The organism is Myxococcus sp. AS-1-15, assembly GCF_020037055.1.
Taxonomy (GTDB): domain Bacteria; phylum Myxococcota; class Myxococcia; order Myxococcales; family Myxococcaceae; genus Myxococcus; species Myxococcus fulvus.
Genome location: NZ_JAIQDF010000024.1, coordinates 1 through 57671, shown reverse-complemented (window position 1 = coordinate 57671; position 57671 = coordinate 1). Strand labels below are relative to the sequence as shown.

Sequence of the window (57671 nt, the reverse complement as noted above, 5' to 3'; positions counted from 1 at the left end):
GGGGTCGCGGCGTCGGAGGACTCCGTCGCGCCCTGGTCCCCGGTCGCGAGCCTCGCATCCCGGAACTGGGGCGCCGCTGTGCAGAACGCCTCGGGCGCTGCACCTCCGGTCCTCCACCCCTCCGGCGACGGAGCCCAGCCCAGCCCCAGCGAAGTCTCACAAGCCGCCCGGCCGCGCACGGTGGAACTCCCCGTTCGCGTCGTGCTGCGCCCGGGCGAGACGCCGGTCTGGCTGACCGCGTCCGACCTGTCTCGTGGTGGGTTGTTCCTGCGCAGCGACGGCCTGTTGCCACCGCTGTTCGCGCGACTGCCGCTCGTGCTGGAGCTGGAGTCGGGCCCGCAGTCCGTCGTCTGCGAGGTGGTGCGCCACGTGCCCGCGGAGCAGGCCCAGGTCTGGGGGATGCCCACCGGCTTCGGCGTCCAGTTCGTCGAGGCCACCCTGGCCCTCAAGTCCTCCGTGGACGCGCTCCTGCGCGCGGGTCCTGGCAGACGGGTGGCTCTGCCCGCAGCCGCCTCACCCTCGGAGGACAAGGAGGCCGCCCGCGTGCTGGAGGCCTATCGGGCCCGCTTGACGGGGGACCACTACGCCGTGCTGGCCGTCCCCCCCGACCTGGACATGGGCTCCCTGCGCCGTTGCACCCGCGAGGCCCGAACCACCCTGGAGTCCCTGCGGCAGCGTCCCCTGTCCTCCGCGCAGTCCCTGCTGCTCGACTCGGTGCTCACCCGGCTGCACGAAGCGGGGGAGGTGCTGGGCACCGTGACGCAGCGGGCGCTGTACGACGCCTGGCGGGGCAATCACCGGGGCGTCGCGCGCTGCCTGGAGGCAGGGCTCACGCCCGAGCAGCTCGAGTCCCTCCGCCGCGAGTTCCTCACCCGGCGGCCCCAGTCCGCGGGCATGGCGCGCGTGCACTACCTGTCCGGCTCCGCCCTGGAGCGCGAGGGCCAGCTTGCCCGCGCCCTGGAGACCTACGAGCGGGGCCTCGCCCTGGACCCCCTGGAGTCCAGCCTCCATCACCGCTACCGCAGCGTCCGTCGCGCGCTGGACGCCCGGGGCGCCGCCGCGGAGCCCTCGAACGAGAGGGCCCGGCCCCCCTGAGGGGAGCCGGGCCCGGTGCCACCAGCTCGGACGGCGGGCTACCCACCTACCCACCGGCCGCCGCGGCGCAAGCGGCGCTCAGGCCCTCTGCCCGCTGGAAGCAGGCGCTGAACTGATCGACCCACTCCATCTCGGCTCCCACCCGGCAATCGGGCAGGCCCCGGATGCAGTCCGCCACGTCCTGCAGGCGGTCCTTGTCGCTGTCCGAGCAGGCCTCCAGTGCGTCCTCGCAGCGCCCCTTGTCGAAGTCCTCCTCGTCCATCCCCGTGTCGGTCCCACAGGCCTCCGTCTGATCGTTCACCGCCCGGCTCGCGTCGGCCAGGTCGTCGCAGACGTCGTCGCCGCCACAGCCGACGCCGAACAAAAGGGTGCCGGCGGCCACCAGGCCGTACATGAGTTTCTTCATTGTGGAATTCCCCCCGGGGGTTGATGGTAGGACGGTGTGAGGCCGGGCTTTTTCGGCCGGACCATCAGGTAGGGGCGCCTGGGAGCGGGGGCAATCTGCACCGCCGGACGAGATGATCCAGCATCCGTCTTGACTCCCCAGGGCATCTCCCGTAAATCCGGCCGTCCTTTGCGCTAGGGCGGCCCGTCCGTCCGAAATGCGCGGCCGATTCCACGGGTTGACCCAACCCGAAGCTGACAGGGGTTAGACGATGTACGCAGTGATTCGCACGGGCGGAAAGCAGTATCGCGTCGCCGAGGGCGATGTCCTCCGGATCGAGAAGATCGCCGGCGACATCGGGGCCGAGGTGTCCTTCACCGACATTCTCCTGCTGGGCGGTACGGACAGCCCGAAGGTGGGCCGGCCGACGGTCTCCGGCGCTCGCGTCGTGGGCAAGGTCCTGGCGCAGGACAAGCACCGCCGCGTCCTCCACTTCCGCAAGGAGAAGGAGGGTTGGACCCGTCGCCGTGGCCACCGTCAGCCGTACACCGAGGTGAAGGTCACCTCCATCTCCGGCTAGTCCGGACGGTTTCACCTCAACTTCAGGAGCAAGGTGTCATGGCCCATAAAAAAGGTCAGGGTTCTTCGCGCAACGGTCGCGATTCCAATCCGCAGTACCGCGGCGTGAAGGTGTACGGAGGCCAGGAGGTCTCGGCCGGCAGCATCCTGGTTCGCCAGGTCGGCACGGTCATCCACGCGGGCGCGAACGTGAAGCTCGGCCGCGACTACACCCTCTACTCGGTGGTGGACGGCGTGGTGAAGTACGAGCGCCTGGGCCGCGACCGCAAGAAGGTCTCGGTCTACCCGGCCGCTGAGCAGCCCAGCGCCTGACGGTTTCCCGGCCCCTCTGAGGGCCGGTCGCCGCGCGGCATCCACGAGCGGGTCGCTTCTCCCGTCCCCGCGCCTTCTGGCGCACAGGACGTGAGGCGGCCCGCTCTGCGTTTTTCAGGAGAGCTTTCATGAAGTTCGTCGACGAGGTCCGCATCTTCGTGAAGGCGGGCGATGGCGGTAACGGCTGTGTGTCCTTCCGCCGTGAGAAGTTCATCGAGCGCGGGGGTCCCAACGGCGGTGACGGCGGCAACGGTGGCTCCGTCATCTTCGTGGCGGATCCGCAGCTGACCACGCTGCTCGACTACCGCTACCAGCAGCACCACCGCGCGAAGAGCGGCGAGCACGGCATGGGCAACGACTGTAACGGTCGCGCCGCGGAGGACATGATCCTCAAGGTGCCGGTGGGCACGCTCGTGAAGGACCACGCCACGGAGGAGCTGCTGGTGGACCTGAGCCAGCCGGGGCAGGTCTGGGAGGCGGCGAAGGGCGGGCGGGGCGGCCTGGGCAACATGAACTTCGCGACCTCGACGCGGCAGACGCCGCGCTTCGCCCAGGACGGGACGAAGGGCGAGGAGTTCACGCTGCGGCTGGAGCTGAAGCTGCTGGCCGACGTGGGCCTGCTGGGCTTCCCCAACGCGGGCAAGAGCACGTTCATCTCGCGGGTGAGCCGGGCGCGGCCGAAGATCGCCGACTACCCGTTCACCACGCTGGCCCCCAACCTGGGCATGGTCCAGTACAAGGACCACCTGTCGTTCGTCATGGCGGACATCCCCGGCATCATCGAGGGCGCCAGCGAGGGCGTGGGCCTGGGGCACCAGTTCCTGCGGCACGTGGAGCGGTGCAAGGTGTTGATCCACCTCATCGACATGGGCGCGGAGGGCGAGGGGCGCGAGCCGCTGCACGACTTCGACGTGCTCAACCGGGAGCTGGAGAAGTACAGCGAGGAGCTGTCGAGGCGGCCCCAGGTCGTCGCGGCGAACAAGCAGGACCTGCCGGACGCGCAGGCGCGGCTGGGGCCCTTCACGCAGGCCCTGCGTGAGCGCGGCATCCGCGTGTTCCCGGTGTCGTGCGCCACGGGTGAGGGGATGCAGGCGCTGATGGACGCGGTGGCGGAGGTGCTGTTCACCGGCCGCACCGACAAGCTCCACGTGGAGGCGCCGCCTCGGGCCAAGGGCGCGGCGAGGAAGTCCGGGGCCTCCGTGGCCAGGGCGACCATCGCGGCGGTGCGCGAGGCGTTCTCGGGCAGCGAGGCTCCGAGCACGAAGAAGGCCCCGGCGAAGAAGGCCGCCAAGGCGAAGAGCACGAAGGCTCCGGCGAAGAAGGCCGCCAGCGCGAAGAAGAAGCCGGCCACGAAGAGCGCGAAGGCTCCGGCGAAGAAGGGCGCGGCGAAGAGGGCTGCGGCGAAGACCACCAAGGCCGCCGCGAAGAAGGCTCCGGCGAAGAAGCCGGCCGCGAAGAAGACCTCGGCCAAGAAGGTCGCCACGAAGAAGGCTCCGGCGAAGAAGCCGGCCGCGAAGAAGGCCCCGGCGAAGAAGTCGGGCGGGAGGCGCTGATCCGATGTCCGGTGGTGGCCCTCGCTACGAGCGCTTCGAGAAGGACAAGCTGGAGCCCGAGCAGTTCCTCCTCGACGTGCGCAAGGAGAAGATCGACCGCGTCGTAAGCCAGCGCACGCGCAACTTCACGGTGGTCCTGGACCGGCTGGAGGACAGCTTCAACATGGCCGCGGTGCTGCGCACCTGCGAGTCCATGGGCGTCCAGGAGGTGCACGTCGTCATCAACCCGGAGGCCCCCTTCCTGCCGAACTCGAGGGTGGCCCAGGGCTGTGACAAGTGGCTGGACGTGAAGCTGTACAAGTCCTTCGCCGAGTGCCGCGAGCACCTGAAGTCGCGGGGCTTCCAACTGTACGCCTCGGCCATCCGCGAGGGCGCCACCAGCCTCTACTCGCTGCGCTTCGACCAGAAGGTGGCCATCGTCCTCGGCAACGAGCGCTACGGCGTCAGCGACGACGTGCTCAACGCCGTGGACGGCACCTTCTGGGTGCCGATGAAGGGCTTCAGTCAGAGCCTCAACATCTCCGCGGCCGCCTCGGCGTGCGTCAGCCGGGCGATTGCCTGGCGGGACGAGCACCTGGAAGGCGGCTCGGGGGACCTGCCGCCCGAGGAGGCGCAGGCCCTGCGCGAGCGCTTCTACGTGCTGGCCATCAAACAGAGGAAGCGGCTCTTCAAGAAGCAGCCATGAATGCCGGCCCCCCGGGGCGCGTCGGTATGGGGTAGATGGACGCCGGGGGCCTACCTGCCCTCCTGGAGACGCACGCCATGTTCCTGGAAACCCTGCTCGCCACGCTCCTGTCCGCGCAAGCCGTGCCGCAGTCCTCCGCTCCTGCTCCGGCCGCCACGGTGGTCCAGGGAGCCCCGGCGGGCGCTGGAAAGCCCCTGGTGACCCCGTCCGAGGCGGCGAAGACTCCGGCGCCCTCCGGTGTGAATCAGGCCGCTCCCGCGCAGGCGCCGGGCAAGCCGGCCACGACGCCCGCGCCGGCCGCCGAGACGAAGCCCGCAGCGAAGCCGGCCACGCCGATGACGCCCGAGGTGAAGACGCTCGTCGACCGGATGCAGGCGTTCTACGAGAAGACGGGCGACTTCCGGGCGAGCTTCAAGCAGGACTACAAGTACAAGACCTTCCGCCGGACGCAGTCGTCGGAGGGCGTCGTCACGTACAAGAAGCCGGGGCTGATGCGGTGGGAGTATCAGACGCCCTCCGCGCGCACCTTCGTGCTGGCCGGCAACAAGGTCTACGCGTACGACCCCGCGGCCCAGTCGCTCACGGTGGCCAGCGTGGACACCAGCCAGCTGTCCGCGTCGGTGACGTTCCTCTTCGGCCAGGGGCGGCTCGCGGACGAGTTCGCCATCACCAAGGGCGCCTGCAAGGACTGCAAGGGGACGCTGCTGGTGTTGAACCCCCTGAAGGAGGAGCCGCGCTTCAAGCAGGTGCGGCTGGAGGTGGACCCGGCGTCGGCCCAGGTGCTGAAGAGCACGGTGGTGGACCCGGATGGCAGCGAGAACACCATCTCCTTCGTGAACCTGAAGACGAACGTGGGCCTGGCCGCGGACAGCTTCAAGCTGGATGTCCCGGACGACACGCGCGTGGATGACTTCACCAAGCAGAAGAAGCAGTAACCTGCGCGGCGTGCGCGGCGCGTTCCTGCTCTGGCTGTGTCTGGGTGTGGTGGGCTCGGGATGTCACCGGGAGGTGGCGCCCGGCCCGTCGTCCCGGACCGAGGTGCTGGTGGGCCGCACGTTGCCGCTGTTGGCCTCGCCCGCGCTGAGGCTCACGGTGGCGGGGAAGCTGGGGACGCGGACGGTGCCCGTCGTCCTGGACGTGGCGCGGCCCCTGTCGATGGTCTCCCAGGAGTGCTTCGAGGGCGGCATCCCTCCGCCCGAGGGCACCGTGCGCGCGCCCGAAATCGCCGGGGGCTTTCGTGCCTGGCCGGTGGTGCCGTTGCCCGCGCTCACGGTGGGTGGCGCGTCCGTGCCGCTGCGCACGGCGGGCGTGTCCGGGGAGAAGCCCTGCTCGGTCACGCTGGGCTCGGACGTGCTGGAGCCCTACGCGCTCACCGTGGACCCCTTGCGTCGCGAGGTGACCTTCACGGCCTCTCGGTCGCGGGAGGCGTATGTGGCGGAGACCTCCGCGTCGGACGCGGCGCGGGAGGTCCACCGCGTGGAACTCAGCCGCGAGCCGGTGGGGGACTGGCCGCTGCTGGCCGCTCGGGTGGCACAGGGGGAGTCGGAGCTCACGGGCCCGTTCGTGTTGTCGACGCGGGAGCCCTTCTCGCGCATCGCCCTGGGGCCCGCGGAGGCGCAGGGGCTGCAGCCGTTGGAGACGGCGGCGAACCTGCCGCCACGCACCTTCGCGGTGGACTCGGTGGACGTGGCGGAGGGCGTGGGCGTGCGGCCTCTCGTCGTCGAAGCGGCGGGGCGATGGGACTCACCGAGCAGCCTCGGTCGACTGGGCCCGGATGTCTGGGGGCGCTTCACCGCGACGCTGGACGCGAAGGGCGGGGTGCTGGTGCTGCGCAGGCCCCGGGTCCTCGCGTCCGAGGCTTCAGCGTCGAGGGGCACCGAGGCGCTCGGCCCGGACAACGTGGAGAGCGTGGGGCGGATGCAGGGCAGCTCTCCCGACTCGGGCATCGCGTCGGGAGGAGGCGCCTCGTCGAAGGGGGCTCGTCCCGACGGCCTCTCCACGCCAGCGCCAGGGCCCGTAGCCGCGTTGGAGGACACGCATGACGCCGCTCCTGCTGTATCGAGCCCCGGGCCGGCGGCCACACCGTCGGAGGTCTCTCGGGAGGTCTCCAGCCCGTCGGGAGCTCCATCTTCACGGCTGACACCGCGCCAGCGCTGCGCGGATGCACACGGTGTCTTCAGCGAGGAGGCCTGTTACGGGCTCCATGTGCGCCGCGAGCCGGACGGGACGGTCTCCGTGGTCGGCGCGGTGTTCCGAGACCTCCCAGAGGGAGGCCGGGTGCACCTGGAGCCGGTGGGCGCGGAGGGGCAGCGCCTGGAACCGGGCTGCGCGGTGGGCCTGAGCTTCCCCGCCACCAGCCGGGGTCTCACGACGCAGCACCGTCTGCCCTGGCCCTCCCTGGCGCAATCGCTGCCCGCGTGCCACGCCGCGCTCACGCAGGCGAAGGACTTCCGGCTGTCCCTCTACGAGGAGGCACGTCAGCCCGAGTGCCCCACGGCGTGCGCCTTCGTCACCGAGACGGCCACGCGCCGCACGGTGTGCGAGTGCCAGCCCACGCCGCTCGGAGAAGGCGTCGCGGCGCCATCCCGCAAGAAGACCTCTCGCGAGCCCCCGCCCGAGGAGCGCGAGCTGGAGCCCGAGGACCCTCGGTAGTCGCGCGCGGGCTCGCGCAACACGCGCCGAGGCCCCGTGCACCCACGTGAGCGGGCGCGAGCGGCACTGTCGAGGAGCCTCGCTCCCTCCAGTCACCGGGATCTTCCTCGGGGCTCCGTCGCGAGTACGGTGAGCTGCCCCGAGGCGCGTGGTGCCGAGGAGCCTCGCTCCCTCCAGGCACCTCACTCCAGACAGCCAGACGCCCGGGCCACGTCGCGAAAGGCGCGCGGCCCGGGATGCTTCACGTCTACTCCAGCCGCGTCACAGGCCGGGGCGCGGGCACCACCGGCACGGGGGCCGGGTGCGCGTCACGCGCCACGTGCTGACGCTGCTTCGGGTCCGGCCGCTCCACCACGCGCGCCACCAGGTCGTAGTCGTGCGCCTCCGTCACCTCCACGGTGACGAGCTCACCCGGGTACGCCAGGCCGTCGTTGATGTAGACCAGACCGTCAATCTCGGGCGCCTGCCCCTGGTGGCGACCCACCAGCAGGTGCTCCGTCTCCGGCGCCGGGCCCTCCACCAGGACCTCCAGCCGCTTGCCCACGAGCTTCTTGTTCTGCTCGCGGTTGATGCGCTTCTGGATGGCCATCACCTCGCGCCACCGGCGCTCGATGATCTTCTGCGGCACCTTGTCGGGAAGGTCGTACGCCGCCGTGCCCTCCTCGTCGGAGTACTGGAAGACGCCCAGGCGCTCGAAGCGCTGCGTCTTCACGAACTCCTTCAACATCTCGAAGTCCTCCTCCGTCTCACCCGGCAGGCCCACGATGAGCGACGTGCGCATCACCAGCCCCGGCACGCGCTCACGCAGCTTGGTGAGCAGCCCCTTGAGGAACTCCGAGTTGCGGCCGCGCTTCATCGACAAGAGCAGCTTGTCGCTGACGTGCTGCACCGGCATGTCCAGGTAGCGGGCAATCTTCGGCTCCGCCGCCATCACCTCGATGAGCTCGTCCGGGAACACGCGCGGGTAGGCGTAGTGCAGGCGGATCCACCGCACGTCCACCTTCACCAGCGCCTTGAGCAAATCGTGCAGCTTCGGGCGGCCCGGCAGGTCATGCCCGTACGCCGTGAGGTCCTGCGCGACCAGGTTCAGCTCCTGCACGCCGCTGTCCGCCAGCCGCTTCGCCTCGATGACGATGTCTTCGATGGTGCGCGAGCGCTGCCCGCCGCGCAGCGTGGGGATGATGCAGAACGCGCAGGCGTTGTCACAGCCCTCGGACACCTTGAGGTACGCCGTGTACTTCGGCATCGAGTTGATGCGCGGCGTGTCGGCGTCGTGGATGTAGTCGGGGTCCGGAATCACCTGACGCGGCGACGCCTCGGCCGCCAGCAGGTCGCCAATCTGGGCGTACGCGCTGGTGCCCAGGAAGTGGTCCACCTCCGGCATCTCCTTCGCCAGCTCCTCGCCGTAGCGCTGGGACAGACAGCCCGTCACCACCAGCGTGCTGCAGCTCCCCGACTTCTTCAGCTCGGCCATCTCCAGGATGGAGTCCACCGACTCCTGCTTGGCCGGACCGATGAAGGCGCACGTGTTGACGACGATGACCTGCGCCTCGGAGGCCTCCTGCACCAGCGTGTAGCCGCGGTGCTTCAGCGTGCCGAGCATCACCTCGGAGTCCACCCGGTTCTTCGGGCAGCCGAGGGTCATCATGTACAGGCTCTTGGTGGTTTCCACTGCGGTCTACCTGCTTCCCAGTTCGGTTCGCGTGAAGTGGTCCCCACTCCAAACGAAGTTCATCATCGCGCCGTTCGAGTAACGGATGGTCAGCCCGTCCTCTTCGTCCAGCTCCACCGAGGACGCGCGCCCCAGCGCGCAGGTGGCGGCCGGCCACTCGAGCACTCGCCGCGCCGTCTTCCCCGTCACGAGGTAGAGCCCCAACCGCAGCTCCGTCTCGGCGTCGCATTGACCCGCGACGGCATATGGATTCTTCCCCGAGAGCACCGTCACGAAGGACAGCTCGCCTGTCAGGCTGAGGGACTCGGGGACGTTCACGTTCACCGACTTGGCGTCCACGGGCTTGCCCACCACCAGCTCGCGCAGCGACTCGGGGGACAGCTCCTCGTCCCCCTGCGCCCAGGCCGGGTAGCTGAGCAGGTCCCACCCCAGCCAGCCGGTGGCCGCGGGCTCCAGCGCCGTCACGGACTCGGGCGGCTTGAGCTTGAGCGCCTTGCGCGGCTCGTCCGGCAGCCGCAGCGCCTCGCCCACCATGGTGCCGCTCTGGCAGTTGGAGACGGGCACGCCCTTGCCCTCGCCGTCCTGGTCCTCGTAGGTGATGCACACGTCCATCACCATCGGGTCGATGGAGGGGAAGCGCGGCAGCGCGCGCACCGGCACCGCCGCCACCAGCGACAGCGTGGTGCCCCGGCGCTCCACCGCCCCGTTCACCTTCTGCTGGGCGAACTCCGGCGTCCCGCTGGTCGCGCCCGAGTCCCGCTTGCCGTCGAACCCGAAGCGCCACGTGTAGCCCGTCGTGAGCGGGCCCGTGTCCGGGAAGTAGATGGACAGCGTGACGGTGTCGCCCGCGAGCAGCTGGTCGTCCTTGGCGTCCACGCCCACGTAGAGCGTGTCCTTGCGGAAGCCCACCTTGGCGGTGAACGACGCGCTGGCGCCGGACACGTCCGTGGACTTGAGCGTCAGCGGCGAGGCGAAGCCCTTCAGGCCGCCCTGCAGCTTCGGCGGCTTGGACATGTTGGGCACCAGCTTGGACGGCCGGGGCGGGGGAAGGGCTTCGTCCTGCGCGGAGGCAATGGCCGGGACACAGAGCAGACAGCAGAGGGACAGGGCAGCGACTCGCATGGCTTCTATCAATCGCGGAAGTTGGTGAACTGCATGTCCAGCTTCAGTCGGTCCTGCTCCTTGCGGAACAGGGCGATGGCGGCCTGGAGGTCGTCCCGGTTCTTCCCGGTGACTCGCAGCTGGTCGGCCTGGATGGAGCCCTGCACCTTCATCTTCGAATCCTTGAGGAGCTTCACCAGCTCCTTGGACTTCTCCACCGGGATGCCCTGCTGGAGCTTGATGACCTGCTTCACGTTGTGCAGGCCCGTCTTCTCGATGTCGCCGTAGTCGAGCGCGTTCAAGCTGATGTTGCGCTTGGCCAGCTTCGCCAGCAGGACGACCTTGGCGGCCTTGACGTGGTCCTCGCTGTTGGCCTTCACGGTGATGGCCGTGTTGTCCGGGGCGATGACTACGTCCGCCTGCGCACCCTGGAAGTCATAGCGGGTGCTGAGCTCCTTCTTGGTCTGGTTGACCGCGTTGTCGAGCTCGGCGATGTCGATTTTCGAGACGACGTCGAACGAGGGCATGGGCAACAGCGGCGCTTAACACACCTACACCCTGACGACCATGGGCACCACCAGGGGGCGCTTGGAGCTGTACAGCCGGAACGCACGGCGCACCACCCGGGTGAGTTCCTCTCGCACCAGGGCGTCGTCGCCCCGCAGCTGGACGGACAGCTCCTCGAAGAGCGCCCGGGCGTCCTGGGCCACCCGGGGCAGCAGCACCTGTTCATCCAGCGACAGGCCCTGGCCCGACAGCTGGGGGCCGCCCACCAACTGCTGCGTGCCCCGCTGCAGCACCACGACGGCGGCCACCAGCCCCGTCTCCGACAGGCGGACCCGCTCGTGGAGTGTGTCCGGCGTCACCATGCCGCCTCCGAAGCGGTCCTTGAAGATGCGGCCGGAGGGCACGCTCCCGGTGAAGCGGCCCCGGCCCTCCTCGAAGCCCACGACGTCGCCGTCCTGGGCCAGCAGGCACTGCGCGGGCTCCAGGCCGGCCTCACGGGCGGTGGCCAGGTGTCGGTGCAGGTGGCGGCCCTCGCCGTGGACGGGGATGAAGTGGCTGGGGCGCACCAGCTCCAGCACGCGCTGCTGCTGGGGCCGGCTGGCGTGGCCGGACACGTGGACGCCGGGCTCCACCTGGGCGTACACGACCTTCGCGCCCCGCCAGTGCAGCTGGTCGATCAACGCCCCCACGCCGCGCTCGTTGCCGGGGATGGGGCGGGAGCTGAGGACCACCAGGTCTCCGGGGCCCACCTTCAGCGGCCCGTCACCGGAGGCGAGCTGCGACAGGCCCGCGCGGGGCTCTCCCTGCGCGCCGGTGGTGAGCACGAGCACGCGCTGGGCGGGGAGCAGCGGCACCGTGTCCAGGTGCACGAAGAGCGAGTCGGGCACGTCCAGGTAGCCCAGCTGCCGCGCCATCTCCACGTTGCGCTGCATGCTGCGGCCCTGCAGGGCCACCTTGCGCCCCAGCTTCTCCGCGAGCGTCAGGAGATGTCGCACGCGGTGCAGGTTGGAGGAGAACAGGGCCACGACGATGCGGCCGGTGGCGCCCTGGAACAGGCGCTCGAAGGTCTGCTCCACCACGCGCTCGCTGCCGGTCTCCTCCGTCAGCTCGGAGTTGGTGGAGTCCGACAAGAGGCACAGCACGCCCTCCTCGCCGGCCTCGCCCCAGCGTTCCAAGTCGGTGCGCAGCCCGTCGATGGGGTCCGGGTCCAGCTTGAAGTCGCCGGTGTGGATGAAGGTGCCTTCGGGCGTGCGGATGATGAAGCCCACCGCGTCCGGCACGGTGTGCGTGACGCGGCTGGCCTCCACCTTGAACATGGTGCCGACGTTGAACGGCTCGCGCGGCTCGATTTCGCGCAGGTCCGCCTCCACGCCCAGCTCGTCCAGCCGGTGGCGCGCCATGGCCAGCGTGAAGCGCGTGCCGTACACGGGCACATTCACCTCGCCCAGCAGGTAGGGCAGCGCGCCCAGGTGGTCCTCGTGGCCGTGCGTGAGCACCACGCCCTTGAGGCAGGCGGCGTTCTGCTTCAGGTGGGTGAAGTCCGGGATGATGATGTCGACGCCGGGCATCCCCTCGGAGGGGAACATCAGGCCCGCGTCGATGAGCAGCATCTCCCCGTTGCAGGCGATGACCAGGGAGTTGAGGCCGATTTCTCCCAGGCCGCCCAGGGGAATGACTTGAAGCATTTGGGGGAGTCTAAGGACTCACCCCGCCTCGCGCGGTGGAAAGTTTCGCCGTGACATCCATGGAGGGGCCGCGGACCCCGGCGATGAACCTGGACGGCGGGCGGCCTAGGAGAGACGGATGGGCAGGCCGCAGCCGCAGGGCGACGCGGGCCGGGCGGTGGCGCCGGTGCCGAAGAGGTCCGGGTAGCGCAGCCAGGGCTTCTGGGGGACGCCGCTCCAGGGCTCCAGCTTCGAGTGAGGCGTCCAGGGCCTGAGCGGCAGCCTCAGGAACGGGCGAGGGGGCTGCCCGGAGAGTCGGATGGGGAGCCCCGCGCCCTCCAGCCTGTGCCCGTCGAACCTGTCCCGGCGAGGGGTCGAGGGGGCTCCCGTCTTCGGTGACGCGGGCCGGGGCGCCGGGGGAGTGGGCTTCGAGGTGGCCGGGCGTGGCCCCATCCTGGCGGCGGACTTCGATGGCTTGTCGATGCTCATGACGCAATCCCCCATCGCGTGCGGTGCCTTCAGTGAAAAGGCTTGCATGGGGAGTATCGGGCGAGGCCGGCGCGAAGGTGCTTGGGATGGTTTTCGAGGGTTGGCTTTTCAGGGACGTGACACGGGGCCGGTGCTCATCCAGTCCCGGACGCGGCGGGCCTCGGCGGTCCACAGGTCCGGTGTGGCCTCGTAGAAGCCCAGGGCCTGCTGCGCGAGCGCGCGCGCGCGGGAGGACTCGGCGGCGCCGAGGGCGCGGGCGAGGGCGAAGCGGGTGGCGGCCAGGTCCTCTCCGAGGCCCGGCGTGGTGGCCCGCAGGGTGAGGGCGCGCTCCAGCGTGGCCCGGGCCTCGCGGGTGCGTCCCAGCGCGAGCTGCGCGATGCCGAGCGTGGTCAGCGGCGCGGCCTGGTCGGGGTGGCCCTTCTGGAAGGCCTCGTAGGCGTTCACGCTGCTGCGGGCCAGCTCCACCGCGTCGCGCGTGCGTCCCTCGCTCAACGCGAGCTGGGCCAGAAGCGCCCAGTCGGCCGCGGTCTCCGGATGCGTGGCGCCGTGGGTCTTCAGGTCCAGCGCGAGGGCGCGCTCCCGCAGTGGACGCGCCTCCGAGAAGCGCCCGAGGGATTCCAATGCGGTAGCAAGGTTGTTGAGGGGATAGCTGAGCGTCGCGCTGTCGGGGCCCATCGCGCGCTCCTCCAGGGTGATGGCCTGGTGCAGGTAGGGCAGGGCCTCGTCGAAGCGGCGGCGGAGCGTCAGGTGATAGCCGACGGCGTTGGCGGCCAGGGCCGTCTGGGGATGGTCGGGCCCCATCACCACCTTCGTGAGGTCGAGCACGCGGTGGAGCAGCTTCGAGGTGCGCTCCGTCTCGTCGGTGCGGGAGAGAGCGGAGGCTTGATTGCGCAGGGACTCGAGCGTGAGCAGGTGCTCGGGGCCGTGCGCCTGTTCGCGCAGGGCCGCCGAGCGCCCGAAGGCCTCCGCGGCCTCGGCGTACTGGCCGCGGAAGAACGCGTTGCGCGCGAGGCTCGTGTGGAGCAGGGCCTCCAGCTCCGGGGCGCCCCCCGCGCGCTCGATGCTGGCGCGGGCCTGCGCGACGCCCCACTCCTCGAGCTCGGGGGAGCGCGAGAGGGTGGTGACCCAGCGGGCGGCGGCGCGCGCGGCGACCTCGTCATGGCGCGTGGCCTGGGCGAGCAGCAGGGCCTCTCGCAGCGCCTTCTGCGCGCGGGCTTCGTCTCCGAGCACCAGGCCCAGGCGTCCCTCCAGCTCCAGCGCCTCCGCGAGCACGGGGCGGTAGCCGAGCGCGCGGGCCTGGACGAGCAGCGCCTGGAGCTCCGTGTGGGCCTGCTCGTAGCGGCCCGCGTCCACCAGGGCGGTGGTGCGGTCCAGTCCGGCGCGGAGGCGCTCCACGCGCTGGCGTTGCTCGCTCGACTCGGGGAGGCCCAGGCGCAGGGCGTCCACGTTCGCGCAGTCGTCGACGGAGGGCAGCCGCTGGGCGGCGTCGAGCGCGGTGGCGAAGGAGGCTTCGTCCGTCTGCGCGAGCACGCCCACCACGGCGTCGAGCGTCGAGCGGCGCCGCTCCAGGCACGCCATGCGCAGGGACAGCACCGCGTCGGATTGGTGGCCATGCACACGGGTGGCCTCGCAGGCCTCCAGGTGCATGCGCGTCCAGTCCTGGGCGAAGGTGTCCAGGCTCTGCGTCACGCGCGACAGCAGCTCGGGGGCCTGGGGCTTGTGGGTGGCGGAGAACGCCTTGCTCACGGCGTCCCTGCGCGAGGCGTCCCAGATGCCCGTCAGCCGCGCCCCTGCCTCCAGACAAGGCGCGTGACGGCGATTGCCCATCCACCACGCGACGCCGATGGCGCCGTAGAGCACGAGCACGCCGGCGGCCATGATGCCCCGGCGTCGCCAGATGACGGACGGGTCCTTGCTCAGCTCCGCGAGCAGGGCCTCCATGGAGGGGTAGCGGGCGTCGGGGGTGGGCGCGAGTCCCCGGCTGATGGCGCGCAGCAACCACGCGGGGACGCGGCTGCCTCGCGGAGGTGGGCGCACGTTGCCGGCGAGCGACTCGCGCAGGTAGACGCTGGCGGCCTTGCCCTCGAAGGGGAGCTGTCCGTAGAGGGCCTCGTAGAGCGAGGCGCAGAAGCTGAACTGGTCTCCGCGCGCGTCGGTGCGTCCGTCCTCGTGTTGCTCGGGTGGCATGTACGCGGGGGTGCCCATGACGAGGCCCGCCTCGGTGAGCGGGGACTCCAGGAGGTCTTCGCGCCGCAGGGCGAGCTGGGAGGGCGCGGTGGGGCGGCCTTCCTCGGCGGCGTCCTGGTCCGCGCTGTTGCGAGCCAGTCCGAAGTCCGTCACCTGCGCGCGGCCGTCGCGGCTGACGAGCACGTTGGCGGGCTTGAAGTCACGGTGGACGAGCCCGGCGGCGTGCGCGGCGGCGAGCCCCTTGCCGGCCTGGCGGAAGAGGTCGAGGACGTCGCGCCAGGAGTGGTCCGTGGCGCGCAGCCAGTGGCGCAGGGACACGCCGTCGACCAGCTCCATGGCGATGAAGACGCGGCCGGCGAAGGTGCCCGCGTCGTAGACGGAGACGACGTTGGGGTGGGAGAGGCGGGCCATGGCCTGGGCCTCTCGCAGCAGGCGCGTCGCGCCGTCGGCGCGGACCACGGTGTTGGCGCTCGGGTGGAGCAGTTTGATGGCGACGCGGCGGTGCAGCTCCGGGTCGTAGGCGTTGTAGACGACGCCCATTCCGCCCGAGCCCAGCTTGTCGAGGATGTGGTACCGGCCGACGAGCGTCCGCGAGGGAGCCTCGATGGATGGCGGCTCCGACGATGGGCGAGGCACACGCTGGCTGTTGCCGGGTGGCGGAGCGACCTGCGTGCCAGCGCCGAAGGGAGGGCGGGGCGGAGGAGCGACCTGTGTGCCCTCGACGACGGGAGGGCGGGGTGGCGGAGCGACCTGCGTGCCCTCGACGACGGGAGGGCGGGGCGGAGGAGCGACCTGCGTGCCCTCGCCGTAGGTCGGTGATGGAGCGCCGGCGCTGGACGGGCCTTGGGAAGCCGCGACCGCCTCGGAGGCGGAGGGAGGCGGAGGACCGGAGGCGCTCGCACCGGCCATCGGCCGAGAGGCAGGCGAGGGTACGGAGGTGCTTGCTCCGACCAGTGGCCGAGAGGGAGGCGAAGGACTGGAGGTGCTCGTGCCCACCGGTGCCCGCGATGACGGCGGCGGCACGGAGCTGCTCGCGCCGGCCAGGGGGCGCGACGGCGGAGGAGACGCGGAAGCGTCTTCACCGACCAGGGGGCGCGATGGATTCACGGGGGACTGCCCCGTGCTCGCGGACGAGGCCGGGGAAGAAGTGGTCGCCGCGTTCGTCCCGAGGGGACTCGCTGGTGGCGTAGGTGCACGTCCAGCAGCCACGGCTGATGCTGGGTCCGATGTCGCCGCCGCGTTCGTCCTGAGAGGCCCCGCTGGTGGCGTAGGCGAGCGTCCAGCCGCCACGGATGACGCTGGAGCCGATGTGGCCGCCACGCTCGTCCCGAGCGGAGCCGGTGGAGCCGCGGCCGAACGTCCCTCATTCGCGGATGACGCTGGAGGCGAGGTGACGGGACTGCTCGCGCCGACGGGAGGCCGCGACGGTTGCCCCGAACTCATGGACACCTTCGGCGCCGGCGCAATCTGGGTCCCCGCCTCCGCGACCGCTGGGAGCTCCAGCAACGTCTTCGGACCCTCCAGGCGCCGGGGCACTGGCGCAATCAGTGTCCCCGCGTCCGGCGCGGCCTCCTCGGGATGAGCGCTCGAACTGCCCACCTCCGGGTCCATGCCCCTCTTCCGCGCGGCACGCAGTGGCTCCGTGGGCGGGTCGAAATCCCCCACCATCGCCATCAACGCGGCGCGCGGTAGGGCCAGCTCCGTGGCGTCCTCCTGCTGCGGCGTGACGCGATGTGCCGCGCTGCCGGGCGGTGTCAGCCTCGCCAGGAGCGCCGCGCACGCACGGCATCCCTCCGCATGACGCCGCAGGCGCTGGGCCTCCACGACGGAGAGCACACCGCTGACCAGCGCTTGCGCGGTCTTCTCGTCGAAGCAGGACACCCCTCGGATGTAACCCCACACGGCGGGTACATGAGAAGGGGGCCCGGATTCGCGACTCCCAATGGGCCACACAAGGGTCGGACACAGCCCATTCTCAGCCGATGGGAGCCCTGTCTGTCCTTTCGGCCCCACCCCCGGATGCCGCGGCGCGGCGAGCCGACCCCGCGCCGCCCGGGAGCCTCATCGGGGGATGAGAGCGATTGAGTCCAGGTACACCGCCGCCTGGTCTGCTCCCGAGTCGTCCTGGATGTAGAGGTCCTGCATCACGCCCGACGAGGCTCCCAGCGCATCGAGCGAGAGCGTGACCTTGCGCCACTCGCCCGCGACCAGCGGCCCGCCCAGCGCCTCGTCCAGCCGCTGACTCCCGAGCACGTTGGTGCCGTCATGCAGCACGACGCGCACCCCCTGACCGCCCGTGGTGCCACCATGCACCCACAACTCCAGGGACTGGTACCCCGACAGGTCCACGCCCGAGTGGTGGAGCATCAGCCCCGCCCACGCGTCGGGCTCGAAGCGGATGGACGCCGAGCCCGAGTGGACCGTGGTCGTCTCGTCCAGCGAGTGCTCCGCCCAGCTCCAATCCGCGAAGCCGCCCTCCAGGGCATCGCCATAGATGCTCATCCCCGCGGTCGGCTCCGGCTCCGTGCGGCCGTTCATCAGCGCGAGCCCCTGCGACAGCGTCACCGTGAGCGCGCCCCGGGTGTGGAGGTGGTCCAGGATGCTCGCGAAGTTGGACGTCTTGTATTGCGTGTCGCGGGTCGGCGTTCCGTCCACGAACTCGTGGAAGACGAGGATGAGCCAGCTCTTCTCCGCGAGAGCCTGGTCAATCCAGCCGCGCACCGTGGCGACGGAGACGCCACGCGCCACGTCATTGCCACGCAGCTCGTACACGATGGTGTCGCGGAAGTTCCGGCCCGCGTTCACCGTGCGGCTGCTGGCGTAGTGCTGCCGGATGGAGGCGAGCACGGTGGCGTCGTAGGCCCCATACGGGATGATGAAATCCGGCACCGCGCTCAGGCCCAGCGACCCCACCAGCCAGTCGCGCGAGTCCCGCAGCTCGGCGACGAGCTCGGTGGGCGACAGCGTGGTGAGGTCCGGGTGCGTGAGGGTATGGCTGGCGATGCCATTGCCCTCGGCGATGAGCGTCTGGACTTGGGAGGTGCTCATGTAGCCACCCCAGCCCTGGGCGAGCGCCTGGGTGATGATTCCATACGTCGCGGGAATCCCTCGCGCATTCAGCGCGGGCCGCGCCTTGGTGTACTGGGTGGCCCAGCCGTCATCCAGGGTGATGGTGACCATGCCCTGCGAGAAGGGCTCGGCCGCGAACGCGGACGTCGTCAACAGCACCAGCAGCGCGGCAAACCCTCGCATCGTCTCGGAACCCTTCGCCATGGACAGCCCCCCGGGGCAGTTCGCCGCATGCGGCGCGAGGCGCGCGATAGCAGAGGACTTCCACACAGGGCAACCCGAGGCCCTCGACACGTTGACCCGTGGATGCGCGTCGCGCTCAGGGGGCGCTGGGGACTCGCTCGCCGTCACACGTATCGAGAAGTGAGGTTTTGTCGTCGAGGGAGTCCTTTCCGACTTCATGAAACGGTCATGTTTCATCAGGGCTTTCATTCGGGCGGCCACACCCTTAGTGCGCGTGCCTGGAGCCGGCGTCGAGGCTCGTCGCCGTGCTCCACATGTGACTTCAACGGGAGACTTCATGAAGAGGCCGGAGTGGAGCGTGACCGCCACGAGTTGGCTGGTCATGGGTTTGTTCATCGGTGTGGGCACGGGCTGTTCGGGAGGCGAAGGGGCCTCGCGGGAGCCCGGAGTCGAGGCGGCATCCAGTCCGCTCCAGACGGGGCCGGACCTCGTCATCCGCGAGCTGGGGGTCCCCGCGAGTGTGAGTCGGGGTCAGGGCTTCAACGCCACGGTGACGGTGTGCAACCAGGGCAGCGCGCCGGTCAGCGGCGTGCAGACCCGGTTCTTCATGTCCGTGGATGACGTGCTGACACCCAGCGGCCCCCAGGCTCCGCCGCTGGACCAGCTGCTCGTGGGAGACTTCTCCCTGTCGCAGACGCTCACTCCAGGAGCCTGTGTATCGCGTGAGGTCTCGCTGACCGCCTCGCTGCCTGCGTTGGCCCAGCAGGACGGCGCCTACTACGTGGGGGCCATCGTGGATGACCCGTCCTCCGTCCAGGAGCTGCGGGAGGACAACAACAGCGCGGTCCAGCGCATCGGCGTGGGCAATCTCCCGGACCTGGTCATCACGGAGCTGCGCGCTCCCGCCAGCGTGATGACGCAGCAGATGTTCGAGGTCCAGGCCCGCGTGTGCAACCAGGGCACGACGGCCTCCTCCAGCACGCGGGTGAGCTTCCTGCTCTCCGTGAATGATGTGTTGACGCCGTCAGGGCCCGGCGCGCCTCCGCAGGACCAGGTCGTGGTGGGCTCGCTGCAGCTCCCCTGGTTGGAGCCGGGGCAGTGCCTCGCTCGCTTCTCGCAAGTCGGCGCGTGGCTGCCGCCGTCGGGAAATGGCCAGGGGCGGTATGTGCTGGGCGCCATCGTGGACGACCCGGCCTCCGTGCCGGAGCTGCGCGAGGACAACAACACCCACGCGACCACCGTCATCGGGGTGGGCAGTCGCGCGGACCTGGTGGTCCGGGAGCTGTCGTCTCCCGCGAGCTTCACGCCCGGGCAGTCCACTCCCGTCCGCGTGACGGTGTGCAACCAGGGCACGCAGTCCAGTGGCTGGGCGCGGCTCGGGCTGTACCTGTCGCTCGATGACGTGCTGACGCCGATGACGCCTCCGGGGCCTCCGCCGTCGGACCAGGTGCAGGTGGGCATGGGCTCGTTCCCGTCGCTCGCGCCTGGCCAATGCCTGACGCGCGAGGAGAGTGTCTGGCCCTCGTTCCCGCCCATGCCCACGGAGGCCACCGCGCTCTATCTGGGTGCCATCGTGGATGACGCGGGCGAGGTGCTGGAGCTGCGCGAGGACAACAACACCTTCGTGAAGGGCCTGGTGGGGCTGGGGTATCGCCCGGACCTCGTCGTCACGGACGTGCAGGCTCCGCCCTCGATGTCCTTCAGCCAGTCCTTCCAGGCGACGGTGACGGTGTGCAACCAGGGCACGCAGTCCAGCAACCCGGTGCGCGCGCAGCTCTACCTCTCCACGACTCCGACGCTCTCGCCCATGCCGTCGGGCCCCGCGCCCATGCCGCCGAACCAGTCGCCGGTGGGCGACGTCCAGGTGTCCTCGCTGGTGCCGGGACAGTGCGCGACGCGCTCGCTGACGGGCTGGCCCATGGTGCCGCCGGGTGCGACGGGCGCGGGCCCCTTCTACGTGGGCGCCGTCGTGGATGACGTGAACCAGGTGCTGGAGCTTCGCGAGGACAACAACACCTTCGTGAAGGGGCTGGTCGGCGTGGGCAACGGGCCGGACCTGGTCATCACCGCGATGACCGCGCCGCCGAGCCTCGCCTCGGGGCAGCCCTTCCAGGCGACGGTGACGGTGTGCAACCAGGGCACCCAGCCGAGCAACCCCGCTCGCGCGCAGGTCTACCTGTCGACGGACACGGCCCTGACGCCGATGACGCCGTGGCCCGGCCCGTCGATGCCGCTGGACCAGACGCCGCAGGGTGAAATCTCCGTGCCCTCGCTGAGCCCGGGCGCGTGCCTGGTGCACGAAGGGGCGATGCCGGGCGCCGTCATCCCGCCGGCTGGAACGGGCGATGGGGCGTACTACCTGGGCGCCATCGTGGACGACCCGCCCTCCGTGCCGGAGCTGCGCGAGGACAACAACGCCTTCATCCAGGGGCAAGTGGGCGTGGGCCTCATGCCGGACCTGGTCGTCACGGCGCTGGGCTCGCCGGAGAGCCTGCCAACCTCGGGGCCCACCACGGTGACGGTGACGGTGTGCAACCAGGGCACCCGCCCCAGCAACTCGACGCAGGCGCAGCTCTTCGTGTCCTCGGACGCGGTGCTCTCGCCCATGTCGTCGAGCCCCGGCCCCGCGCCCATGGACCAGGTCCCGGTGGGCTCCGTCTCCGTGCCGTCCCTCGGCGCGGGCCAGTGCACCACGCGCTCCAACCCGGTGTGGGCCTCCATCCCGCCGGACTCGCAAGGGGATGGCGCGTTCTTCCTGGGCGCCATCGTGGATGAGCCGTCGTCCGTGCAGGAGCTGCGCGAGGACAACAACAGCTTCGTGAAGCGCGTGGGCGTCGGCCAGCGCCCGGACCTGGTCATCACCGCGATGACCGCGCCCCGGAGCGTGGGGGTGAGCCTGCCGCTCGCCTTGTCCGTGAATGTCTGCAATCGCGGCACCCTGTCGAGCCCTCCGTCCACCGCGCGCGTCTACCTGTCGACGGACGCCGTGCTGACGGCCACCGCGCCGTCCGCGCCTCCCGCCATGGACCAGGTGATGCTCGGGAGCGTGGATGTCCCCGCGCTCGCCATCGGCCAGTGCCTCTCCCGCTCGCTCACACCGAACGCCTGGCTGCCGCCGGACGCGCAGGGCGATGGTGCCTACTTCCTGGGTGCCATCGTCGACGAGACGAACTCCGTGCAGGAGCTGCGCGAGGACAACAACGTCTTCCTCCACGGCCTCATCGGCGTGGGCAGCCGCTCCGACCTGGTCGTGACCGCGATGACCGCGCCGGCCAGCGCGCAGAATGGCCAGTCCCTGCCTGTCACCGTGACGGTCTGCAACCACGGGACGATGCCCAGCCCCGTGTCGAGCGTCCGCCTGTTGATGTCGGTCGATGACCAACTCTCCGCGTCGCCGCTGCCCTCGGAGGAACAGCAGCCGCTCGGCACCGTGGACGTGCCCGCCCTGGCCGTGAGTCAGTGCCTGCAGCGCAGCACCACCGTGTCGGTGACCGCGCCGCCGGGCCTGCAGGGCTGGGTCTTCCACCTGGGCGCCATCGTCGACGCCGCGTCGCAGGTGCAGGAGTTGCGCGAGGACAACAACACCTTCGTCCACGGGCTCATCGGTATCGGCGCGAGGCCGGACCTCGTCGTGTCCTCGCTGACGGGGCCGGTGTCGGCCATCTCCGGCAGCCGCATCTCCGCGACGGCTCGGGTGTGCAACCAGGGGACGACGGCGAGCGCCTCGAGCACGGTGACGTTCGTGGTCTCGTTGGACACGAGCCTCGCCCCGGAGGCGCCCGTGCCCCCGGGTGGCGTGCCGCCGCTGGACCAGGTGCCCATGGGAGGCGCGAACATCCCCAGCCTGGCCCCGGGAGCCTGCATCACGCAGTCGGTGACCAACCTGCAGGTGAGCCTGCCCCCGGATGCGCAGGGCGCGCCCGGGGCCCGGTTCCTCGGTGCCTACGTGGACTCGTTCCTGGCGCAGCAGGAGCTGCGCGAGGACAACAACACGCGCACCACCCCGCTGACGGTGACGAACTAGCGTGAGGGCGGAGGGGACGGGGCCGTCGAGCCCGTCCCCTCGCCGCCTTCAGCTCCCCAGCGGAGGCTCGGTGGGGGCGCGTGAAATCCACGCGGCGATGAACACGTCCAGCTCGCCTCGCAGCACGTCCTTCACGCGGGGCGTGCCGGCGCCGGTGCGCGGGTCCTCCACCCGGGCGCTGCGTCCCAGGTAGTAGCGGCGCGCCTCATCCGTGCTGCCGCCCTGGCCCGCCACCACGCGCGCGGCGATGTCCTTGAGCTCCTCCAGCTCCCCCGCGCCGGTGAGCGTGAGCACGCGCCCGGTGGACTCGTCCTTCACCGTCACCTCGGTGCGCACGCGCTGGAGGTAGGCGCCCTCGTGGCTCTTCACCGGACGGCCCAGCACCTCCAAGAGCTCCAATTCCTCCTCGGAGAGCGCGCCGCCCCGGTGCACGCGGACATACGCGCGCTGGCGCTTCTCGTCCTCCAGGCGTCGGTGCATGCCCGCCTCTCCCGCCAGGAACCCGTATGCACCCGGCCCGGCGATGCGCACCACGACACGCGAGGGCTCGTCCGCCTCGGCCACCGCCACCGCCTCGTAGCCCCGGCGCTGCGCCCACCCCAGGTACATGGTGGCCAGCTCCTGCACCCACACCGCCTGCGTCTCCGCCGAGTCGCTCGCGCAGATGTCCACCAGCGCCTCGGTGTCCTGCTGCGAGGCGCCCGAGGCATGGAGCGCCTCGGCCATCTGCACCTCGCGCGCGACCTCCTCCACCTGCCGCGCCGCGGAGCCCAGCTGCACCTCGTTCTTCGCCTCGCGCACCAGCCGGCGGGCGAACAAGCACGCCGCCTCCAGCCGCTCCATCTCGTTGAGGTGGGCCTCCACCAGCCGGAAGGCGCGGATGACGTCCGCCGCGTGCGTGGGGTCGTCCCAGAGGTTGGGGGCCTGCGTCTCCGTGAGCAGGGCCGTCCTGCGCTCCTCCAGCTCCGGTCGCCCCGAGGACGCCGCCAGCGCGCGCGCCTTGCCCACCAGCCGGTCCATCTCCACCAGCAGCGACTTGCGGTCCAGCCGCCGCTTCACCGGGGCCGCGCGCGCGGAGGGCAGCAGCAACTGCGCGGTGGGCGACGGCGGCGGGGCGGCGGGCTCGGCCACGGCCACCACCCGGTCCCCCGCGCGTGCCTCCACGCGCACGGGCGTGCCCGGAGGCAGCGGCTTGCGCGCAATCTCCACCGCGAGCGCCGCGGTGAGCGTCTTCTCGATTTCACGCTGCAGGTAGCGCGCGCCGAACTGCGGCGAGTACCCGCGCTCGACGAGGATGTCGACCACCTCGGGCGTCACCTCCACGTCCAGCGAGCGCGCGCGGATGCCCTCGCGCTCCAGCACGCGGCCCACCTCGCGCTGGGCAATCTTGCGGATGTCCACCTTGGACAGCGGCTGGAAGTGACAGATGGCGTCGAAGCGGTTGAGGAACTCCGGACGGAAGGACTCGCCGATGCGCCGGTCCACCTCCGTCACCATCTCCTCCGCGCGCCGCGTGCCCGCGAAGCCCATGGCGGGCTCGCGGTACACCTCCGCGCCCACGTTGGACGTGGCGACGATGAGCGTGTTGTTGCACGACACCACCTCGCCCGCGCCGTTGACGAACGTGCCCTCGTCGAAGAGCTGGAGGTAGCGGTCGTGCACGCTGCGCGCGGCCTTCTCGAACTCGTCCAGCAGCAGCACGGAGAACACCTTGCCGTCGAGCAGCGCCGTCAGCTCGCCGCGCCGGGTCTCCAGCGCCGGTGCCCAGGACGCGCCGAAGGGCACGCTCTCGTCGCCGTCGTTCGGGTAGTCCGCCATGTTCAGGCGCACCAGTCTGTCCGCCGAGCCGAAGAGGTACTCGGCCAGCAGCTTCGCCAGCTGCGTCTTGCCCACGCCCGTGGGGCCCGCGAACAGGAACACGCCCAGCGGCCGGCGCGGGTCGTTCAGCCCCGCCTTGAGCAGCGCCACCGAGCGCAGCACCGCCGCCACCGCGTCCGTCTGGCCCAGGAGCCGCTCGCCGAAGAAGCGCTCGGTCTCCTCCAGGTCCAACGGCATCGCGTCGTCCACCACGAAGCGCGGCAGGCGCGTGGCGGCGCAGAAGCGGGTGAGCACGTCCTCGGGACCCACGTGGTCCTTGGCCGCGCCCGCCGCTTCCGCCGCCGTCTCCTTGAGCAGCTCGATGGCCTTGCGCGGCATGCGCTGCGCGAGCAGGAACTTGGACGACAGCCGCAGCGCCAGGTCGCACGCCGCCGGGTCGATGGGCAGCCGCAGCTCGCGCTCGAGCTCCTCCGCCACCCGTCCCAGCACCCAGCGCGCCTTCTCCAGCGGAGGCTCGTGCAGGGGCAGCAGGTGGAGCCGCTCGGCGAGCGCCTCGTCGGAGCGCAGGAGCTCCTGGACGCGCTTGGGCTCGGTCTCGAAGATGAACCGCATGCCGCTGGTGCGCAGCGCGCGCACGGCGACGGGGGCCAGGGGGCCGCCCAGCGCCACGGGCAAATCACGGATGTAGACGATGGGGCAGGCCTGCCGGGCGAGCCGGGCCAGCAGCTCCTCGAAGCTCTCCGCCGCCTGTCGTTGGGTGGAGCGCGCGAGGATGTTGGCGATGGACACCTCCACCAGCCGGGCCTGCGCCAGCTCCGCGTCCACGCGGCCCTCGGCGATGCGCCGGGCCACCTCCTGCACGAGCGCGCTCTTGCCCACGCCGGGGTCTCCGGCCAGCAGGGGATGCTTGCCACCGCGCGTCAGCAACCCGAGGACCTCCGTCACCGCGGCGTCCACGCCATGGGCGGCCGGCAGCCGGCCCTCGCGGGCCAACGCGGTCAGGTCCCGGTCGATGAGTCGCTCCTGGTCCTCGCTCTTCCTCGTCGCCATGTCTCGTCAACCGCCCCCTCGCCGGAGCACGCACTCTAACCGCTGAACCGTCGAGGTGAGCGCGCAATCCCGGCCTGGGTCGGCAACAGGCCCGCCTGTGCGAGCCGGGCCCGGACCCAGGGTGGGCGGGTGTGGCAGCGGAAGTCGGAGGACTCGAACCCCAAGCCGGAAGGCCGGCTCGCACCCGGTAGCAGCGGGGCCTGGCGCCATCGCCAGTCCAACTTCCAAAGAGACAGACCGGAGCAGGGTGGAGTCGAACCACGGGCCCCGAAGGGCCCTCCCGATTTCCAGCCGGGCGGCCGGCCACCCGGCCTGCATGCTCCAAGACACAGCGGAAGACAGGGGACTCGAACCCCGAGCGCGTCATGCACCCGCACCGTTTTCGAAACGGGCCGCCAGCCTCTGGCGTCGGTCTTCCAGGAAATGTGCCGGCAGCGGCGCTCCCGCCTGCCGGCGCGCGGGGAGCTTCCTCCGGGCGGGAGGTCCACCTCTGGCGGACCTCCTCATCCCCCGTCACCCGTGTGGGCGGGGACGAAGGGGACGGAGGCCCGCCTCTGGCGGACCTCCTCCACTCGGAGGGAGCTCAGGACTCCAGCTCGCCATGCCAGTACGCCACGTCCCTGAGGAACTTGGCCCACGACATGGGCATGCCCTTGTCGAAGACGAACGACAGGTGCAGGGTGTCCGGCAGCTTCTTGGGCTTCACCGGGGCGCAGCGCAGCGCCATCTTCGCGTGCTCCGGCGTCCGGTTGCCCTTCTTCTGGTTGCAGGGCACGCAGGCGATGACGACGTTGTCCCAGGTGGTGCGGCCGCCCTGGGCGCGAGGCACCACGTGGTCATACGTGGCCTCCGCGCGCGACACCTTCAGGCCGCAGTACTGGCAGCGGCAGTGGTCTCGCACGTAGACGTTCTCCCGGCTGAACTTCACGCCCTTGGGCCCCTTGCGCAGGCCGCGGAAGAACCGGATGACGGACGGCATGCGAATCTCCACCGTCACCGAGCGCACGAAGCGGTCCTCGTACTCCTCGACCACCTCGACCTTGCCCTGGAAGATGAGCATGACGGCGCGCTGCCAGGGAATCCGCGCGACGGGCTCGAAGGACTGACTGAGAACCAGCGTCTCCATGACGCAACGCCTTTCGTTTGTATCCGCGGCGAGACTCGAACTCGCACTGGGCCGGGTTTGAGCCGGCGGCCTCTCCCGTTTGGGCTACGCGGACGGACTTCGGGAGCTCCTGCTGACCTGCGACGACACGACGACGACGAACAGTGCCGGCGGCGGGAGTCGAACCCGCAACCTCCAGGTTCTCGACCTGGCACCTCTACCCATTGGGCTACACCGGCAAGACTTCGAGGACACAGTGCACGCCCCGGGAATCGAACCCGGCGGGAACGGTGTGTGGGACCGTCGCCGTCTCCAGCTGGCTCGGCGTGCGAAAGACGAGTTGCGGAGCAGGGAGTCGAACCCTGGAGGCCGGGCTTATGAGGCCCAGTGGGGCACCGACCCCACACCGCAGAAAGAGGTGAAAGCTTGTGAAGCCCCCGGCAGGATTCGAACCTGCGACCTTGCGCTTAGGACGCGCGTGCTCTGGTTCCGCTGAGCTACGGGAGCGTGAAGAGAAACAGTGTGCCCCTGGCAGGGATTGAACCTGCGGCCTCACGGTTCGGAACCGTGCGCTCTCATCCACTGAGCTACAGGGGCGAGAAGTGGAACCGCCGGGACTCGAACCCGGACCGCTCGGGTGCAAACCGAGTGCTCTCCCATTGAGCTACGGACCCATGATGACTCGCGTGAAACAGTGCCCCCGGTCGGGTTCGAACCGACGACCCCCGGTTTACGAAACCGGTGCTGCTACCAGTTGAGCTACAGGGGCGAAACGAAACAGGCCGCCGAGGAGTTGAACCCCGCCCGCTCGGATTTGGAGTCCAGGCTGCTCCCGGAGCGCGGCCTATGAAGGTGAAGCAGTGCTGCGAGTGCCGACCCTCGGAATCGAACCGAGTCCTCCCGCTCTTCAGACGGGCGCGCGGACCACCTACGCCAGGTCGGCAGATGTGAAGCTTCCCGAATGAAACTCTGTGCGAACTCGTTCTCTGATCTTCTCTAGAGAACTCGAACTCTCTGAGTGGTAAAAAGACGAGTGATATTCAGGGGTTTGAGACTGGAGCCTGCGGTTGTCCTTCTATCGGGGGCCGATTGGTGCTGCGAACTTCGGCAGGGAGCCATCCCCACCAGGGGGACAGCATGGAGAGAACCGGAGGCAGGCTTTGCACCTGCACCTGCGGAGTCAGAGTCCGCCATCCTTGCTAGTTAGACGACCCCGGTATGAGTGCCTCCGGAGGGATTCGAACCCTCGCCGTCCGCTTAAGAGGCGGATGCTCTTCCAATGAGCTACGGAGGTAGATTGCTTGCCGCCCCGGATGCACGCGGGCGGCATTCATTCACCACGACGATTCAGTTGTCAGAGACCTTGAGGCTGCCGGGGGACCCGAACCGGGATGACTGGTGCACGAACGCGTGTCCGGCCTCGGGTGATGCCCCGCGATACGGTGAGGCTGTGCGTGGCGGGCCACGCGGGCGTGGCATGAGGACGCTGGAGCCCGGAAAGCCGAGAGGCCGGGTCCCTGATTGGGAGCCCGGCCTCTACTTGGCTTGGCGCTTCGATGACGGAGCGCGAGCTTCAGCAGGGTACGGGCGGAGGGCCGCCATGGCGGTCAAATCCCACGAGGGACTTCGACGCGAAGCTCACAAGGGAGCAGGAGGCGGCGTCGAACTGGGGCCAGAGGCTGTTGCGATAGCTGCGCTTCATCGGGTTCGTCCGCATCGTCAACGTCGTCATGGTCGCCGCTCCTTTCAGGAAGACTCTACGGCGGGTGATTATCGTTCCTGACAAGGCCCGGATTATCTCGGGGAGACTGAAGCGGTTGCGCAGCCTTCTTTCTCTAGGATTTCCCTCGCGGGGAAGGACAGAAGCGGCGGGCGTCCAGTGGGGCGGTTCACGCTGGGACCATAAACGCCGTCGAGAGCCATGTGGCTGGTCTGGTCCGCGTCAGGGCCGCCACAGGAACTCGCTGGCTTCGTGCACGCCCGTGCATTCGTCTTGACATACGTCCGGGGCAGCGACCGGATTGGGGGGCTGTCTCTCAAGGGACAAATCGCTCAACGGTATTGAGTATTTCGCCGTTGCTCGCAGTGCCTCCGATGATGAGCACGCTTCCTGAATCTAGCCACGTCGCGGTGTGAGAGGCACGCGCGCAGGACATCGGGGAGAGCAGTTCCCATGTGCCGTTCTGACGGAAGATCTCCGCAGATGCGCGCGGCGCTCCATTTGAGAGAGAGTTTCCACCGACCACAAGGACCTCACCCGAGGGCAAGAGGGTGGCCGAGTGTGCGAAGCGGGCTTCTCTCAGGTCTTGCTGCGGGGACCACGACCAGTTCCCAGGGTCGAAGAGGTCCACGTCGCGGAGGACCGTTCCAGGTGACCCCAGCAATGAGCCGGCAACCAAGATTTTCCCTGAGGGTAGACGCGTGGCTGTATGGCCGTTGCGGCCATTGCTCATCCGCTCTTCGATGCGTTGCCAGCCTGCATGCACTTGGCTTGAGTCGTAGACCTCGGCGGATCGCTCCGCGCCCGTTTCACTGTAGCCACCGATTGCGACCACCTTGTCCCCGTTGAGCAAGGTGAGGGTCAGGACATTCCGCTTGAAACCCATGTTGCCGGCGTCCGTCCAAGTGTCGTTGTTCGGGTCGAAGAGCGCGGTCGTATTGAGTCCCGTGGAGTCGGATGTTCCACCACCTGCGACCAGCACCTTGCCCGACGCCAACAGAATAGCTGCATGCCAGGCCCGCGCGCCATTGGGGATGGAGAGGGCGTCCGTCCAAGTGTTGGTATCGACGTCGTAGACTTCAGCGGTAGCCAGTGCTTCGTCCGTAAATCCCCGTCCACCGACCACCAAGACTCTTCCATCGTTCAGCAGGGTTGCCGTATGTCCCGTACGTGCCGTCTTGAGGCTCTTGGCAGGACTCCATCTATTGGACGAGACGGTGTAGAGTTCCGCCGTGTTCGTGGGGCTACATCCTTGGCTGATACTTGTGGTGCACCCTCCGATGACGAGCACCTGTCCGTTCTTCAGGTCCGTGGCCGTATGCCCTGTGCGGCGCATCTGCATCGAAGGCACGAGTTTCCACCCTGGGGGTTCGCGCCCACTGTCTGGTGGTCCCCCATCCGGGCCAGCATCTGACCCGCCGTCGTCGTCAGTGGCTCCATCATCCCCAGTGTATCCGCCATCCGGCACATCTTCACCGCCATCTCCATCCAGGACGCCATCTCCGTCAGAGGCTGCAGCCTCTCCTCCATCCCGGCAGGCACCCGGGCTTTTGATGCAGAACTGGAGGACTGCGTCATCGACGTCGAGGCATGCAGCGACATGAGCGCCAATCACGAGCAGGCCAAGCGCTGTCGAGAAATGAAGGGGTCTCATGGCAGCTTCCCCGAAATCGACACTGACGTTCCGTCCAGCCCGACTTGAACGGGCACCTGCGCATCAGGTGCTCCCTGCAAATACATTCCCATGGCGGCTCCCAGCCCCACCAATCCGCCTACAAGCAGTCCCACGGAGACCGTCTGCATCCCGCGCGCGCTTTGGGCCAGGTTTCTGGCGTCAGCCTCAGTGCGGAGCTCCGGAGGCTTGTGCACCAGCTTTGACTTCTTTCCCTCCGCCAATTTCCAGAAGACGCCTGCTGTGACGACGAGTGCGCCTCCCGCCACGGCAGGGATGATTGCTCGCTCTCGCAAGGTTGGGGAGGAGGGTGGCACTTCTGACACGGGCGAGGACGAAGACTCAGAGAGTCTCGAGGCCGCTTCGGGGAGCGGCCCTCGTGGCGCTGGCTGCCGTTGGAGCCGCGTCGGCGCATCTGTTTTCAGAGGTCCCCGGTCTTCCCCTCGCAAGGCCAACTCGCCCAGAACCTCCTCGCGCACGGCTTCGAATCGCCGCTTCAACTTAGGGGAGACACTTAACGGGAGTTGGGCGTCGGGGGCTAGAAAGAGGGCTGCTTTGAAGGCAGCATTGGATTCGTCCAGCCTCCCAGCGCTTAGCTCCGCCACGAGGATGCCCTCGTAGAGCGATATCGCCACATCATCCTCGGGCCCCTTGGACACCTTCTTGCCTCGGGCAACCTGCTCCAGTGCTCGCTCGTACGCGAGGTCTTCGATGAGTTGGTGGATGGACACCAGGTAACGCCGCATGTCGGGGGAGACTGCGCCTCGGGCTCCTCCAGGGAGGATGCAGAGCCCGAGGAGGAGGCCCCAGACACAGGCGCGACTCCGCGATAGGACGCTCGACACGATGGATTTGCCCTTGATGTCACTGAAAGAAGACATCATGCCCTCACGCGAATGACGCTTGGATTCGCCTGTCGTTGCGATGTCACGAGAGCGAGGGACTGCTCTCCGGCTGAGGGGGGACCGAGTTGTCGGGGACCGTGATGGGAGGCACCGCTCCAGGGTTGGGAGACTGCGCCTCAGGGAACAAGGTATCGGCGGGCGAGGGCATGAATGGTTGATCGAAGCGCGCTGGAGGGCAATCCTGCATGCCATTCATGCTCGTCGCGGTGAAGGGGGCCCCAGGCGCTTCGCCGCTCCCGGCCGTCTGGATGACTTCCTGCGGCGGGGGAGTCAACCCCAGCAGCTTCTCGAGCTCCGCCTTCCGGCTCGTGCCCTCGAAGGCCGAGTCGAGCTCGTTCTTCGTCGGCTTGACCTTATCGATGTCCCTCTGGCTGTAGGGCGGCGTCTTGGACTCCTCGACGGCCAAATCGTTCGCCTTGCGCATAGCCTTCTCGGCGCTCTTCGCAGCGAGGGCTGCCTTCTCCTCCGCGTCCTGGAGTTGCTGGGCCGCCATCCTGGAAGCCTCGGTGGCCTCCTTGAGCTTCTTCTCCGCAGCGGCGAGGGCTTCCTTCGACTTCTTGGCCTCCGCGGGTGTCTGTCCGGGCCTCTCTGCGGCTTTGCGTGCGTCGGTGACAGTCTTCTCCGCCGCGGCCTTCTTTCGTCGCGCGGAATCCGCCTCGCGCTTGGCCTGCGTGAGGTTGTCCCGCGCCGCCTCCGCCGCCTTGCGCTTGGCCTCAGCTGCGAGCCGCGCTGCCTCCGCCTTCTGGCGGGCCTCCTCGGCGCGGCGTTGTGCCTCCGCAGGGTCCACTTTTGCCGCTCCAGAACGACCAACCGCTGTCACTGAGCCCATGGGATATCTCCTCTTGATAGGGTAGGACCCTCGTCAGGGGTGATGCAGACGAAATGCATGTGATTGGAGGTGAGGACACGAAACGGGCTCGAGGTGCGGTACGTCCTGCGCGGGCGATGCGTGGCTGTCCCTGCAATCGAGAAGAAAGAGGGAGGAATGCAATCGGCGTCCCAAAAAAACTTGGGAGTAGGCGTTGGCAGACCGTGGATGCGGTGGCCCATTGCTCGCGCCACAGGGGGCGGCTTCTACGACGTCGGCACGGATGGCGACGGCGTCGCCTGGCATGGGCAGAGCGTCAATACCTCAGAGATATCGGCTGGCGGGAACCCGACGGAGGAGGGGGCTCCAGTGGCTTCAGTCCAGCAAGCCCTGGAGGCTGATATCCAGTCGGCTGCTGAGCAGTCCGAGGATGCTCTCCAGCGCGAGCTGATCTTGCTTCAACCGGGGCGCGAGTTCCATGCGTACGCGCTCGAGCAACAGCTTGCGAACATCTGCGACCCTCCTCGCGACGCCGGAGCGCGAACCGCCATACATGAGCGCCAGCCGGTCCATCGTGAACCCGTGGAAGTGGTGCAAGCGCAACAGGGTCCGCTCCTGTTCGGGGAGCTCTGCGATGGCTTTTCGGAGCGACTCGGCGAGGAGCTGGCGTGCGTCTTCGCGCAGCAGGGCATACTCGGGGTCGCTTGGGGCCAGCAGTCGCGCGAGTTCCGCGGGAGGCTCAGCGACGAGCTGAAGTCGCTCGTCCCGGTCCACCAGTTCCCCGGCGATGCGCGCGGCGACGATGCCCACCCAGGAGAGCAGCGGTCCTCGACCTCCATAGCTCGCAATCCTCGGAGGCGTGTTCCCGCTGGCCACCAGCAGCCGCTCGCGCAGCACCTGCAGCACTTCCTCCACCATGTTCGGAGACAGGCGCCCGAGCCGGGCGGGGATGTGCCGGAGGATGTGTTGCTCGAAAGCCCGGAGGGCCGAGGGCTCCTCGGTGGAGCAGGCGCACGCGAGGTACAGGTCCGCACCCTGGAGGATGCGTATCACCTCCGAGGCCTTCGCCGGGGGCAGATGTTGGGCGAGATGTCGCATGAAGGTTGCGTCTGGGAGTGGCAGTGTGGGCCATCGGGTTCGGGCTGCTTCGACGTGTTGGTACAGCAGGGCTTCGAGCCCCGCCACGGCTTCCAACTCCGCGCGCTGCTGCCGTGGCAGGTGCGCCCGCAGCAGCGCTGTCAGGGCGCCTGTTTTTGGGTGCTCGCTCATCGCTTCGCCTCACGCCGCTGCCAGGCCAGCACTGTTTGGAGCTCCGACCGGCCGCGGACGCCCACGGACTCCAGCCGCGTCCGGGCCTCCTCGGCCATCGCGAGCGCCCGCGCCCGGTCCGGGGCGGAGCGTTTTTCCAGGAGCGCCCTGGCCAACAGGAACGCGGTCTTGCCCGCGACCTTCGGGTCCTTGGCCTCACCCCATCGGGTCTGGATGCGCCGGGCGCGCTCGAGCAGGGGGACGGCCTCCGCTATGGCGCCCAGCGCCAGATGTGCCTCCCCAGCACAGGACAGGGCGCTGGCACCGTCGTCGGACTCATCGCCATCGGCCGCCGCTGTGCCCTTTCGCGCACGCTCGCAGTAGGCGAGCGCCTCCTTTCGGTTGTGGGTCGCCAGGGACAGCTCGGCAAGGGACAGCAGCACGGGCACCGTCGTCCCTCCGGCCTGGCCATGTTCCTTCTCCAGCCGCTTCAGCGCATCCAGCAGGTCGCGCCTGGCCTCGGGGTAGCGCCCCGCCTTCAGGTGCACTTGCCCCCGGACGGTCAACGGTAGGGCGCCGCGCGGAGTGTCCGAGCCCAGTGAGCGCTGGATGCGCTCCAGGGCCTCGGTGGCGAAGGCCAGCGCCTCGTCGTCCTCGCCCGCATCACTGGCGATGAACGCCTGCTCCGAGAGCGCGTAGACGACAGTGAGGTGGTTGGGGCCCCGGGCCCGCTCGAAGATGGCTCGCGCCCGCTCGACCTGGGCCCGCGCGTCCTCCAGTCGGCCGTCGACGCGCGAGACCCCGGCCAGGTTCAGCAGCACCGTCCCCATGGGGGTCGTCTCCAGGGTGGAGGACGCCTCCTGGAGGGCAAGGGCCTTGCGCCAGGCGCTGACGGCTTCGGCGCGCCGGCCCGTCTCCAGCGACGCCGTGGCGACGCGGTTGTAGGAAGTCACGAGGGCCGGGTTGTCGGCGCCCAGCACGCGCTTGCGCAGCTCCAATGCCTCGCGGTGGACCTTCAGCGACTCCGCATAGCGGCCCTGGTCGAAGCGGATGCGTCCCATCTGGTGGAGGAGGTTGGGCGTACGGAGGCTGTCCGGGCCATTCCTCCTGCGCGAGAACTCCAGTCCCTGGAGCGCCTCCTGCTCCGCCTCGGCGAGATGGCCTTGCATTTCTCGCAGCGAAGCCAGGCGCGTGTGCAGGTCCGTCGTGATGTCTGGAAAGCGCTCCCGCCCCAGTCGCTCGACGGCGGCCTGGGCGTGCCGGACGAGTTTCTCCGCTTCGTCGGGGCGGGACTGCTCTTCGCCTATCACCCGCATGAGTTCCAGCCAGGCCCGTGCCACCGTCTCGTCGTCACGCGCGGCCTCGGCGGCCCACAGGGCCTGGTAGACGAACGTCTCTGCTTCCTTTGGTTTGTCGTGGCTCAGGAGGAACACCCCGTGAGCCAGGAGCACCTCTGCCTCCAGGGGCTTGTAGCCGAGCCCCTTCAGCTCTTCGAGGAGGGCCGACGTCATCGCGAGGCCCTCCTTGAACTGGTGCGACACGAGGTGGGCGTGGGCCAGCGCCAGCTTGTGCCGTGCCGCATCCACCTGGGCGCGGAGGTCGTCGGGGGGCTGGGGTCGGCTGGAGAGCCCCGGCGTGTCCCGGCATCCGACGAGGCCCTCGAGAGATAGCGTCAGTTGGCGGGCGTTCTGCACAGTCTGCGCGTCGGCCTTTTCCAGCACCTCCGTGACCGCGGCTATTTGCGAGAGCCGCGCATCGAGGCACGCGGCGAACTGCCTGGCCTGGTCCGGGGTGTCGCCTGACGCGGCCCGGCAGGCTTCCGTGCGAAGCGCCCGCCATTGAGCGGTGTGGGCATCCAGCACCGCCGCGAACTTCTCCCAGGCTTGGGCGGCAGAGGCCACGCCCGTGGCGAGGAAGGCTGTGCGGACCCGTTCTCGCCGCACGGGACTCCAGGCCACCGCGACTTTCTCCGCTTCCTGCTCACAGCTGGCCTCGCGCCGCTGCGCCGTTGTCCCATGGGCCGCGAGGATTCCCATCATTCCGGCCACGGCCGTCGTGACGAGAAGCGGCACGAGTCTGCGGTGCGGCGGTGGAGCGAGGGCCGCCAGCAGGGACTGCATGGAGGGGAAGCGCTCCTCGGGCTTGGCGCTGAGCCCCCGGAGGACCGCGCGTCGAACCCGGGTCGGGACCGTCACTTCGCGCTTCGGCGGGCTCAGTCGCCCGTGCTGCGCTGCCTGGACCAGTTCCTTCAGGGTCTCGCCTTGGAAGGGACGCGCGCCAAAGAGGGCCTCATGGAGCGCCACGCAGAAGCTGAACTCGTCGGAGCGGTCATCCGCGCGCTGGCCCCGCACCAGCTCCGGCGCGATGTAGGCGGGCGTGCCCAGAAGCTGGCCCGTCCGGGTGAGCTGGCCCATGGGGGTGACAGGGGGGGCGGCATGCTCCTGGGGCGATGGGTCCTCCTCCTGGTGGAGGAGCCTGGCGATGCCAAAGTCCGTCACGAAGACGCGCCCGTCCTTCCCGAGGAGGACGTTGGCGGGCTTGAAGTCGCGATGCACCAACCCTGCGGCGTGCGCGGCGGCCAGGCCCTTGCCAGCGTCGAGGAAGACTCGGAGCACCTCCTTCCAGGGACGCGGCTCCTTCATCCACTCGGCCAGGGTGGTGCCCTCCACCAATGCCATGGCCAGGAAGACACCGTCGCCAAAGGTCCCAACGTCGTAGAGCGTGACGACATTCGGGTGGGAAAGTCGGGCCAGCGCCTGTGCCTCGCGCAGCAGTCGCACCTGCAGTTCCTTGCGTTGGTGCCCCTCGGGGCGCAGCACCTTGAGGGCTACCCGGCGGCCGAGGTCCGGATCATCCGCGGCGTGCACGACGCCCATGGCTCCGGAGCCGAGGCGCTCCTGCACCACGTAGCGGGAAACCCTTGCGCCGGGAAGGAGCAGGGGTTGGGAAGGCGTCTGCTCGAGCGCAGTCGAAGCGATGGCCGGGCTCCCAGCGCCATCCCCCGCCGCCAGGACCCACTGACAGTCAACACATCTCTCCACGTGTGACAGGACGTGGGTCCGGTGCTCCTCGGAGAGCAACCCCGCGAGAAAGTCGGTCAGCGTCGCTTCTTGTGGACATGACCGGTTGGGTACGGATTCCGTGAGGCGTTCGGGTGCGCCAGGCACGGCGGATGTGGGTGTTCGTTCGCCCATAAGGCCCCCTCAGGAAAATCTTGGGATGCAGATTAGGCCATTCCCTCTTTCATCACGAATGGACGGGCGGCCATTCGTTGAGTCGCACATGGATCGGAATTGCGTCTTGCTGGATTCCTAATCCGTGAGAGAGGCGCTCAACGAGTCGTGAGTGGTGCGTGGGTGCATTCCTGCCTCGTTGCAGTGCGAGTTGTCGTGTTTAGAAAAAGACAGCCAAGGGCGTGGCCAAGTCCCTCCCTTGAGGATGGGCAGCACCTCGGGGTTGTCCATTTGTTTGGTGTGTTTCATTGATGTCGTTGGTGGTTGTTTGTCTGGGTGGTGAACTGTGATGTCTAAGAAAGAGGGGGAGCTTCAATGGGTACTGTCGCATCCGCGAGTGGTCCTGGACCTGCAAAAGAAACCCCTGTCGAGAAGAAGCGCAATGAGGAGGTGGTCCAATCGAAGGCGGAGGTGGCGCGGCTCGCCGCCGAGGCTAATCGCAAGACGGTGACGAAGGCCAGGGCCGACCTGGCGCAGGCCAAGGCGGATGCGAAAACCGCCCGTCAAAAGAAGGACACCGCAGCCACGATTGCCACCGAAGCGCGCAAGACCTCGCAGAATCCAGGGCAGACCCCCGCGGAGGCGAAGAGGTCCAAAGAGGACTCCAACACCGCGGCGAAAAACCTCGAAGCGGCCACCGAGCGTTCAACGGTTGCCGACAAGAAGCTGCAGGAGGCCGAGGAGACGGCAGCCGTTTCCGCGAAGGGGGCGGAAGCGGCCATGCGCAAGGCGAACGCGTTGGCCGTCGAGGAATCAAAGGCGCCACCCTACAGCCAGAAGGATATCGACAAGGTCAAGCCGACGAAGAACGAGCTCAGCTCGGCCTTCGAGGGTACGAGTCGAAAAGCAGAACTGGAGAAGCTGCTGAGCATGACGCCCTCTCCGCCGCGGGACATTGCGCGGAAGCCTGAGCGAGGCGAGTCACCTCCACCGCACCTCGATGCGGTGGACGCACAGGACGCGAAGGCCGCCACCCGGATGGTGGGCGAGAGGGGGACGTACCTCGACCGGTCCTCAGGTACGACGTACCAGGTGAGAAAGAACGCCACTACGGGCGAGACGCTGTTGTCCGACGCCGCGAGCGGTAGCAGCGTCACCATCAAGCCGGATGGCAGCTACACGTCCACGGTGACGTCGAAGGAGTCGACGAAGTCAGGCGGCACACGCGAGACGACATGGACCAGGTCCTCGGATGCGAAGGGGCAGTCCACGGGACTGGAGTCGCGCAAGAGCCAGACGGAGAAGCAGGCGGAAACCGGAACCACCACAACGACGTCCACGATGACGTACGACACCACGCGCTCTCCGCCGAGGCCACTGTCGCGCACCGAAGAGGCGCGAATGGAGAGGCCCCCGGCGGCGCTCGCGAGTCAAAAGGGTGTGCCGCAGGGGCCGGCGACGGTGAAGACGGAGACGCAGTTCAATGCCCAGGGCCTGCCGACGCAGCAGGTGAAGACGACGCAGGTGCAGACGCCGGGCTTCAGGGCGGGAGAGGTGAGCGCCTTCGAGGCGGGGCAGGGCTCCGCGCTCCAAAATGCTTCCAAGGGGGAGGACCACTACAGGACGAACAACGCTCCCACTTCCCTCAAGCCTGGCGAGTCGAGCCTCACCATCACCGACGAGATCCGCTTCAACGCCAAGGGCGAGCCCGCCGCCTCCACACAGAAGACGGAGTCAGTGACCACGCAGGCGCTGAAGTCGGACAAGAATGGCAACGGTGTCCAGGTAGTGCGCAGCCAGCAGGAGGTGACGCGTGGGCCAGCGAGCGCCGAAGCCACGGATGCGTTGCCGGCCATCTCCTCCAAGACGCCTGGTGTTGTGAACCAGCGCACCACTGTGACGGGTTATGACCCGGATGGTTCTCGATTCGGAGAGGGCCATGCCAGCCGAACGCAGACGGTGTCCCAGTCCTCGGGCACGGTGGATGCGAACGGGCAGCGTCGGATGCGTCATCAGCCCACCGAGGTGAAGAGCCTCCACGAAGCCAGTGACAACCGCTGGCGGTTTGACCATGTCGGCTTCGACGTGGGCGCGGACGGCAAGGTGGTGCCGGGCCAGGAGCCCCGACAACTCGACAAGGAACGCCAACTCCCCTGGTACGAGGATGCGACGGAGTTCGCCACCGATGAACTGAAGGCCCTGGCGGACACGGCCGACGACGTCGCGGACGCCGCCTTCGACTTCGCGACAGCGCCGCTGGAAGAGGCGCTGACGGACGAAATCAAGAAGCTCAACAGTGCCGGGGACTCGGTGTCGCTGAGCGGAAACCTGGACGTCAAGATGGGGCTAAAGGGAGGAATCTCTGGTGATGCCGCCATCGAGCGGACGGAGGATGGCAAGTACCAGCTGTCGGCGGAGGTGACGGCGGACGTGGGCGTGGGTGTGTTGGGCTCGGCGTCGGTGGGGGCCGGGGGTCGTATGGAGTGGAAGCTCGACACGCCCGAGGAGGCAGCAAAGGCGGCCTTCATCCTGGCGAAGGGGCCCTCGGCGATGATTCCGGGGAGCGAGGACGCGAAGTTCCTCAAGGACCACTTGTCCGCGGTGGAGGTGAACGTCAATGGTGAGGTGGAGGGAGGCGTCAACTTCAAGGTTGGTTCGGGAAATGTCGACCTGTCCGCCAGCTTGGGGGCGACGGGTGGGCTGCGGGTGGAGTTCGACAAGGGCAAACCGACGCACCTGGTGAAGACGGTGGAGTTCGAGGGCTCGGGCGCAGCGGGTGTCGCCACGGGGCTCAAGGGCAAGGCGGACCTCAACGTGGGCGGAGAGGTCAGCGGCTCGGTGAGCATCGAAACGAAGACTCCACTGGATGCGAGCAAGCTGGATGGCACGGACGTGCTGTCGTTCCTGACGGGCGCCAAGAGCGACGCGCTCGCGGGGCCTTCGGAGACGAGCATCACCGTGGAAGGCTCCGTGGATAAAGGCAACGAGGGCCATTACTTCACGGCAGAGGTGGCTGGGCTGTCCGACAAGGACGTGCAGTCCGTGACGGACAAGTTGAAGGCCGGCAAGTTCGAGAACGCCTTCGACGACCTGAAGAAGGAAGCGAAGGTCACTCAGGGGACTTTCAAGGACCGCGAAGCCGGGTTGGGAGCGAAGCTCGTGGTCGTGGACTTCGAACTCAACGCGCGGCACCGCGACGTGACGGCGGAGGGGGGAGGTGGTGGGAATGGAAGCACTACCGTCAGTCTTGGCAGCGGAAAGAGGCGTGGGGACAGCGACGGGGCGTCCGGAGGTCATGGCGCGACGGGCGGGACCAACCGCTCGACAGGAAACGAAGCGACGGGTGGAGCGGGGCCGTCCTCGAAGTCGCCTGGAAAGACTTCGGCGGAACGAAATGGGCAGCCCGCATCGACAAATCGAACGGAGCCGCTCGCTCGGTCACCCGGTGACACGATACCGAACCGGGAGCCGCCGACCCAATACCGGGTGAATCCCGCGACTGGGCAGTTCATGCCCGTGCCACCCCTGGATGGGGGGCCCTCACATCCGGGGGCGTCCAAGAAGCCAGGCACGCCGGGGGGCGGTGCCGAGATTGGTCCTTCCTCCAAGGAGGGGCAGGACGAAAAGAGTCCCACCTCTGGGCATCGGCCCGTGCCAGTCGTGAGGAACCCCGAACTTCCTGGACGCACCACGCATGTGCGCTACGACGACGGGAAAGTCCACATCGAGGCGGGCCCGGCCGCGACGAAGGAGGATATCCAGGCGCACATGGAGACGGCGCGCATCCTCCTGCGCTACGAGGGCGCAGTGGGCAAGGTGCGCCAGCTCATCGACAAGGTGAAGCAGGCCATCACCGGCATGCCCGGCTACGGCACCCAGGGCTTCGAGTCACGGCTGGAGGTGCGAAAGCTCTCCAGCATCCTGAAGGATCTGGAGGCCACGCAGGCACAGCTCGCGCAGGGCATCCAGGGCGCGACGAACAGCGCCACGCCCGCGACGGCGCTGCAGCGCGCGGAGCTGGAGCGGCGCATCGCGAGCGTGGAGAGCCAGCTGGGTGAGCACACGGCGCAGGTGGACTCGCTTGCCCGGGGCAACGGCATCGTCGCGGAGCGGGATGACCGGACGCCGCCTCGAATGGGTGACCCCGCGGTCCAGCAGGCCGTGGACACGGCCTGGAACAACCTGACCCGTCCGGAGGACCGCCGGCAACTGAGCACCGTGCTCGAGAGCGAGGCGTTCTCCCAGCTGGAGCCGCGCGAGCAGGAACGCCTGCTCCAACTCGTCGGAGGCACGAACCCGCAGCTCTCGCAGCCGATCCGCCAGGAGCTGTTCCGGAACGTCGACAACGTCTTCCGCTCTGCGGAGGTCGAGCCGGAGGACCAGGCCAACTACCTGCGCAACTACCTGCCGGACATGAGGCAGCAGGTGCCAGGTGCGCCCGACCACGTTCCCACGACGGAAACGCCGTACGATGCGCGGCGTCGCGACGTGGCCGTCGAAAACCTCCACGAGGTCTTCGAGCCCAAGCCCGGCTTCCCGACGCAGTATGAGGTGGTCGTCGACGGGAAGTCGGTCCGGGTGACGATGTGGCCGCCCCCCGAGCCCCTGCCCGAGGGCAGGCGTCAGCTCGATGTCGAGAGTGTCGCGAACGCGATCGCCGCCCTGCCCGCCTGGGCGCGTGAGTCCCTGAAGAAGGTCCACATCAAGGGCACAGCGCACAAGCTGGACACGACGAATCCGGACCAGAATCGCAAGGCCTTCATGGCCGCCGACGACAAGGGCGTCGTCACGATTCATCCTATCTGGGGCCTACCGGAGGACCCGAAGCAGCTCCAGAACCACATCGACGGCACCCTGGTCCACGAGCTGGCGCACACTGTCTCCAAGCAGGCCTGGCCGAAGACGTCGGATTGGGATGCCTGGACCCAGGCGATGGAGACCGACGGCGTGAGTCCATCCCGCTACCCCCAGAGGAAGCTGAAGTCAGAGGGCCTGGAGAAGGCGATGCAGGAGGACTTCAGCGAGGCCGTGAAGCTCTACGACCAGGTCCGCGGAACGCCGTACGAGGCGGAGCTGCGCGCCATGATGCCGAAGCGGTTCGAGCTGCTCGACCGGTTCTTCAAAGACAGACAGTGGTAGGACCTTCGCCTAGGCGGCAGTCCAGGCGCCAGTCCCTCTCGCGGTGACGGAGCGCTCACCTCCCCGTCGCCGCGACCTCCTCCCAGAGGCTGTCCCCCTCGAGCACCGCGCCCAGCGGTGCTCGCTTCTCCGCCACGCGCAGCAGCACCGCCGCCAGCTGGTCCAGGTGGATGGGCGCAGTCCTCGCAACGGGCGTAGCTTCGCGAGCACGCCCAGCAGCGCGGGCGGGTGGTGGTACTCGCCCTCGAACGCGGGCGGACGGACGATGGTCCACGGGATGGTAGAGGTTGGCCATGTCCCAGGCCGTGCTCAACCAGGAGGACTCCCGCAGGACGCGGCTGATGTTGGCCGGCGTGAGGAAGACGACGGACTTCTCCAGCAGGGAGAGGACCGCGCCCTGTTCCGAGGTGGGGAAGAGGCCGCGCACCATGGGCTCCACCTTCCGCCGGGTGAGCGCGACGGTGTCGACTCCCTGGAGGCGCTCTTCGACGGGGCCCGTCGCCGTTCTCCGTTGCACCTCCTCGATGAGCGCCTGGCGAAGCTCTTCATGCGCGCGTCGCTCTCGCTCAATGCGGTCGCCGGGCCAGGCTCGACAGTGTGCGTCGTGGTCGCCCGTGCGGAGAAAGTGTTGGACCTCGTTGGCCGTGCCCATGACGGGAGGTAGTTCAGCCTCTGGCAACGAACGTCGCAACCTCCAATGAGATGAGGGCGGCGGGGGGGCTACTGGCACGGCCCCTGCTCCGTGGGCCTCTCATGGACATGGAGAAGCAGCGGGCGCTCTCGGAGCGACTGGGACGGGCGGAGATGGGGCTGCAGCTTGCGCGCGCGATGAGGGACGGCAGTCCAGAGTCTCGGATGCTGCTGGCTCAGGCGAAGAAGGAGTATGGCGACGCGGAGGCGGTGGTGCTGGCGGAGTTGGGCGCCCACGCGGCCCTTGCGTTGGTAGAGGAACTCGAGGCGTGTGGAGGCCTACCGCTGGGCCTGTGAGTCAGGGGGGGGGCTGCGGCCGGGGAGCATGTCGACGAGGTGGTAGGCCTCGCCGGTGCCGGGCAGCGTCCGGACGACGAAGCCGCGCCTTTCGAGGACTCGTCGGAGCTTGAGGTTGGGGCGAGCGCACCGTACTGCGTGGACAACCCACTCGATGCGGCCAACGCTCCTTGCCTGGGCGAACCGGCGCACCAGCCTCCAGAAGGCGGGGAGGATGCCCTCCCCGCCGCTGTCGATGTGCGCCAACTCCACGAAGAGCGCGTCGGGCTGATGCCGGAAGACTATCCCTGAGGTATGGTGCGTGCCGTGCGTAGCCGCCCGTCGAAGAGCCGCCAGGCGCAATCCCCCAGGGTAAGCTTCTTGCCTGCTGCCGAGGCCCACTCAGTACTTGTGGATGACTCGAGGGAAGCGTTTGTTAGTGCACTCTCGCCGAGGGCCGCGCGCGCAATGTTTGGTCCGGCTGCGGATGGGTGGAGTGGAGCCTCCTCCGAGGGCAGGCGTGAGGCTCTCTCTGTTTCCGTCGAGGAATTCGCCGCGGATGAGCAGAGCTTTTTGTCCGTTCTCGTTGAACGATTGGCTGCTTCCCTTGGCACCGAGTTCCCACGAGTAATCGCTTCCCCATGGATATTCGCGAAGCTCGCCCCCGGCGCTTCGGCGGACACGTGCGCGTTTACTCGTGGCACATGCATCTTTCTCCCCGCAGCCCTGCTCAGGCGATTCCAGGACGTCGCCAGCCATCCGGAGGGCTTGGCCGCAGCTCTATCGCTCGTTGCCCATGAGAAAATTCATGTCCTCCAGCGGCTCTCCCCGGAGTCGTTCCATCGCCTGTATGAGGATGGTTGGGGGTGTCGTCGGGTGCGCACCGTCGAATGGGGAGACGCTCGCTCCTGGTTCGACTTCAAGCACCTTCCGAATCCCGATGCTCTCGACTCCTGGGTTGCCCCCTCTCGGGAGGATGGGGGGTGGACTCTTACCGTCCCTATCCTTGCCGGGCGACACCAGCCCAACTGGTTGACCGGGCTTCTCGACTCCCTCTTCCCGCCATCTATGCTTCCGTTGTCGTTTTCCCTCATCGAAGTGGAGCTGGAGGGGGACATCGCACGCGTTCGGACGGATGGGAGGGGCCTGCCAGTCTTTCGCTCCACGAAGGAGGCGAAGGCGACGGATGAGTCGCCAGAATCTCTTCCTGCTCTGGCGATGGACCACCCTCACGAAGTTGCGGCGGGGCTATTCGGTGGGCTGGTGTCCGCGGGGGAAGACGGTTTCGTGGAGCCTGGAGCAACCCTGTTTCAAGAGTGGTGTCGGGCACATCTCGGTTGACTCGGTGCTTTCCTGTTCGTGCTCGAGTGGCAGAAGGAGCGAGCAGGCTACCGTCGACGCAATGCTGGCTCTTCAGGTCTTGCCGCTGTCGAGGTCCTTGCTGAGCCAAGCGCGTACCGCAGGGGCCGTTACCGTTCTGGAACTCCCGCAGGCTCGCCCCGGGAGGGGGAGATTGTTGCCTCGATGAAGGAGGACGGCGAGGGTGGCGTCGCGGCATTGTTTAGTCCGTGCCGTCGCTTGGATTTATGGGGCGATACTGGCATGTGTCAGGTGTTTTGATGGTGTTTGTCGGGCGCTGGTTCGGTGGTTTGTGTTTAATGATTAGGAGGATGCTGCGCATCCCCTTTCTGTCACCTCCGATTCAATGAGCCAGTGCTTCTGTTCCGGGCAGTGCGCCGTTTCTCCTTTGCGGCAAGGAGGAGGGCCGCATTGCGCTGACGTGAGGAGGTGCCCTGCGGGAAGGCGACTTCGACTTCCGGCTGTAACTCGCAGCCGCTGCTGTGAAGGGCCAGCTTCACCTCCACACGAGCCCCCGCGAGCGCCTTGCGAAGCGCCACCGACACGAGGGTGTCGATGGCTTGTTCCTTTGTCACCATGGCGGGCCTTACTCCTCAGCCTCAGCCTTCGGGGCGAAGTGCGCGGCGGCCTCGGTGGCGCCCATGGCCGTGAGTTCCCGGTGCGCCGCCTGCCGGAAGAAGCGAGTCCGGCTCGGCAGGCCCGCGTCGCGCCAGGCCTTGTCCAAGGCCTTGAGTGCCTCCTCGTCGAAGGAGAGAGGGATGACGCACTTGCCATCCTCGCGCACCTTCAGCTTGCGCTCGGGACGCGGGCCCACCTTGAGTCGCCCGGACTCCACCCCAGAAATCTTCCACTTGAGGTAGGGGATGCTGGTGCTGTCCACCGGGCCCACGACTTCGCGGAACTTCGCCTGCAGTTCCTCCAGCGACATGCCAGCGAACTTTCCGCGCTGAGCGACAGCCTTCGTGCCTGCGGCCGGCGTGGCGGCCGGTTCGGCGGGCGCCGGAGGCGCGCTGGGGGCGGCGGCCTTCGCCCGGCGGGAGGGGCTTCGCTGCTTCTTCGCGGCGAGGGACTCTTCGATGCGGCGGATGAGGTACTTCTTGTTGGGAGTGCGCGTCTCCTCGCCCACGACTTCTCGGTACCGGGTACGCAGCTCCGTCAGGTTCATGGACTCCAGCTTCTTCGTCTTCGGTGCGGCATTGCGGGGCATGGTGGTGTTTTCCTTTCCGGGCCGTGGGTACACGTTTGCCATTCAGGTGGGCGGCCCGGCGGCTGCCCCGCTGAGCGGGGCGTGAGTGGTGAGGGGAGGTGCTACTTGCTGCGAGGGCTGCTGGCGGCGCTCAGGCCGGCTTGGTAGGCCGCGTTGAGGGCCTCTTTCAGGCGCCACACGGCCACGTCATGGAAGTCGAGGCTGTCGCTGTTGCGTGTCTTCAGGGTTTCAATGTCCAGCGTCTCGTGCGCGATGCGCTCGAGGGTTCCTTCGAGGGCCAAGTCGGGCTTTGCAGTGCTGGCGGGGCGTGGCTTTCGGGGTGCCATTGTTTCGTCTTTCGTGCGCCGTGGGCGGCGCGCGTGAGACATACGCGCTCTGTTTCGCGTGTATGGCAAGTCATTCTCCGCGAGGTTTTTGCAGGTGCGCGAAGCACTCCAGGTCGATGGCGCGCGGGTCGACATGCACGAAGGAGGTGGTGCCGTCCGGGCGAATGGGGGCCGCGTCGATGCGGTCCTCGGCCGTGACGCCCCCGAGGCGCGCCAGCTTCTCCTCGGTGTCCGCGTAGTAGTCGTCCGCGTCCGGGTCGGCGTCAGGGCGGAGACCTCCGTGCAACACGGCGACGATGCGGACCTTCCCTCCCTTGAATCCGGGGATTTCATTGCCGATGTAGGTGGTGTCGATGCCGATAATCATGCGTGTCTCCCTGGCGCGCAGTGGGCAGCGCGTGAAGACATACATGCTCTATCTCCGAGGCATGGCAAGTCGAGGAGCGAGAGATTCGCAGCGCCCAGGGTGTCGCGGGCGCATCAGGGGCTCTGTTTTGCTGGCGGTGTATGCCTATTGACTGGACTCTTCCGGCGCGTGGGGCTGCTCTTCGGGAGGCACCGCGATTCGGAGGCCCTGCGGAAACCAGCGCTCGCGCGTCTCTTGCGACAGGGTCCGCACCATCACCTTGCTGGCACTGCCCCCCTTGGGAGTGAGCCCTCTGTGCAGGCGCTCGCGCTGGACGAGCTCCGCGTGGACGTGGCCGACGAGGAGTCGGTGCAGGTGCCCGAAGCTTCCCGGCGCCGGATGCTCCGGCTCGCCCACGTCCGCGCGGATGAGTACCTCGGTGGAGCGGCAGGTGGGGCAGGGCGGAAGCTGGACGAGACTGTCGTCCACGTCCTCCCGGCGCGCGACGCCCACTTCGAGAGAGTCGAGGGAGAGGCGGTTGCCGCTACCGCACCGGGCGCAGCGTTGAAGCACGTCGTCAGCGGTGACTTCGTGAATAGCCATGGGGCGTCCTCACGCGACAGCGGTGTACGAGCCGAACCAGTACGTCGAGGCGAGGCCTGGGAGGGTTTGGTGGCTGTAGAAGGCGAAGCCGTCTCTGTCCGGCACCATGACGGTGGGATTGCCAACGAAGCTTCCGGCGAAGGCGTAGGGGCTGAGGGTGATGGAGGAGGGCACGGTGGGAAAGCGGCTGCGGAACGTCACCGAGCCGCCGCCGGACAGGCTGTCGTGCGCGGCTGTGTCGCTGTTGCTGTACTGGAGGCCGAGTCGGCCCACCTCGCGCACGCTGCCCGCCAGCTCGAAGGAGGTGTTGCTGGCGGTGCTGCTCAGCGGGAGTCGCAGCGTGCGCGTCCAGGAGGCGAAGGTGGCGGCGAGGCTGGCGTCATGGAGGAACTCGGCCTCGTTGCGCGAGATGCGGAAGCCGGCGGCAGCCGCGCCGGTGGTGTCCCGGGCCCAGGCGCTCCCATTCCAGGAGGCGTTGAGGGTGAACCACACCGAGTCGCTGTCGGCGTAGAGGCGCAGCCGCGCTGCGACGCCGCCCACGCCCTGGGCGTCGAGGAGGAGGACGCGGCCGGTGCCGAGGACGGGCTGGACGATGGCCTTGTGCTGGCCCGCCGCAGCCTCGTTGCCGCGGAAGTGCCCGCCGCTGAAGGCCGCGAGGACTTCCGTGAAGGCCGCTTCGACGGTGCCAGCCGTCAGCAGGTCGCCTGCGTCCGCGACAGAGACAGTGGAGGCCGCGTGGGCCCCTGCGCCCTGGGTGGCGTGCCCGTTGAGGAAGCCCAGCAGCGCGGCCACCTGCTGCCGCAGGCTGCTGGCGGGGAGGGCGTGGGGCGTCCCGGCCAGTGCGTCTCCTCCGACACGAGAGGAGCCGGGGCTGTTTGCCGTCGTCTCTCCGAGGCGGGTGACGACTTCCTGGAGCTGAGCCTGCACGCTGGTGCCACTGACGTAGCCGTGGGGCGTGGCGCCAATGGCGCTGGCGTGGTGGGCTCCCGTGGCCGCGCCCTGGTGAGTGTTGAGGAAGCCCAGCAGCGAGGAGAGCTGCGCGTCGACGGTGCCCGCAGGCAGGAGGTTGGGCGTGCCGGGCACCGCGTCCGCGCCAACGCGGGAGGCGCCCGGTGTGCCTGCGGTGGCCGAGGAGAGCTTGTCGACGACTTCGTCCACGGCCTCCTGCACGGTGGTGGAGGTGAGGAAGCCGTGGGGCATGTAGTCCACGTTGCTCGCCCCGTGCCTTCGGGCGACGCCGGAGAAGTGGCCGACCAGTTCGGCATCCACCTCGTCCAGTGTCGCCTGCACGGTGTCCGCGCTGGGGCTCAGCACGTCCCAGGTGCCGCTCTCCACGGCCACGGAGGTGCCCCGGGCGAAGATGAAGGCCTGGCGGCGGGAGGTGTCCAAGTCCGCGGCGAGAAGCTGCGTCTGCCCCGGGCGGCGCCGGACGTCACACAGCAGCAGTTCGTCGGGCTGGAGGGCGGGCTTGGGCGCCTGGCCCACGGGCCCCTCGGGCGCCTGACGCACGATGAGTTCGAAGGACTCGTCGCGGCGGAAGTACACCTGCTGGGAGTTGCCGTCCGTGCGCGGCTCGGACAGCAGGCGGGTGAAGCGCAGGAAGATGCCCACCCACCGCTCGCTGCCCGAGGTGGAGACGTCCGTGGGGATGCCCGAGACGTCCACCGCGCAGTCCACCGTCTGCCCGGTGCCGAAGAAGATGCGCTGGCCGAGGTTGTCGTAGGCGCGGCCCGGGGCCGTCAAGTCGACGGAGAGGTTGGGCACGGGGGAGTGCGGCGCGGGGACGGCCCCGGAGATGACGCCGTGGACGCCCAAGTCCGAGGCGAGGTTTCTGTCCGCCAGCTCCAACTGTGCGAAGGCCAAGTCCAGCTCGGCCTCGCTGACACGTTGCCTGAAGAAAAAATCCAGCCGGTTGCTCATGCCTGCGCCCTCCAGTGGAGTGCAAAGGCACGGCACGAGAAATCGGGGACATGCAGGGCGGGCGTCAGTGCAGAGTCGACGTCTCGCCCAGCTCGCTGAGTCCCAGCTCCCAGTGCTCCGGGAGAACGGGCGGCAGGGGTTCCACCAAGTCCACGAAGTGGGTGTGCGCGGGCTTGAGGTACTCGACGAGGGTGCGCAGGCGCTGGCGCTCCGCGGGCGTCAGGAGGCGATCCACCTCGATGTTGAAGGCGTAGCGAGCGAAGCGCTCCGAGGGGCCCAGTACCCAGTCGACGCCCAGCTCGGACTCGCCCAGCGCGAGGGTGTCCGACGCGAAGGGGGAGATGGCCCTCACCTCGATGCGCAAGAAGAAGCGGATGGCGTTGCGCAGACCCAGCGCGGTGCCCTTCTGCTGGTACATGTCCACGAGGACGGAGGCCAGGCGGCGCCGGGCGAGGACGTCCAGCTCGAAGGCGAAGGGGTTGCCCAAGTCCTGGAGGATGGCGTCCAGGAAGGGCTCCGGCGCGCGCTCCAAGTCGAAGACGTCGGGAAAGGCGTCCAAGTCAGAGAGGAGCAAGTCCGTCACCTCCTGGAGGCAGGAGATGAAGCGGTGCAAATCTCCCGTCACATCGTCGCGGCGGTTGTGGCGGGGCAGCATGTCCCAGAGCTGGAAGCTCCGGGAGGTCGGCCTGGCCGGCCGGAAGCCCTCGAAGGTGGCGCGGTGGTAGGGGGCGAGCACCGTGTTGCCGTGCGCGTCCGTCACGCCCTCCACGCGGGCCTCGTACACCACGTCCGGCGTCAGCTCCGTGTCGAGGACGAGGTGGACGAGGGGGCCGTCGGCAGCGGCCTCGAGTGAGGCCACCGGGACTGCGGGGGCGCCACGAGGCGTGAAGGTGAAGCGCGCCAGGGGAGGCACCCGCACGTCCTCGTCGAAGGCGAGGCGCACGGACTTCGGAGCCAGGGCCTGGGCACCGACGAGACGGGGCGCTGTCCTGTCCTCCACGGTGAAGGTGTACGTCTCGTCGAGGAGGTGCTCGCCGCCGGCCGTGGCGGAGACGACTCGCACGGAGACGGTGGCCTGGCTGGCCAGTGGCACCTCCGGGTGGAGCACCACACGCAGGGTGTCCGCCGTCTGCGTCACCTCCGCCAGCGGCCCCACGAAGGCGGGTTGCACCTCGACGCTCTCCCCGCCCGCGAAGGCGAGGACTCCACCCACCCATACGCGTGTGGCCGCCCGGGCGATGCCGTCCACGCCGACGTCCACCAGCTCCAGCTCCAGCGCGGAGTCGATGGGGACGTCCTCCTCTCCTGGTCCCGGAGCGCGGTTGAGGAGGAGGGGGCGGCGCGTCTCGGTGAAGAGGGAGACGGTGTCGACGTAGAGGGCGGGCAGCTCAACCGTGGCCATGGGGCTTCCTCACGGGGAGACGAGCTCCAGGCGGACGCCCACCGTGTGGACACCGGAGAGCTTCGAGACGTTGGCGCCGAGGTCCGTGACGAGGCGCTCGCGGCCGGGGCGCCCGAGGCAGCGGGCGTACTTCCTCCCGCCCACGACGAGGGACGCTTCCCAGGCCAGGCCCGGCGGGACGCCTGAAGGCACACGGAGGCGCACGGCGGCTCGGACCAGGTCCACGCCGGTGACGTCCACGGCTTGCGTCACCTCGGCATAGTCCCCGGGGGCCAACGCGAAGCGGCGTCCAGGCTCCTCGTCGCCGAGGACGAAGAGGTACTCGCCCGAGGGCGGCGTGGCCCGCTGGGGCCGGATGCGTCCCTGGCCCAGGCCGAGGCGGCTGGTGAAGGCGGTGAGGGCCATGGGCGTCACACCTGCCGGGACAGCTCGAGCGAGTCGAAGTAGGCCCGGCGGGTGACGTCCCGCACGGCGAAGCCGAAGCCGCCCCGGCCGGAGGTGAGGGGCTGGCTGCCGGAGTTGATGCCCAGGTTGTCGTCGATGAAGTCGGCCATGCCCGGCACGGGCTGCCAGTCGGGAGGCGTGCCGAGCGGGTGCGCGGCCAGGTCGTTCTGAAGGGCCTTGAGGATGACGTCGCCGTTGGCGTTGACGATGACGTCCAGCCGCAGGTGCAGCCAGGTGCCCTGGGTGAAGCTGGCCGAGGACTTCAGCAGGACGCCGGGCCCATCCGCGTCGGGCAGGCCCGTGGCCACCGCGCCCTTGCGCAGCACCACCCGGTGCGGCTCGTCGTCGGAGAGGCCGAGGAGGTAGGCGGAGTCGTTGACGGAGGTGCCCTGGCCGCAGAGGAAGAGAAAGGGAGCGAAGCCGGTGGGGCCGCCGCCCGGCCCGCGCTGGAGGCAGCCGCGGATGCTGCCTCCCTTGGCCATGGGGGCGAAGTCGGGGAGGTTGGCGAAGAGACCCACTGCGCCCTGTGCGGCGGAGAGGGAGTTGAAGGCGAAGAGAAAGCTGCCGCCGCCCGGAGGACGGGCGATGCCCGCCGTCACGCCCCTGTCCACGGTGGCGATGTCGAGTCCTGCGCCGAGGTAAGTCCAGTCTGCGAGTGCCATGGTGTCCTCACTGCGTGGCGGCCAGAGGCCACCCGGTGTCGAAGTCCTCGGTGGGCTGCGTGGTGTTGAAGAGGGCCATGCGCGCCGCCACATCCTCCCAGCGCCAGGCGTAGGCCTCGTTGGTGTGCCAGCGCTGCTCGAAGTCCTCCCGCGGCGAGTCGCTGAAGAGGCCCGACGCGGAGGTGACGTCCGCCCAGTCCGCGAGGAAGAGGCCCTGGCCCCACGTCTCGACGACGACCCCCTCGAAGCGGTGCGGTGCGAGCTGCGCGGGCGGCAGCTCGAAGAGGAAGCCGTCGTTGTCCCAGCCCCGGGAGAAGGCCTCGAAGCCCTCGCGCTGGCCGGAGAAGAAGGCGAGGGCCACAGGGACGTCAGAGAGGGCGGCGCGCCACACATACCAGCGCTCGAAGTCCTCGCACGCCTCCTCCGGCACACCGAAGCCCGCCAGAGCTTCGAGGCGCGTCTCCGCCGTCAGCGTCCAGTGCGCCGCCTGGCCGGGCCGGGCGCCCGCGTCCTCGAAGCTTGGGTTGAGGAGAGGCATGTCAGAGGAGCCTCCCGGTGTCCCCGTCCTGCAGGGTGACGCTGCCCAGCACCGGCAGCTCCCGCACCGTCAGCTTCACGTCCGCAGGCAGGCCGTTCAGCGTCAGGTCCATGCGCGCATCGCCCAGCTTCCGGACTCCCGACACGTCGCGGATGATGTTGAAGACGTCCGACCAGGCCACCTCTCCGGTCGGGAAGCCCTGGGCGTCCTTGAGGTTGAAACCGAAGTCGATGCGCGGGTTGGGCGTGCCATCCGGTTCACTGACGCGGAAGTGGGCGGCGAGCGTCTGGCGGACGCGCATGGCGACGTCCTGGGCGGAAACGCCCTGGCGCAGGAAGAGGCGGGCGGACACGTCCACGCGCCGGTACACCGGCTCCTGGACGCTAACCTGGAAGGTGAGGGTGCAGGGGTAGACTTCCGTCACCTGGCGCAGCACCTGGGCCTTGAGGGCCGGCGTGGGGACTCCGCCGACTTGGGGCACCACGTAAAGGATGCCGGCGTTCTCCGGAATGCTGGCGTCCTCGTTGGACGTCAGCATGAGGGCACGCGCCACGCCGGGCAGGCGCCGGGCGTTGACCTCGAAGTCCTCACGGGAGACGGTGCGCGTCAGGGCCCGGAGGCTCTCAGGGGCGAGCAGCTTCGCCGAGGCCACCGTTTGCCTGTCCGCGCCGCCGGAAGCGGGGGAGGGGTTGTAGACGGACACCTGCACCGCATGGCCGTGGGCGTCCCGGAAGCTACCCTCCACGACGACGAGGCGGCCCGCGTCCACGTTGCCGGCCGCGCCGCCACCCGTCTTGTACACCACCGCCACGGTGCCAGCGGGCGGTAGGCCGTTGGTGCCAGTGCCGAAGCGGACGGTGGCCTTGTCCCCCTGGTCGACGCTGACGAGGAAGTGGGCGTCGGAGGAGTGCGAGTTGAGGAAGGTGTCCACCTCGGTGAATGCGCCCTGGGTGGTGGACACGCGGGCGGAGCCGTCGAGGTAGGGCGCGAAGTCGAGGTGCGCCTCGAAGTCGGCGAGGCCGCGGGCGTCGAAGAGCTGGGTGTGCGTCTTCGAGTGCTCCACCACCGCGACGATGCGCGGCGGGTTGGCGCCAGCCGGAATGGTGGCGGGCGCCAGCAACTGGAAGCGGACCGCCTCTGTCACCTCCTGCGTGCGGACGACGGTGCCGGCAAGGAAGGTGACGGGGGCTGCGGGAGGCTGGGCCAGACGCAGCTCCACCTCGGCCGTGGCCGCCTGCGCGCCGTGAAGCCGGTAGCCCAGCATGCGCGCCAGGGCGATGACGTTGCGGCGCTGAGTGGCAGTGGAGAGGCGCGACTCACGGGCGAGGTTGTCCTGGTAGAAGCCGAGGACGTCGCCGATGAAGGCGTACATCTCCAGCAGGACATTTCCGAAGCTGGCGATGTCAAAGTCGCTCCAGTCAGGGAAGACGCTCTTCGTCAGCGCCATGAGGCGCGCGCGCAGGGCGTCGAAGTCGCGGTGGGTGTAGTCGGTGGATGAGGGAAGAAGTGGCACGTCAGCGAGAGCCTCCAACAGGAGGCAAAGCCCTCCGACGCATCGCTCCGGGGACATGCGCGCAGCTCCGCGTCAAATTTCGTCGTGACGGCTTCGGGTTGCTATCTTACCTCGTCAAGTGAGCGGCCTACCTGTCCCAGGTGTGTCCTGACTCGCTTCCGTAGTGCTCTAATCGGGTGCGAGGTAGGCCGGACGAAGTTTCCATGGCGCAGCGCATGACGTGGCGTTCGGCCAGATGGCGCCTCAACTCTGGATGGAGAGCTGCCGATGCCCAAGAACGGGGCTGAAGAGTTTCCAGGGTTTGTAAGTGTTCGAAATTGCTGGATTTTATGCTGAGGCCTGCGGATTCTTAGAGCTATCTGGGCCCACTAGATTGGAGAGATAGGTCACGGAGCTGCCCTGCGGACAACCCCATTAGGTCCGGTTTGCCTGCTACCTATGCGCCCCTATCGTTCCTTCTCAAGCCTCGTAGTTGTAGAGGTATGTGGTTGAACGCGAGGGCGAACCTCAAATAAAGTCTAGCGAGACTGGGACCAATCTAGGTCCTCAAAGGGGGAAGAAATGTCGCCGACGATTCTATCGTGCGTCAATCTGAAGGGCGGTGTCGGTAAGACCGCAATCGCCGTCAACTTTGCCGCATACTGCGCACGACAGAAACTCAAGACCCTGTTGGTTGATTTGGATCCTCAGACTAATGCGACTTTCTCGTGCATTGATATTGATGAGTGGGAGAGCCATGCGGCGACAAATGGCACGGTTGCAGACTTGCTTGGGGTCAGGCGCCATGCAACTGCTGATGGGGCCGAGCGACCATTGGAGTCCATTGTCGTACGGGATGTTTTTGATGACGAAGATCTGCACCTGATACCATCTCACCTCGATCTGTTTACTGTCGATCTAGACTTGGCTTCGACGACAGCGCGCGAGACTAGGTTGCGTCGAGCACTACTTCCGATTGTGGATGATTACGATGTTGTGGTTTGCGACTGTCCACCCAACTTGACCATTCCGACGCAAAACGCGTTGGCTCTTAGTACTCACTATGTGGTTCCGATTTCGCCCGACTATCTATCGGGCATTGGGGTTGGTTTATTGTTGAAGCGTGTTAAGAAATTAGCTGACGAACTGGAGCATCAGATAGAGCATGTTGGAATTGTGGTGTCCAGAGTGGGGCGGCCTGCTCTTCATAGAGAGCAGACCGTTACTGCTGTGCGCCAGCAGTTCAAGGGGCTTGTTTTGGATCAGCAAATATCTGAACGAGTCGCAGTGAGCGAGTCTGCTGCGGAAAAAAGGTCCATCTATACGCACTCGGATAGAGTTTCTGCGCAGGAATTCTCGACCATGTCGGCCGATCTTTGCAAGAGATTGGGGTTGGTTTAGTGAAAACACATGAACTGGCGAGCGCGCTAGGTAGATTTTCGAAGCTCTTGATGTCGATGCCAAATATGGAAATGGCCGACTTCGAAAGGGACGTGAAGGCGGGAGGAAGGGGGTCGGATGTTGATGGGATTGCGGTTAATATCTCCACGCTCGCCAGTTTGTCGAGACTGGATAAAAGGCATTGGGTGGAGTTTGTGAAGGCGTATTCGTTGCCTATCGATATACGTCCCAGGGATGCATCGCGAGATATACTCGGTAAGGTGTTGAGTCATCTGGAGGATAGCGCTGATGCGCGAGAAAAGTTGAAGCGGCGCATGGTGGAACCGAGGGGAGTCGAGGCTTCGCCAGCACTTATGAAGGCATTTGGCATTTTGCTCCGAGATGATGATGAGTCTACTGAAAAAGGAGATTGAGGGGAATTTCACCGACTTTTCCAAGCGCTCCCGAAGCCGACTGTCGAATGTGACGGCTTCTCTAGATGGAGAGGTTGATAAATACCTCGAGAGCTATGCTCGCTTGGTGTCATTGCAGGCGTGGCGTTCCGAGTTGCTGGAGCGACTGGTGTCTGAGGAGGCATTGGGTTTTTTCTTCGAGGCGCAGAACGATGCAATTGTTTCGCATGTCCTTGCGCGCCAGGGTTGTTGGAGATCGTCGTTGAAGTCGCTTCGGAGTTGTATTGAGAATGTGATGCAGTGCTTGTATTATAAGGACCACCCTGTTGAGCTGGAACTCTGGCAGGTGGGCGACCATCGTCTGGGACGGGCTGCGCTGCAGCAGTACCTGGAGGGCCATCCTAGGATTCGCGAAATCAAGCCAGACAAGCTTACTGGGTTAGGTGTTATAGCGAAGGAGTATGGGACTTTGTCGAGGGCTGTCCATGCGTCCGCCAAGGGGTTTCGGATGACGGCGGATGCGGATGCAGTGCAGCTTTGTTCTGACGATCGGACGAGCCTCGGGAAGTGGCTCGCTCGAGAGAAGAGTGTTTTGATGGGGATTAATCTCCTGTTGACTGTTGTGTATAGGGAGGAGTTGGGGGCGGGGCGGGTTCCGAATCTTCGCCAAGCAGTTGGGTTGGCTATTCCTCAGTCTTATTACTCGGAGTTGAAGTCTGTGTGTGGGGTGAGTCTCGTGTCTCCTTGATGCTTCTTTGGGGGGGGGTGGGCGGGTTGGGCTTGGCGGTGTCGGTGATAGGGTGGCCTGTTGTTTGTGATTTATGTGGAGGAGTGTTCTGGGTTTTGTATGGGTGGTGGTATATGTATGAGTGCGACTGTGCTGCGCGTTTGGACGCGCAGGAGCAAAGTCAGTGACGGCCCATCTTGCTCAGCTTTGATCTGTACCAATTGCACGTCAGGTAGCCAGCGCGCGAGAGCGTCACGGACATAGACGCGTGCCAGCTCCGCCAGCACGGCGTCATTGCGCTGGTGGCGAAATCGCGAGAGTCCGGCCCCGAAGCTGGTGCGCCAGGGCAGCTCGCCGGTGGAGTGGGGCGTGGCGCCCTCCGTCAGCAGCACCTGCCGCACCTTCGAGGCGAGCAGCTCGGCCCCGGTGCCCGTGGCGAAGTCGCGCTTTCGGTCTCTGCGAAAGGGGACGAGGAGATTCTGGGGCGCTCGACTCACGACGTTCTCCTCATGGAATGGGGATGGCCGCGCGCACCTGCTGCAGCGTGCGGACGATGGCGTCGAGGGGCGCAACGGCCTGTTCCAGTGCGCTCCCCTCAAGGCTGGAGAAGTCCGGCACCTGGGGGCCGCCCACCAGGCCGAGGAGGACGTTGAGGAGGGCCATGAGCTGGGAGAGAGCGGCCAGGGCCTTGCCGACGTTGGTGGCCTCCTGCGCGACGTTCGCCTCTGCGCAGCCTGCCACCGCAAGGAGGCCCGCGTCTCCAAGCTGGGCGGCGCGAAGCCGTGCCCGCGCGACGCTCGACAGGCGCAGTTGCAGGTGGAGGAGTTGGCCACGGGCGTGCCCCAGCTCGCCCAAGACGATGTCGATGACGCCGACCACGGTGTAAGGCGCTGAGAGTTGGGGGACGAGGCGGAGCAGCTTGGACACCTTCTCGGCCAGTTTGGGCAGAGCCGCGGCGATGGCTGTCGGGTCGGGCGGAGGCCCCAGCGCGTCCGGAATCGCTTTCACGACGTCGACGAGTGCCAGCACGGTGCCGATGACGTCGAAAATAGGCATGAGCGGCGCGAGCGCCGGCTGGACAGCCTGCAGGAGCTGGTGGTGCTGCAAGGTGGCGCCGCCAGGCAGGGTGAGCGTGGGCGCCTCGGGCAACGGCGGGATGTGGATGCAGATGGGTAGCGCCATGGGCTTCCTCAAATCGGCTCGGCGATGGGGCGCACCACGCGCCCGGCGATGGTGACTTGAGCCGCCTCCATGGAGATGGTGCCGACCGCGCGCAGGGTGAGGGCGGTGGTGGCCTCCAGGGTGACGGTGTTCTCCTCCGCGTCGAAGGTGAGGCAGTCGCCCGTCTTCCGGTTGGTGAGCTTCAGCTTCCTCTTCCCCGCGGACTCGTCCATCTCGACGCGGAAGGTGGGCGTGGCGAGGACGCGGTTGTCGGGCGGAGACACCTGGGCCTCTTCGGGCACCTCACTCTGGCCGCCCGGCTTCCCCCAGTGCGCGCTGAAATAGTAGGGCGCGTCGACGTCACCCTGGTTGAAGAAGATGGCCACCTCGGCGCCCACGTGCGGCACCGCGAAGAAGCCCGTGTCCTTGGCGCCCCCACCGGAGGTGCCCAGGGGCCAGGCCCAGGCGGACTCGGGCTCGAGGACACCAGGGATGCACACGCGGACGCGGCCGAGCTGCGCCTCGTCGTCGCGGCTGGTGACGTAGCCCACGTACATGCCGAGGAGGCGCGTGTCATGGGCGAGGATGTCGTCGTCAAAGGTGCTCATGGTTCGCTTTCACTTCGGGGGGCTGAGGCCTGACTCGGGGTCCCCGGCGCCGATGGATTGCCCGTTGCTGCGATACTCGACGTGCGTGGTGCCAGACTGCTTGTCGACGACCTCCAGCTCCGTCAACACACCGCCCGCCGCAGGCATGCAGACGTTGGGCTGACCGCCCTGGGGCTGGCCTTCCTTCTCGGGGCTGGCTTGCTGCCTGCGGCCGGTGCCGTCGCGCGACAGCTTCAAGTCGGTGGTGTAGCCGGAGGAGGAGAGGACGTGCTTCGCCTCGGTGACGTAGTACCGGCCGGACAGGAAGCTGGAGATGCCGCGTACCTCCACGACGGACTTCGCGCGCAAGCTGGGATTGCCCACCACCTGGAGGGACAGCTTCACCGTGGCGGCTTCCGCGCGTCGGAAGCGGGCCTCGGACTCGCGCTGGGCTTGAACGGGTGTCAAGGCCGAGGTGGGCTGGACGCTGGTGGTGCTGTTGCGGAGCTGCAGCGACGTGGTGCCCGTGCGCTTGTCCACCACCTCCAGGAAATCCGAGAGGGTGGTGCGCTCCACGGTGCCACTGCTCGCCTGGGCCTCGAGGTTTCTCTTGGCCATGGCGTCCCGCCCGCGCACGTCCACCTTGCCCACTCGGCGGCCCAGCTCCGACTCGACGTTGACGGAGAGGACGTCGCCCCGGCCCGCGTCCGCGTACCACCACAGCACCTGTGTGGGCGCGGCGGCCTGGTTGCGCGGGCCGAAGGTGAGGCCCCTGTCGTCGACGTGGAACTCGAACTCCTCCCGCGCGGCCAGGCGCCGGAGGAACCTCGCATCCGTCTCCCCGGCCTGGTGGATGGTGTCGAAGGACTCTCCGGTGTCCTCGACGTGGACGGAGCCCTCCTCGTAGCCGTACTCGGCGGCCACCTCGCGCACCACCTGCGCGCGCGTCTTGCCCTTCCAGGTGCGAGCCTTCGCCTCGCGGTGCATGAGGGCGGAGAGCGCCTGGCCCTCGACGGTGAGCACCTGGAAGCCCTTCAGCTTCTTCACCACCACTCGCCGCGGAGGTGCCATGAGGCCCGGGTAGCCCCAGGACACCTCCAGCACCGCGCCGCCCACGAGCTCCGCCCTGTCGAAGAGGGCCAGGTCGAAGTTGTCCAACTGGAGGGACAGCTTGTCGGCCTTCTTCGCGGAGTCCTCGAAGGTGAGGCCGAGGACACGGCCCTCCAGGGAGAGGGGCTCACCGCTGCGGGCCCTCTCGTGTGCGAGTGTTGCGAGGCGAGCTGGTTGATGGACGAGCGAGCCGCCTGGTTGATGGGCATCACCGAGCGCGAGCGTCAGCGCGC

43 protein-coding genes and 10 tRNA genes (1 of these 53 running past the window's edge) are annotated in these 57671 nt (G+C 68.2%); 13 read left to right on the top strand and 40 right to left on the bottom strand.

Features of this window, described 5'->3' with window-relative positions:
• On the top strand, positions 1-1095 hold the final stretch of the coding sequence (locus K8625_RS44720) for a protein kinase (protein WP_370642033.1). 2136 nt of this gene lie to the left of the window's left edge; only the last 1095 of its 3231 coding nucleotides appear in the window; its start codon lies off the left edge, out of view; its stop codon occupies positions 1093-1095.
• A 46-nt stretch (positions 1096-1141) separates the two neighbouring features.
• Here the strand turns inward: K8625_RS44720 and K8625_RS40655 are convergent, their stop codons facing one another.
• Positions 1142-1501: a hypothetical protein gene (locus K8625_RS40655; protein ID WP_223785725.1), complete on the bottom strand. Its 360-nt coding sequence runs from the start codon at positions 1499-1501 to the stop codon at positions 1142-1144.
• Positions 1502-1751: 250 nt separating this feature from the next.
• On the opposite strand from K8625_RS40655, the gene rplU reads away from it, so the two are divergent.
• The 6 genes from rplU to K8625_RS40625 all read left to right on the top strand — a co-directional run bounded on the left by rplU (position 1752) and on the right by K8625_RS40625 (position 7261).
• A complete protein-coding gene (rplU, locus tag K8625_RS40650) occupies positions 1752-2060 on the top strand; it encodes a 50S ribosomal protein L21 (RefSeq protein WP_223747757.1) in 309 nt (102 codons plus the stop codon).
• Positions 2061-2098: 38 nt separating this feature from the next.
• Entirely contained in the window at positions 2099-2371 is a 273-nt protein-coding gene (rpmA, locus tag K8625_RS40645) for a 50S ribosomal protein L27 (protein WP_046711556.1), read from the top strand.
• Between the two features lie 128 nt (positions 2372-2499).
• Positions 2500-3924, top strand: a complete 1425-nt coding sequence (gene obgE / locus K8625_RS40640) for a GTPase ObgE (RefSeq protein ID WP_223785724.1) — start codon at positions 2500-2502, stop codon at positions 3922-3924.
• 4 nt (positions 3925-3928) lie between these two features.
• Complete coding sequence (locus K8625_RS40635; protein WP_046711558.1) at positions 3929-4609, top strand: RNA methyltransferase; 681 nt, start codon at positions 3929-3931, stop codon at positions 4607-4609.
• A gap of 77 nt (positions 4610-4686) precedes the next feature.
• Entirely contained in the window at positions 4687-5544 is an 858-nt protein-coding gene (locus K8625_RS40630; RefSeq protein WP_223747759.1) for an outer membrane lipoprotein carrier protein LolA, read from the top strand.
• A 10-nt stretch (positions 5545-5554) separates the two neighbouring features.
• A complete protein-coding gene (locus K8625_RS40625; RefSeq protein ID WP_223785723.1) occupies positions 5555-7261 on the top strand; it encodes a hypothetical protein in 1707 nt (568 codons plus the stop codon).
• A gap of 247 nt (positions 7262-7508) precedes the next feature.
• On the opposite strand, the gene rimO is transcribed toward K8625_RS40625, so the two are convergent.
• The 7 genes from rimO to K8625_RS40590 all read right to left on the bottom strand — a co-directional run bounded on the left by rimO (position 7509) and on the right by K8625_RS40590 (position 18154).
• Positions 7509-8906, bottom strand: coding sequence for a 30S ribosomal protein S12 methylthiotransferase RimO (gene rimO, locus K8625_RS40620; protein WP_255653149.1), 1398 nt, complete (start codon positions 8904-8906; stop codon positions 7509-7511).
• A gap of 33 nt (positions 8907-8939) precedes the next feature.
• Positions 8940-10055, bottom strand: a complete 1116-nt coding sequence (locus tag K8625_RS40615) for a hypothetical protein (protein ID WP_223747762.1) — start codon at positions 10053-10055, stop codon at positions 8940-8942.
• A gap of 8 nt (positions 10056-10063) precedes the next feature.
• A complete protein-coding gene (locus K8625_RS40610; protein ID WP_046711562.1) occupies positions 10064-10561 on the bottom strand; it encodes a YajQ family cyclic di-GMP-binding protein in 498 nt (165 codons plus the stop codon).
• Positions 10562-10585: 24 nt separating this feature from the next.
• Positions 10586-12226 carry a ribonuclease J gene (locus K8625_RS40605; protein WP_223747763.1) on the bottom strand — a complete coding sequence of 547 codons (1641 nt, stop codon included), beginning with the start codon at positions 12224-12226 and terminating at the stop codon, positions 10586-10588.
• Between the two features lie 105 nt (positions 12227-12331).
• Positions 12332-12694 (bottom strand): hypothetical protein, encoded by a 363-nt coding sequence (locus K8625_RS40600; RefSeq protein ID WP_223747764.1) that lies wholly within the window; start codon positions 12692-12694, stop codon positions 12332-12334.
• A gap of 108 nt (positions 12695-12802) precedes the next feature.
• Positions 12803-15517 carry a tetratricopeptide repeat protein gene (locus K8625_RS40595; protein ID WP_223785722.1) on the bottom strand — a complete coding sequence of 905 codons (2715 nt, stop codon included), beginning with the start codon at positions 15515-15517 and terminating at the stop codon, positions 12803-12805.
• A gap of 1425 nt (positions 15518-16942) precedes the next feature.
• Complete coding sequence (locus K8625_RS40590) at positions 16943-18154, bottom strand: polysaccharide deacetylase family protein (protein ID WP_223747766.1); 1212 nt, start codon at positions 18152-18154, stop codon at positions 16943-16945.
• 361 nt (positions 18155-18515) lie between these two features.
• On the opposite strand from K8625_RS40590, the gene K8625_RS40585 reads away from it, so the two are divergent.
• On the top strand, positions 18516-22157 hold the full coding sequence (locus tag K8625_RS40585) for a CARDB domain-containing protein (protein WP_223785721.1): 3642 nt from the start codon (positions 18516-18518) through the stop codon (positions 22155-22157).
• Between the two features lie 48 nt (positions 22158-22205).
• Here K8625_RS40585 and K8625_RS40580 read toward each other — a convergent pair whose 3' ends face one another.
• The 17 genes from K8625_RS40580 to K8625_RS40500 form a co-directional block, all read right to left on the bottom strand.
• Complete coding sequence (locus tag K8625_RS40580) at positions 22206-25025, bottom strand: AAA family ATPase (protein WP_141332461.1); 2820 nt, start codon at positions 25023-25025, stop codon at positions 22206-22208.
• A 238-nt stretch (positions 25026-25263) separates the two neighbouring features.
• Positions 25264-25348 (bottom strand) — tRNA-Ser (locus tag K8625_RS40575).
• A gap of 260 nt (positions 25349-25608) precedes the next feature.
• Positions 25609-26151 (bottom strand): HNH endonuclease, encoded by a 543-nt coding sequence (locus tag K8625_RS40570; protein WP_074949914.1) that lies wholly within the window; start codon positions 26149-26151, stop codon positions 25609-25611.
• A 20-nt stretch (positions 26152-26171) separates the two neighbouring features.
• A tRNA-Leu gene (locus K8625_RS40565) sits at positions 26172-26245 on the bottom strand.
• A 50-nt stretch (positions 26246-26295) separates the two neighbouring features.
• Positions 26296-26369: transfer RNA gene (locus tag K8625_RS40560), tRNA-Leu, on the bottom strand.
• Positions 26370-26562: 193 nt separating this feature from the next.
• Positions 26563-26637 (bottom strand) — tRNA-Arg (locus K8625_RS40555).
• Positions 26638-26653: 16 nt separating this feature from the next.
• Positions 26654-26727 (bottom strand) — tRNA-Arg (locus K8625_RS40550).
• 6 nt (positions 26728-26733) lie between these two features.
• Positions 26734-26804 (bottom strand) — tRNA-Ala (locus tag K8625_RS40545).
• 21 nt (positions 26805-26825) lie between these two features.
• A tRNA-Thr gene (locus K8625_RS40540) sits at positions 26826-26899 on the bottom strand.
• 101 nt (positions 26900-27000) lie between these two features.
• A tRNA-Phe gene (locus K8625_RS40535) sits at positions 27001-27073 on the bottom strand.
• 202 nt (positions 27074-27275) lie between these two features.
• Positions 27276-27348: transfer RNA gene (locus tag K8625_RS40530), tRNA-Gln, on the bottom strand.
• Positions 27349-27353: 5 nt separating this feature from the next.
• A tRNA-Lys gene (locus K8625_RS40525) sits at positions 27354-27423 on the bottom strand.
• A 743-nt stretch (positions 27424-28166) separates the two neighbouring features.
• Positions 28167-29192: a kelch repeat-containing protein gene (locus K8625_RS40520; RefSeq protein WP_223785720.1), complete on the bottom strand. Its 1026-nt coding sequence runs from the start codon at positions 29190-29192 to the stop codon at positions 28167-28169.
• Positions 29193-29500: 308 nt separating this feature from the next.
• A complete protein-coding gene (locus K8625_RS40515) occupies positions 29501-30268 on the bottom strand; it encodes a hypothetical protein (RefSeq protein WP_223785719.1) in 768 nt (255 codons plus the stop codon).
• Positions 30269-30449: 181 nt separating this feature from the next.
• Positions 30450-31256, bottom strand: a complete 807-nt coding sequence (locus tag K8625_RS40510) for a hypothetical protein (RefSeq protein ID WP_223785718.1) — start codon at positions 31254-31256, stop codon at positions 30450-30452.
• 354 nt (positions 31257-31610) lie between these two features.
• A complete protein-coding gene (locus K8625_RS40505) occupies positions 31611-32333 on the bottom strand; it encodes a sigma factor-like helix-turn-helix DNA-binding protein (RefSeq protein ID WP_223785717.1) in 723 nt (240 codons plus the stop codon).
• A 167-nt stretch (positions 32334-32500) separates the two neighbouring features.
• Positions 32501-35650: a serine/threonine-protein kinase gene (locus tag K8625_RS40500; protein WP_223785716.1), complete on the bottom strand. Its 3150-nt coding sequence runs from the start codon at positions 35648-35650 to the stop codon at positions 32501-32503.
• Between the two features lie 456 nt (positions 35651-36106).
• Between K8625_RS40500 and K8625_RS40495 the strand changes: the two genes are divergently transcribed.
• Positions 36107-40795, top strand: a complete 4689-nt coding sequence (locus K8625_RS40495; RefSeq protein WP_223785715.1) for a hypothetical protein — start codon at positions 36107-36109, stop codon at positions 40793-40795.
• A 55-nt stretch (positions 40796-40850) separates the two neighbouring features.
• Here K8625_RS40495 and K8625_RS40490 read toward each other — a convergent pair whose 3' ends face one another.
• Positions 40851-41312, bottom strand: coding sequence for a hypothetical protein (locus K8625_RS40490; RefSeq protein WP_223785714.1), 462 nt, complete (start codon positions 41310-41312; stop codon positions 40851-40853).
• A 236-nt stretch (positions 41313-41548) separates the two neighbouring features.
• Here K8625_RS40490 and K8625_RS40485 point away from each other — a divergent pair, with 236 nt between their 5' ends.
• A complete protein-coding gene (locus K8625_RS40485; RefSeq protein WP_223785713.1) occupies positions 41549-41782 on the top strand; it encodes a hypothetical protein in 234 nt (77 codons plus the stop codon).
• Positions 41783-43452: 1670 nt separating this feature from the next.
• Here K8625_RS40485 and K8625_RS40480 read toward each other — a convergent pair.
• The 11 genes from K8625_RS40480 to K8625_RS40430 all read right to left on the bottom strand — a co-directional run bounded on the left by K8625_RS40480 (position 43453) and on the right by K8625_RS40430 (position 52099).
• Complete coding sequence (locus K8625_RS40480; protein ID WP_223785712.1) at positions 43453-43698, bottom strand: hypothetical protein; 246 nt, start codon at positions 43696-43698, stop codon at positions 43453-43455.
• A gap of 8 nt (positions 43699-43706) precedes the next feature.
• Complete coding sequence (locus K8625_RS40475) at positions 43707-44327, bottom strand: DUF2924 domain-containing protein (RefSeq protein ID WP_223785711.1); 621 nt, start codon at positions 44325-44327, stop codon at positions 43707-43709.
• Between the two features lie 101 nt (positions 44328-44428).
• Positions 44429-44608 (bottom strand): hypothetical protein, encoded by a 180-nt coding sequence (locus K8625_RS40470; protein ID WP_223785710.1) that lies wholly within the window; start codon positions 44606-44608, stop codon positions 44429-44431.
• A 115-nt stretch (positions 44609-44723) separates the two neighbouring features.
• Complete coding sequence (locus tag K8625_RS40465; RefSeq protein WP_223785709.1) at positions 44724-45020, bottom strand: hypothetical protein; 297 nt, start codon at positions 45018-45020, stop codon at positions 44724-44726.
• A gap of 144 nt (positions 45021-45164) precedes the next feature.
• On the bottom strand, positions 45165-45602 hold the full coding sequence (locus K8625_RS40460) for a hypothetical protein (protein ID WP_223785708.1): 438 nt from the start codon (positions 45600-45602) through the stop codon (positions 45165-45167).
• Between the two features lie 9 nt (positions 45603-45611).
• Entirely contained in the window at positions 45612-47522 is a 1911-nt protein-coding gene (locus tag K8625_RS40455) for a hypothetical protein (protein ID WP_223785707.1), read from the bottom strand.
• 64 nt (positions 47523-47586) lie between these two features.
• Positions 47587-48924: a phage tail protein gene (locus K8625_RS40450; RefSeq protein WP_223785706.1), complete on the bottom strand. Its 1338-nt coding sequence runs from the start codon at positions 48922-48924 to the stop codon at positions 47587-47589.
• 9 nt (positions 48925-48933) lie between these two features.
• Positions 48934-49329 carry a hypothetical protein gene (locus K8625_RS40445; protein ID WP_223785705.1) on the bottom strand — a complete coding sequence of 132 codons (396 nt, stop codon included), beginning with the start codon at positions 49327-49329 and terminating at the stop codon, positions 48934-48936.
• A gap of 5 nt (positions 49330-49334) precedes the next feature.
• Positions 49335-50030, bottom strand: coding sequence for a hypothetical protein (locus K8625_RS40440; RefSeq protein WP_223785704.1), 696 nt, complete (start codon positions 50028-50030; stop codon positions 49335-49337).
• Positions 50031-50037: 7 nt separating this feature from the next.
• On the bottom strand, positions 50038-50568 hold the full coding sequence (locus tag K8625_RS40435; protein ID WP_223785703.1) for a hypothetical protein: 531 nt from the start codon (positions 50566-50568) through the stop codon (positions 50038-50040).
• Position 50569: 1 nt separating this feature from the next.
• Positions 50570-52099 carry a baseplate J/gp47 family protein gene (locus tag K8625_RS40430; RefSeq protein WP_370642032.1) on the bottom strand — a complete coding sequence of 510 codons (1530 nt, stop codon included), beginning with the start codon at positions 52097-52099 and terminating at the stop codon, positions 50570-50572.
• A 543-nt stretch (positions 52100-52642) separates the two neighbouring features.
• Here K8625_RS40430 and K8625_RS40425 point away from each other — a divergent pair.
• The 3 genes from K8625_RS40425 to K8625_RS40415 all read left to right on the top strand — a co-directional run bounded on the left by K8625_RS40425 (position 52643) and on the right by K8625_RS40415 (position 54601).
• Positions 52643-53461, top strand: coding sequence for a ParA family protein (locus K8625_RS40425; protein WP_223785701.1), 819 nt, complete (start codon positions 52643-52645; stop codon positions 53459-53461).
• A 65-nt stretch (positions 53462-53526) separates the two neighbouring features.
• Complete coding sequence (locus tag K8625_RS40420) at positions 53527-53874, top strand: hypothetical protein (protein WP_223785700.1); 348 nt, start codon at positions 53527-53529, stop codon at positions 53872-53874.
• Positions 53849-54601, top strand: coding sequence for a hypothetical protein (locus K8625_RS40415; RefSeq protein WP_223785699.1), 753 nt, complete (start codon positions 53849-53851; stop codon positions 54599-54601). The genes K8625_RS40420 and K8625_RS40415 overlap by 26 nt, the downstream gene beginning before the upstream one ends.
• Before the next feature lie 486 nt (positions 54602-55087).
• On the opposite strand, the gene K8625_RS40410 is transcribed toward K8625_RS40415, so the two are convergent.
• From K8625_RS40410 to K8625_RS40400, 3 genes are read right to left on the bottom strand one after another with little or no spacing between them, the layout of a single operon-like run.
• Positions 55088-55762 (bottom strand): hypothetical protein, encoded by a 675-nt coding sequence (locus tag K8625_RS40410; RefSeq protein WP_223785698.1) that lies wholly within the window; start codon positions 55760-55762, stop codon positions 55088-55090.
• Between the two features lie 8 nt (positions 55763-55770).
• Positions 55771-56349 carry a phage baseplate assembly protein V gene (locus K8625_RS40405; protein ID WP_223785697.1) on the bottom strand — a complete coding sequence of 193 codons (579 nt, stop codon included), beginning with the start codon at positions 56347-56349 and terminating at the stop codon, positions 55771-55773.
• Between the two features lie 9 nt (positions 56350-56358).
• Entirely contained in the window at positions 56359-57666 is a 1308-nt protein-coding gene (locus K8625_RS40400) for a phage late control D family protein (RefSeq protein ID WP_223785758.1), read from the bottom strand.
• Between the last annotated feature and the right edge of the window lie 5 nt (positions 57667-57671).

What these genes read in the sequence shown, in the direction of transcription:
- obgE (WP_223785724.1), top strand. Translation starts at nt 2,500, where the DNA reads ATGAAGTTCGTCGACGAGGTCCGCATCTTCGTGAAGGCGGGCGATGGC.
- K8625_RS40635 (WP_046711558.1), top strand. Translation starts at nt 3,929, where the DNA reads ATGTCCGGTGGTGGCCCTCGCTACGAGCGCTTCGAGAAGGACAAGCTG.
- K8625_RS40580 (WP_141332461.1), bottom strand. Translation starts at nt 25,025, where the DNA reads ATGGCGACGAGGAAGAGCGAGGACCAGGAGCGACTCATCGACCGGGAC.
- K8625_RS40480 (WP_223785712.1), bottom strand. Translation starts at nt 43,698, where the DNA reads ATGGTGACAAAGGAACAAGCCATCGACACCCTCGTGTCGGTGGCGCTT.
- K8625_RS40515 (WP_223785719.1), bottom strand. Translation starts at nt 30,268, where the DNA reads ATGCGGCGTTACCTGGTGTCCATCCACCAACTCATCGAAGACCTCGCG.
- K8625_RS40440 (WP_223785704.1), bottom strand. Translation starts at nt 50,030, where the DNA reads ATGGCACTCGCAGACTGGACTTACCTCGGCGCAGGACTCGACATCGCC.
- K8625_RS40445 (WP_223785705.1), bottom strand. Translation starts at nt 49,329, where the DNA reads ATGGCCCTCACCGCCTTCACCAGCCGCCTCGGCCTGGGCCAGGGACGC.
- K8625_RS40505 (WP_223785717.1), bottom strand. Translation starts at nt 32,333, where the DNA reads ATGCGACATCTCGCCCAACATCTGCCCCCGGCGAAGGCCTCGGAGGTG.
- K8625_RS40520 (WP_223785720.1), bottom strand. Translation starts at nt 29,192, where the DNA reads ATGCAGATGCGCCGCACAGGGCATACGGCCACGGACCTGAAGAACGGA.
- K8625_RS40630 (WP_223747759.1), top strand. Translation starts at nt 4,687, where the DNA reads ATGTTCCTGGAAACCCTGCTCGCCACGCTCCTGTCCGCGCAAGCCGTG.
- K8625_RS40465 (WP_223785709.1), bottom strand. Translation starts at nt 45,020, where the DNA reads ATGATTATCGGCATCGACACCACCTACATCGGCAATGAAATCCCCGGA.
- K8625_RS40585 (WP_223785721.1), top strand. Translation starts at nt 18,516, where the DNA reads ATGGGTTTGTTCATCGGTGTGGGCACGGGCTGTTCGGGAGGCGAAGGG.
- K8625_RS40600 (WP_223747764.1), bottom strand. Translation starts at nt 12,694, where the DNA reads ATGAGCATCGACAAGCCATCGAAGTCCGCCGCCAGGATGGGGCCACGC.
- K8625_RS40605 (WP_223747763.1), bottom strand. Translation starts at nt 12,226, where the DNA reads ATGCTTCAAGTCATTCCCCTGGGCGGCCTGGGAGAAATCGGCCTCAAC.
- K8625_RS40475 (WP_223785711.1), bottom strand. Translation starts at nt 44,327, where the DNA reads ATGCCCCGCAATGCCGCACCGAAGACGAAGAAGCTGGAGTCCATGAAC.
- K8625_RS40615 (WP_223747762.1), bottom strand. Translation starts at nt 10,055, where the DNA reads ATGCGAGTCGCTGCCCTGTCCCTCTGCTGTCTGCTCTGTGTCCCGGCC.
- K8625_RS40455 (WP_223785707.1), bottom strand. Translation starts at nt 47,522, where the DNA reads ATGAGCAACCGGCTGGATTTTTTCTTCAGGCAACGTGTCAGCGAGGCC.
- K8625_RS40590 (WP_223747766.1), bottom strand. Translation starts at nt 18,154, where the DNA reads ATGGCGAAGGGTTCCGAGACGATGCGAGGGTTTGCCGCGCTGCTGGTG.
- K8625_RS40405 (WP_223785697.1), bottom strand. Translation starts at nt 56,349, where the DNA reads ATGAGCACCTTTGACGACGACATCCTCGCCCATGACACGCGCCTCCTC.
- K8625_RS40410 (WP_223785698.1), bottom strand. Translation starts at nt 55,762, where the DNA reads ATGGCGCTACCCATCTGCATCCACATCCCGCCGTTGCCCGAGGCGCCC.
- rplU (WP_223747757.1), top strand. Translation starts at nt 1,752, where the DNA reads ATGTACGCAGTGATTCGCACGGGCGGAAAGCAGTATCGCGTCGCCGAG.
- K8625_RS40510 (WP_223785718.1), bottom strand. Translation starts at nt 31,256, where the DNA reads ATGGGCTCAGTGACAGCGGTTGGTCGTTCTGGAGCGGCAAAAGTGGAC.
- rpmA (WP_046711556.1), top strand. Translation starts at nt 2,099, where the DNA reads ATGGCCCATAAAAAAGGTCAGGGTTCTTCGCGCAACGGTCGCGATTCC.
- K8625_RS40610 (WP_046711562.1), bottom strand. Translation starts at nt 10,561, where the DNA reads ATGCCCTCGTTCGACGTCGTCTCGAAAATCGACATCGCCGAGCTCGAC.
- K8625_RS40450 (WP_223785706.1), bottom strand. Translation starts at nt 48,924, where the DNA reads ATGGCCACGGTTGAGCTGCCCGCCCTCTACGTCGACACCGTCTCCCTC.
- K8625_RS40485 (WP_223785713.1), top strand. Translation starts at nt 41,549, where the DNA reads ATGGACATGGAGAAGCAGCGGGCGCTCTCGGAGCGACTGGGACGGGCG.
- K8625_RS40570 (WP_074949914.1), bottom strand. Translation starts at nt 26,151, where the DNA reads ATGGAGACGCTGGTTCTCAGTCAGTCCTTCGAGCCCGTCGCGCGGATT.
- K8625_RS40425 (WP_223785701.1), top strand. Translation starts at nt 52,643, where the DNA reads ATGTCGCCGACGATTCTATCGTGCGTCAATCTGAAGGGCGGTGTCGGT.
- rimO (WP_255653149.1), bottom strand. Translation starts at nt 8,906, where the DNA reads ATGACCCTCGGCTGCCCGAAGAACCGGGTGGACTCCGAGGTGATGCTC.
- K8625_RS40420 (WP_223785700.1), top strand. Translation starts at nt 53,527, where the DNA reads ATGGAAATGGCCGACTTCGAAAGGGACGTGAAGGCGGGAGGAAGGGGG.
- K8625_RS40460 (WP_223785708.1), bottom strand. Translation starts at nt 45,602, where the DNA reads ATGGCTATTCACGAAGTCACCGCTGACGACGTGCTTCAACGCTGCGCC.
- K8625_RS40435 (WP_223785703.1), bottom strand. Translation starts at nt 50,568, where the DNA reads ATGCCTCTCCTCAACCCAAGCTTCGAGGACGCGGGCGCCCGGCCCGGC.
- K8625_RS40415 (WP_223785699.1), top strand. Translation starts at nt 53,849, where the DNA reads ATGAGTCTACTGAAAAAGGAGATTGAGGGGAATTTCACCGACTTTTCC.
- K8625_RS40655 (WP_223785725.1), bottom strand. Translation starts at nt 1,501, where the DNA reads ATGAAGAAACTCATGTACGGCCTGGTGGCCGCCGGCACCCTTTTGTTC.